The following is a 57,671-nucleotide window of genomic DNA, read 5'->3' as shown; positions in this document are numbered from 1 at the left end:
TGCTGGACGGCCTCCTTGCGGGCCTCCGCGCGGATCTTCTCGCCCTCGGCGACCGCGTCGGCGCGCAGCTGCTCGGCCTCGCCGCGCAGCCGGCGGGCCTCCTCCTGCAGCTCGACCGTCTTGGCGCGGTACTCCTTGGTGTCGTCCTTCGCCGCGCCCTTGAGCTGCTCGGCGATGTCGTGCGCCTCGGCCCGCAGCCGGTCCGCCTCGGCCTCCGCCTCCCGGCGGATCCGCTCGGCCTCCTCGGCGGCGGCCTTGGTGGTGTCACGGGCTTCCGCCTGCGCCTTGTTGAGGACGTCCTCGGCGGTCTTGGCGGCCTTGGACAGCGCGGTCGCGCTCTCCTCGGCGGTGATCGTCCGGGCCTTCTCGGCGGCCTCGGCGAGGAGCTTCTCCGCCGCCGCGCGCGCGTCGGCGACGACCTGCTCGGCCTCCGCCCTGGTGGACTCGGCCTCCTTGGTGGCCTCCTGGACCAGCCGGGCGACCTGCTCCTTCGCGGTGCGGGTGCGGGTCTCGTTCGCCGCCTCGGCACTCGTCAGGGTCTTGGCGGCGGCCTCCTTCGCCTCGGCGACCGTCTTCTCGGCCTCGGCCTGCGCCTTGCGCAGCGCCTCCTCGGCCTGGCTCATGCGCTGCTCGGCGGCCCGGCTCAGCTCCTGGGCCTGGCGGCGGGCGGCGTCCGACTCCGAGACCGTGGAACTGCGCAGCTGCTCGGCGTGGTCGGTGGCCTCCTGGGCCTGGGCGGAGGCGGCGTTCAGCAGCCGCTCGGCGTCCGCGCGCGCCCGGCGCAGGATCTGCTCGGCCTCCGCGCGGGCCGCCTCGGCGTCGTTCTGCAGCCGCTGCCGGGCCTCGCTGGTCAGCCGCTCGGCCTCGGCGCGGGCAGCCGCCATGGCCTGCTCGGCCTCGGCACGCGACTCGTCCAGCAGGCGGCGCGCCTGCGACTCGGTGCGGGCGCGCAACTGCTCCGCCCACGCCACGTTCTCGTTGACGTGCGACTCGACGGTCTGCCGGCGCTCGGCCAGCTCCTGGTCGAGCTGCTGGCGCCGGGTGACGGCCTCCTGGTGCAGCTCCGCCTGCAGCCTGGCGGCCTGCTCGGCGTGCTCCTGCAGGATGCGCTGGGTCTGCGCCCGGGCCTGGCTCAGCTCGCGCTCGGCCTCCATGCGCAGCTGGTCCGCCTGCACCTGGGCGTTGCGCAGCAACTGCTCCGCCTGATACCCGAGGTCGCCGCCGTCGAAGGCGGGCCGGGACATGATGGTGCGCCGCGCCTCGTGCAGCTTGGCGCGCAGCACCTCGACCTGGTAGCCGAGGTCCTCGGCGTGCTGGATCGCCTTTTCCCGCTCGGTCTTCAGCCGTTTCATCTCGGCTTCGAACCGAGTGAGGTGGTCGACGTCAGCCGCCGGCTCTCGCTCCTGGCTCTCGTAGCCCCGCACTGCGCGGTCCCATCCGTCCCCTGGTCGCAGGTTTTTCCAAACGAGCTCCGTCCATCCGCCGGACGGGGCCCCCGGGGAATGGTGTCAGATCGACGGCGGAGCAGGGGCTGTTGCCCCGACGCTCGCCCCCCGAAACCCGGACCCCGGCATGCGGCCGCCCTCACGGAGCGGCGGCCGCCCCCAACCCTACCGGCCCATATGTACGAGGGTCAGTGCTCAGGTGACTCAACAGGCGCCGAAGTGACCAGTTCTGTGAGTACGCCGTGGCAATCCTTGGGGTGCAGGAAGGTGATCCGTGACCCCATGGAGCCGCGCCGGGGCTCTTCGTACAGGACGCGCACGCCCTTGTCCTTGATGTCGGCGGCGTCCGCGTCGACGTCCGCGGTGCCGAAGGCGATGTGGTGCACCCCCTCGCCGTTCTTGGCGAGCCACTTCGCGACGGTGGAGTCCTCCCTGGTCGGTTCCAGCAGCTGGAGGTAGGAGGCTCCGCCGTCGGAGGTGTCGTTGATCTTGAGCATGGCCTCGCGGACGCCCTGCTCCTCGTTGACCTCGGAGTGGAAGACCTCGAAGCCGTACGTGGCCCGGTAGAACTCGACGGTGGCGTCGAGGTCGTGGCAGGCGATCCCGATGTGGTCGATTCGCGTCAGCATGTTTTCAGTGCAGCGCGACTGGGATGGTTACGCAACGTGCGCGCGATCACACCGACGGCCCGATGACGTGACGGACCGCACCTCAGTACATTCGAAGTAAACCCTCGTTCACTCCTCGGCAGTGCAGCCGGTAAGGGGAATCACAGCTCATGTCTTCTGGAACGAACACCTCAGTGATCGTCGCGGGCGCCCGGACGCCCATGGGCCGGTTGCTGGGCTCGCTGAAGTCCTTCTCCGGAGCCGGCCTCGGCGGCTTCGCGATCAAGGCCGCCCTCGACCGTGCGGGGATCGGTGGCGACCAGGTGCAGTACGTGATCATGGGTCAGGTGCTGCAGGCCGGCGCGGGGCAGATCCCGGCGCGTCAGGCCGCGGTCAAGGCCGGCATCCCGATGAGCGTCCCGGCGCTCACCGTCAACAAGGTGTGCCTGTCCGGTCTGGACGCCATCGCGCTGGCCGACCAGCTGATCCGCGCGGGTGAGTTCGACATCGTGGTCGCGGGCGGCCAGGAGTCTATGACCAACGCCCCGCACCTGCTCCCGAAGTCCCGCGAGGGCTACAAGTACGGCGCCGTCCAGGTGCTGGACGCCATGGCCCACGACGGTCTGACCGACTCCTTCGAGGGCATCGCCATGGGCGAGTCCACGGAGAAGCACAACACGCGCCTCGGCATCAAGCGTCCCGAGCAGGACGAGATCGCCGCCCTGTCCCACCAGCGCGCCGCCGCCGCCCAGAAGAACGGCGTCTTCGAGGCCGAGATCACCCCGGTCGAGATCCCGCAGCGCAAGGGCGAGCCGGTCGTCTTCAGCCAGGACGAGGGCATCCGCGGCGACACCACGGTGGAGTCGCTGGGCAAGCTGCGCCCGGCGTTCACCAAGGACGGCACCATCACGGCCGGCACCTCCTCGCAGATCTCGGACGGCGCGGCGGCCGTGGTCGTGATGAGCAAGGCCAAGGCCCAGGAGCTCGGCCTGGAGTGGCTCGCGGAGATCGGCGCCCACGGCAACGTGGCGGGCCCGGACAACTCTTTGCAGTCGCAGCCGTCCAACGCCATCCTGCACGCCCTGAAGAAGGAGGGCCTGGGCGTCGAGGACCTCGACCTGATCGAGATCAACGAGGCCTTCGCGGCGGTCGCGGTCCAGTCAATGAAGGACCTCGGCGTGTCCACGGAAAAGGTGAACGTCAACGGCGGCGCCATCGCCCTCGGTCACCCGATCGGCATGTCCGGCGCCCGGCTCGTGCTGCACCTGGCCCTGGAGCTCAAGCGCCGGGGCGGCGGCGTCGGCGCGGCCGCGCTGTGCGGCGGCGGCGGTCAGGGCGACGCCCTGATCGTCCGGGTGCCCAAGGCCTGACCCTGTCCCAGTACGACGGTACGACTCTGAAGTGAACGGAGCTGTGATGCAGGACGTCTCCTCGCTGGTCGCCCAGGCCAGGGAAGGCCGGCCCCGGGCCGTGGCCCGGCTGATCTCCCTGGTGGAGGGGGCGTCCCCGCAGCTCAGGGAGGTCATGGCGGCCCTGGCCCCGCTGACCGGCAACGCCTACGTGGTCGGTCTCACCGGCTCGCCCGGTGTCGGCAAGTCGACCTCCACCTCCGCGCTGGTGACGGCGTACCGCAAGCAGGGCAAGCGGGTCGGCGTCCTGGCCGTCGACCCGTCCTCGCCGTTCTCCGGCGGCGCGCTGCTCGGCGACCGGGTGCGCATGTCGGAGCACGCCTCGGACCCCGGCGTCTACATCCGCTCGATGGCCACCCGCGGCCACCTGGGCGGCCTCGCCTGGGCCGCGCCGCAGGCGATCCGCGTGCTGGACGCGGCGGGCTGCGACGTGGTCCTGGTGGAGACGGTCGGCGTCGGCCAGTCGGAGGTCGAGATCGCCTCCCAGGCCGACACCTCCGTCGTCCTGCTGGCCCCCGGCATGGGCGACGGCATCCAGGCGGCGAAGGCGGGCATCCTCGAGATCGGCGACGTCTACGTCGTCAACAAGGCCGACCGGGACGGCGCGGACGCCACCGCCCGCGAGCTGAACCACATGCTGGGCCTCGGCGAGTCCCGCGGCCCCGGCGACTGGCGTCCGCCCATCGTCAAGACGGTCGCCGCCCGCGCCGAGGGCGTCGACGAGGTCGTCGAGGCCCTGGAGAAGCACCGGGCGTGGATGGAGGAGCGGGGCGTGCTGGCCGAGCGTCGGCGCGCCCGCGCCGCCCACGAGGTGGAGACGATCGCGGTGACGGCTTTGCGAGAGCGTATCGGCGATCTGCACGGCGACCGCCGGCTGAGCGCGCTCGCGGAGCGGATCACGGCGGGCGACCTCGACCCCTACCGGGCGGCCGACGAACTGGTGGCGGGCCTGACCCAGGCGTGACCGCGCCCGCCCGCCGGGGCACCGGCTTCCCCGCCGGTGCGCCGGCGGGCGCGTTCCGCCGCCCGGCGTAGCCCGCGCCCGGCCGCCGGGTCGGCGCGGCGCGTCGGTGCCCGTGCGGGCCCCGGCCGATGTCGGCGCGTGCCCGCGCCCCCTCGCCTCGCGCGGCCGTGCGGCCGGGTGTGTCGGGTGTGGGGGCGATGGGAGCTGGGGGCCGTCACCTTCCGGTCGTGCTCCGCCGGGTCGGCGCGGCGCGCTGGTGTCCTGTGCGGGTCCCCGGCCCGAGGGGGTCGGCGCGTGCCCGAGCCCGCCTCGCCTTGTGCGGCCGTGCGGCCGGGTGTGTCGTGGCGTGGGGGTGGTGGGAGCCGGGGACCGGTCAGGTTCCGGCCGTGCTCGCGGCGGGCTCCCGGAGTGCTGCTTTCAGCGGCACGTCCGGGTCCGCGACCAGCCGTGGTTCGACCGCCGTCCCGGCGGTGATCAGGCGGCGGCCCTGCGCCAGGTCACGGGGCCGGTCCACGGCGAGTACGGCCGTCAGGCGCTCCCCGCGCATCCAGCACACGCTCCAGCCGTCCCCGCTCCCCGCCCCGCCGGTTCCGGCGCCCCGCCCGAGCCCGTCGCCCGCCGCCCCGCGCCACACCACCGTGTCCCCGGGGGCGGCGTGCCCCGCGTACTGCACGACCCGGCCGAACTGCTCCGACCAGAAGTACGGCACCGGGTCGTACGCCGGCGCCCCGGCCCCCTGCGTGAGATGTGCCGCGACCGTCCTGGCCCCCTGCAGGGCGTTGTCCCAGTGGTGCACCAGCAGCCGCTGCCCGTAACGCGCCGACGGGAAGGACGCGCAGTCCCCGACCGCGTACACGTCCGGCACGGAGGCCCGCAGATACGCGTCGGCCGCCACCTCGCCGCGGGCGCCGAGGGCGATTCCCGAACCGGCGAGCCAGTCCGTCGCGGGCCGCGCGCCGACCCCGACCACGACCGCGTCCGCCCGCAGCCGGTCGCCGTCCGCCAGGCGCACCCCGCCCGGCTCCACCTCGGCGACGCGGGTGCCGGTGCGCAGTTCGGCGCCCGCCTCCGCGTACCAGGCCGCCATCGGCGCGGCCACCTCGGCGGGCAGAGCTCCGCCGAGCGGTGCTCCGGCCGCCTCGACCACCGTGACCCGGCATCCCGCCTCCCGGGCGGCCGTGGTGAGTTCGGCGCCGATCCAGCCGGCCCCGATGATCACCAGCTCGCCCCGCGCGTCCAGCACGGCGCGCAGCCGCTCGGCGTCGTCGAGGGTGCGCAGGACGTGCGCCGGCGCGCCCGGCAGCCGTACCGGGTCGGCGCCGGTCGCGATCACGAGCGTCTCGTACCCCAGGTCGCCCCGGGAGGTGATCAGGCGCCGTTCGCCCGGCACCACGGCCGTTGCCGTGCGCCCCGGATCGAGGCCGATGCCGAGGTCCTCGAAGTCGATGTCGAAGACCACGTCGCCGGGCCGGCCCTGGCCGCGCAGCACCGCCTTGGACAGCGGCGGCCTGTCGTACGGGCGGTGCGGCTCGCCCCCGACCAGGGTCACCGAACCGGTGTAGCCGCGTTCCCGCAGCGCGACCGCGGTGTGCACACCGGCCGCTCCCGCGCCCACGATGACGACTCCCACTGACATCGACCTCCCTGTATCCGCGGTGCCTGGGCCCCCATCGTGGGGGACCGGCGGCGGGCCGGTCGCGGTCGCGAGCCGTAGTCAAGGGGGCGATAGGGGATGGTCCGGCGTCCGGCTCTCCCTAGCATCCGAAGCGTCCGGCAGCAGTGGCGAACCCGCGCGACGGGCGTGGACACCGACACAGAAGGGCGGAAAGAACCCATGGCACGTGATTCCGAGTCCGGGTTGCCCATCGAACCGGTCTACGGGCCCGACGCGTTGCGGGGCTGGGATCCCGCGGCGCAGCTCGGGGAGCCGGGGGCCTACCCCTTCACCCGCGGTGTCTATCCGACGATGTACACGGGCCGTCCGTGGACGATGCGCCAGTACGCGGGTTTCGGCACGGCGGTGGAGTCCAACGCCCGCTACCGGCAGCTGATCGCCAACGGGACGACCGGGCTGTCGGTCGCGTTCGACCTGCCCACCCAGATGGGCCACGACTCGGACGCGCCGATCGCGTCCGGCGAGGTCGGCAAGGTCGGCGTGGCCATCGACTCGATCGACGACATGCGGGTGCTGTTCGGCGGGATTCCGCTGGACAAGGTCTCGACGTCGATGACGATCAACGCGCCGGCGGCGGTGCTGCTGCTCCTGTACCAGCTGGTGGCGGAGGAGCAGGGGGTGAGCGCCGACCAGCTCACCGGCACGATCCAGAACGACGTGCTGAAGGAGTACATCGCGCGCGGCACGTACATCTTCCCGCCGAAGCCCTCCCTGCGGTTGATGGCGGACATCTTCAAGTACTGCACGGCCGAGATCCCGAAGTGGAACACGATCTCGATCTCCGGCTACCACATGGCGGAGGCGGGCGCCTCGCCCGTCCAGGAGATCGCGTTCACCCTCGCCGACGGCATCGAGTACGTCCGCACGGCGGTCGCCGCGGGCATGGACGTCGACGACTTCGCGCCCCGCCTGTCGTTCTTCTTCGTGGCCCGCACGACGATCCTGGAGGAGGTCGCGAAGTTCCGTGCCGCGCGCCGGATCTGGGCGCGGGTGATGCGGGACGAGTTCGGTGCGAAGAACCCCAAGTCGCTGATGCTGCGCTTCCACACGCAGACCGCGGGGGTGCAGCTCACCGCCCAGCAGCCGGAGGTGAACCTGGTCCGCGTCGCGGTGCAGGGTCTGGCGGCGGTGCTGGGCGGCACGCAGTCGCTGCACACCAACTCCTTCGACGAGGCGATCGCGCTGCCGACGGACAAGTCCGCGCGCCTGGCGCTGCGCACGCAGCAGGTCCTCGCCTACGAGACGGACGTGACGGCGACCGTCGACCCCTTCGCCGGGTCGTACGTCATCGAGAAGATGACCGACGACGTCGAGGCGGCGGCGCTGGAGCTGATGAAGAAGGTCGAGGACCTCGGCGGCGCGGTGACGGCCATCGAGCACGGCTTCCAGAAGAACGAGATCGAGCGCAGCGCCTACCGCATCGCCCAGGAGACGGACAGCGGCGAGCGGGTGGTCGTCGGGGTCAACCGGTTCCAGCTGGACGAGGAGGAGCCGTACGAGCCGCTGCGCGTCGACCCCGCCATCGAACGTCAACAGGCGGAACGCCTCTGCAAGTTGCGTGCCTGGCGTGAGCAGTCCCAGGTCGACGCCGCGCTGGCGCAGCTCAAGAAGGCCGCCGCGGGTGACGACAACGTGCTGTACCCGATGAAGGAGGCGCTGTGCGCCCGCGCCACCGTCGGCGAGGTGTGCAACGCCCTGCGCGAGGTGTGGGGCGTGTACGTGCCGGTCGACGCCCTGTGAGGAGGGGAAGAACGTGAGCCGTATCCGTCTCGTCGTGGCCAAGCCCGGTCTCGACGGCCATGACCGGGGTGCCAAAGTCGTCGCCCGGGCGCTGCGTGACACCGGAGTCGAAGTCGTCTACACCGGACTGCACCAGACGCCCCGTCAGATCGTGGACACCGCCCTCCAGGAGGACGCCGACGGCATCGGGCTGTCCGTGCTGTCGGGGGCGCATATGACGCTCTTCGCCGAGGTCATGCGCCTGCTGCGGGAGGAGGGCGCGGCGGACATCACGGTGTTCGGCGGCGGGATCATCCCCGAGGCGGACATCCCCGAACTGCTCGGCCTGGGTGTCGCGGCCGTCTTCACGCCGGGCACCCCGACCCGGGAGATCACCGACTGGGTCCACGAACGTCTGAGCGCGGCCTGACCGGACAGCCCCGAGCATGAAAAAAGCCGGGCGACCGGATAACAAATACCAATCGCCCGGTTTTACAATGCTCGCGGGGAGGACCAGCAGGCAGGCACAGGCAATGGAGTGACTTGGGATGGCCAAACAGGAGCGCGCCCGGCGCACCCTTCAGCGCATCGTCTCGGCGGCGGCGGACCGGTTCGAGAAAAACGGCTACAACGGCACCACCCTCGACGACATCAGCCGGGAGGCGGGGGTGTCGAAGGGGGCGCTCTACTTCCACTTCGGGTCGAAGCAGGAGGTCGCCGACGCCGTCACCGAGCACTCGTACGGCCTGCTGGAGGATCTGCTCGACATCGATCCGGACCCGGGCGGCTCCGCCCTGCAGCAGCTCATCGATCTCACGCACGGGCTCAGCCGGCTGCTCCACGGCGAGCCCACGCTGCGCGCCGCCCTGCGCTTCCACCGCGAACGCACACAGCTGGGAGAGGAGTTCGACCACTACGCGCTGTGGCTGGCGGGCGTCGAGCGGCAGCTCGCGCGCGCGGCCGAACGACGGGAACTGCGCGGCGACCTGCCCGGCCAGGCGGGCCGGGTGCTCGCCATGGTCACGCTGTTCTCGGTCGAGTCGCTCGCCGCGCGCCGCGTGCCGGACAGGGACGCGGCGCAGCAGATCACGGATCTGTGGAACGTCCTGCTCGGGGCGTTCGTCCCCTTCCCGGCGGCCGGCGGCTTCCGCACCGGGGTGCCGGAGCCCTGCCCGGCGCGTTGACGGGGGCTCCGGGGCCAGGCTCTACCCCGCGGCGCCCAAGAGCTGTTCGGCGACCTGGGCGCTGCCTTCCGGGTGGAAGCGGGCCAGCCTGCGCGGCGGCACGATGCCGGGCAGCAGCACCTCCCACATCAGGGTCGTCCGCTCGGACAAGTCCTTGCGCCCGCACAGCACTTGGGAGCTGAGCTGGATCCCGGTCCAGGAGCCGACGATCATCGCGGCCACCCGCTCGCAGTCGACGTCGGCCTTGACGTCCCCGCGCTGCTGAGCCTCGGCCAGACACTTGCGGAAGATCTCTATCCACTTCGTGTACGGCTCGCTGACGATGCTGGTCTTGGAGCTCTGGTCGGTCACGAGCCGGATCCCGGCCCGCACCCGGACGTTCTCCACCAGCACGCGCGCCATGTGGTGGAGGATGTCGATGGCCGACTGCAGACCGGGGTTGTCGAGGTTCTCCATGGGGGCCAGTGCGGAGAACTGCTCGTCGATCAGGTGCTGTGCCAGCTCCTCCTTCGAGGAGAAGTGGAAGTAGAGGGCGCCCTTCGTCACCCCGGACTCCTTGACGATGTCGCCGAGAGTGGTGCCGTGGAACCCCTCAGCGTCGAAGACGCGTGCCGCGCCCTCCAGGATGGCGGCCCGGGTGACCTCCGCGCGTTCCTGCCTGGCCATGCGTCCAACCCCTTCGCTCAGTGACCGGAGCTGTCGTCGCGGCGTCCTCCTTCTGGCAGGTCGCGACCCGCTCTCGCCATCAGTTTGCCCGTCCCCCTCACAAAAAACCAACTAACTGGTACTGTTTCTCGCGACGCTTCACCCGCCCCCAGTACGTCTTTCTTGGCGTTTGTCCTGCTCAGACATCCCTCAGGAGGCACTGATGAGCGTTCCCTCTTTTCTCGAACAGCGCGAAACCTCGTCGTTAGACGACTCCGAGCTCTTCCTCCAGTCCGTCCCCCGCGCCGTCGTGCACCGCGCCGCGGTCTCCGAGGTTCTGGTGACCGGGATTCGCCAGGCGAGCGACGATCACTTCCGGGTGGGGGTGCAGTGGCCCCGCAGCCACTCCTACTACGGCCGGGTCGCCGGCCGCTGGCACGACCCGATGCTGCTGGGCGAATCGATTCGCCAGGCCCTGCTCGCCATATCCCACCTCGCCTACGAGGTGCCCTTCGGGCACCGGTTCCTCTCCAGCAGCCTCTCCTACAGCATGGAGTCGGACGGCGCCCTCATCGCCGAACGCCCCGCTGACATCCTGCTGGACGTCCGCTGCCGCAACGTCAGACGCCGTGGGCGCAACATCGCCGCGATGGACCTCGACGTGGACTGCCTCCGCGACGGGACAGGCGTCGGTTCCGGCACGATAGCCGCGCAGTGCGTCGCCGAGACCGCCTACCGGCGGCTGCGCGGGGAGCGGGCGCAGAACGTGCCCGGACTGCCCACGTCGGAGCCCGTCGCCCCGGAACACGTCGGCCGGACCTCGGCGTTCGACGTGGTCCTCGGCGTCACCAACATGGAGCGCGTGTGGACCCTGCGCTACGACCGCGACCACCCGGTGCTCTTCGACCACCCGGTCGACCACGTGCCCGGCATGGTCATCATGGAGGCGGCCCGGCAGGCCGCGCTCGCGGTGCTCGGGCGGCCCGACGGCCTCATCGTCGCCTGCGACTCCACCTACCGGAAGTACGTGGAGTTCGACAGCACGTGCCTGGTGACGGCGACACCGCAGCCGGCCCGCGAGGAGGGCGTCCGCACCGTCTCGGTCAGCTTCAACCAGGGCGGCGCCACGGTCGCCGGCTGCGAGGTGCGGATCCTTGCCGGCTGAATCTGCGAACGGGCGAGCGGTCCTGGTCGTGGGCGGCACCGGGTTCATCGGCAGCGCCGTGGTCCGGGGACTGCTGCGGCCCTCGGTCTCCGGACCACCGGTGGCGGACCTGCGCGTGCTGTCGCGCCGGCCACTGCCGGAATGGATGACGTCGGCGGGTGCGCGGAGGATTCCCGGCGACCTCATGGTTCCGGAGAGCCTGCGCGGCTGCGGCGAGGGGGTGGGCACGGTGCTCCACCTGGCCAGCTACGTCGGCCGGGACAAGGCCCTCGCCGAAGCGGTCAACGTGGAGGGGACCCGCGCCCTGGTGAAGTCGGCCCGGGTGGCCCGCGTGCTGTACGTCTCGACCGCCGCGGTGTACGGCCACGGACCGCACCGGGGGGTGCGCGAGGGCAGGCTGACGCCGGCCCCGGTGTCCCCCGCGAGTGCCTCGCGCCTGCTCGCCGAGGAGGCGGTGCGGGCGCACGGAGGGGTCGTGCTGCGGCCCAACCTGGTCTACGGGCCCGGCGACCGGTGGTACGTCCCCCTGTTCCTGCGGCTGCTGCGCAAGGTACCGGTGTGGTCCGAGGGCGGCAGGGCCCGCAGCTCCCTCATCGGCGTGCACGAACTGGCCGGGGTGGTCGGGGCGTTCGCGAGAAGCGGGTGGACCGACGCCGACCGCGGCGCCGCCTACCACGTCAACCATCCGCGTCCCGTCACGGTGCGCAGCGCGGCGACCCGGCTGTGCCGCGGGCTCGGTGTGCCGCTGCCCAGCACCGACCTGCCGCGCTCGGCGCACCGGGAGCTGTCGTCGCGCCTGCTGCCGGAGCTGACGCCGCATCAGTACGAGCTGCTGACCGACGACTACTACTACGACAGCGCACGGGTGTGGGAACGCACCGGCCTGACGCCCGGACCGGGCTTCGGGGCCGGTCTGGCGGCGAGCCTGGCCTGGTACCGGGAACACCTGGCACGGCTGCGCCTCGCCTGACGACCTGAGCCCGAGCCCGAGCCCGAGGGCGGGGCGGACCGATCCGGTCCGCCCCGCCCTCTCACGCTTCCTGCCCGGCGAACGCCTCCGTGACGCTGGTGGCCAGCTCGACCGGCAGGTCCTTGCGGCAGCGCACGCCCAGCTTCCGGTAGACCCGGGTGAGGTGCTGCTCCACCGTGCTGGCGGTGATGAACAGCTTGGCCGCGATCTCCCGATTGGTGTAGCCGCCGACGGCCAGCGCGGCGACCCGCCGCTCGGAGCCGGTGAGCAGCGCCCCGTCACCGGAGCCGGCGCCGGCCGGGGAGGTCTGCTCCTCGCCGTCGTCGGGGAAGGACAGCAGTGCCTCGGAGAGCGAGGCGGCGTCGCACAGCCCGACCAGGTGACGGGCGCGCCGCACATGCGTACGCGCGCGGCGGTTGTCGCCGAGTTCGTGATAGGCGGTGGCGAGATCGCCGAGGACCCGGATCTGCTCGTAGCGGTCGCCGCACCGCTCGTAGAGGTCCAGCGCCTCCGACAGCATCTGCGGCCGACGCGCCACCGGGCCGCCGACCGCCAGCGCCCGCAGGGCCGCCGCCCGGGGGCGGGCGCCGTTGGTGCCGGGCCGGCCGAGCTGGTCGTAGGCCAGGCGCGCGGCCTGCTCCCGGTTGCCGAGGTCGAGCCAGGCCTCGGCCGCGCTGGTGCGCCACGGCACGATGCCGGGAACGTCGATGCCCCAGGCGCGCATCCGGTCCCCGCAGGCCAGGAAGTCGGCGAGCGCCGCGTGCGGATGGCCGGTGAGCAGGTGGTACTGGCCGCGTGCGTGCAGGTAGTGCAGACCGTAGCGGGTGTCGAAGAGGTGCTTGGGGACGGAATGGGTCAGATAGGCGCCCGCCTCGTCGTAGTGGCCCATACGGGTCGTGGCGAGCACCAGGCTGCCCAGGGGTGCGCCCACGGCGACGCCCCAGGCGCCCGGATGGATGTGGTTGAGGGCCTGCTGGGCGTGGTCCACGGCGCCGGTGAGATCGCCCAGCCGCAGCGCGGCCTCGGCGCGCATGGACGACAGCATGGCCATCCAGGTCGGCGAGTACGGCGTGTGGCCCTCGCGCAGCAGCCGGTCGCACCAGGCGGCGGCGTCCGGGGAGTCGGTGCACAGCAGCACGCCGAGCGCGAGCAGCGCGGGCTCCTCCGGCCAGCTCAGGTCGTAGGTGGGGCCGCGGTCCTTGAGCACCTGGTGGGCCTGGCCGACGACCTCGTGGGCGCGTCCGTTGACCAGGGCGTCGGCGAGCAGCGCGGCGGGGCGGCCCCGGCCGGCCGGGCGGTGGGTGCGGCGGGCCACCGTGGGATGCGTCCAGGCCAGCCACTTCTCGGTGTCGTCCAGCAGGGCGGCGGCCTCGCTGTGCGCCTCCGGGCGGGCGGTGCGCAGCCGGTCCAGCAGCTCTCCCGCCTCGGCGGCGCGGCCCTGCCACAGCAGTTGACGTACCAGGTCGAGGGTGCGGGCCGGGGTCAGCTCGTCGGCGCGGGCGGCGGCGGTCAGGGCCGTCAGATGGCGTTCGGCGGTCGCCGGGTCGAACAGCCGGCGCACCTGGACCAGGCGCGACTCGATCGAGGCGCGTTCGGCGTTGGAGCCGACGGGGGCGCGCAGCGCGGCCTCCAGGGCGGCGGCGGCGTGCTGCGACCGGCCGGCCAGCAGTTCCTGCTCGGCCGCCGCCAGCAGGACGTGCACGCTCCAGGCGCCGCTCGGCCGGTCCGCCTCGATGAGCAGCGGGGCGATGTCCCGCGGCGGGCAGCCCTGCTCGTGCAGCAGCGCGGCGGCCGCGAGCCGGAGGGCGGTGCGCTCCTCGGGCGGAAGGTCGTCGAGGACGGCCTCCCGGGCGATGTCGTGGCTCAGTTTGGCGCCGGCGACCAGGCCGACGGAGGCGAGGGTCTGCAGCGCGGCGACGGCCGTGCCGTCGTCGACCCCGGCGAGCCGGGCGAGCCGGTCGGGCGCCTCGGCGCTGCCCAGCACCGCGAGCGCGCGGGCGACGGCCGTCACGGGTTCCTCCAGGCGGCCGAGCTGGCGCAGGACCGCGCTGCCGTAGCCGTCCTTGCGGACGCCGCCGCAGGCCAGGTGGTCGTCGAGCAGCGCGCGCAGCAGCCGCAGGTTGCCTCCGCTGACGGTGTGGAACTCGCCGGCGAGCCGTTCGGCCTCGGCCTGCTCCAGGCGCCCGGCGAGCAGCGCGGCGACCTGGCCCTCGGTCAGCGGCTCCAGCGCGAGGCGGTGGGTGTGCGGCTGGTCGAGCAGCTCGGTGCGGAAGAGGCCGCGGTGGGCGGTGGTGTCGTCGGTGAGGACGGCCATCACGCGAGCGGAGGCGGTCCGGCGCACCAGGTAGAGCAGGCACGCCAGCGACTGCGGGTCGGCGTGCCGGATGGTGTCGATGCCGATGAACACCGGTGCAGTCTTGGCGAGTTCGAGCAGAGTCGCGGTCACCTCGTCGAGCAGCCGGGCCAGTCCGGGGCCGATTGCGGCGGTGTCGTGGGCGGGATCGTCGGCGGTGGCCTCGGCGTTCAGACGCCGGTGCAGGGCCCGCAGCCGGGCGACCGGGCCGTCCGCCGTCGGCATGGAGGAGAAGAGCTGTCCCAGGACTCCGAACGGCAGCGCGCTCTCGGCCCTGGAACAGCCGGCGTGCAGCACCAGGCTCCCGCCCTGGCGGGCCTGGCCGGCGATGGTGTGCAGAAGTTCGGTCTTTCCGCTGCCGCCGGGGCCTTCGAGCAGTACCACGGCGCCCTTTCCGGCGCTGAATTCGCTGAGTATTCGGGTGAGTTCTGCTTCCTTCTCGACGCGTTCGACCAGGTCCACTGGTTCCCTCCGTACGAACGTGGTTTCGAGTTTCCGACGCGCCGAAGCTAGCAACCCCTCAGGGGGCCCCGGTTTCTCCGCGCACACCGGACGGCAACTGTCCGCCCACCGTCCCGGAGGGGGCCCGTGGGGGAGCGGAACGAACGTTCCGCGTGCCGGAGCGAGTGGGTCGCATGGATCACCCGACTGTCAAAGATCGTGCAAAATGGCCCTTGAGCTGCTGTTTCTCGCGGATCCGGGCATCGTCACAGGATGTACACCGGCCTTGACAAACAGGTCGGATGGTTTTTTACTGTAGAGGTACTTCTGGACGCAGCTCCGGCTGCCGCGCCGACCGGGGGGTGGCTCTTCCATGCGATTCAACTTGCTCGGCCCTTTAGAAGCGGTAGCCGACGGAAGCTTCGTGGAACTCGGTGGATTCAACCAGCGGGCCATCACCGGATTCCTTCTCCTGCACGCCAACGAGGTCGTGCCGACGAGCAAACTGATTCACGCGCTGTGGGGGTACGACAATCCCGCGACGTCCCGGAAGATGGTGCAGAACGCCGTGTCCGGGCTGCGCAGGATCATCGAGCGGCACGCGCGGCCCGACGGGGCCGTACGGCTCACGACCGTCGCACCCGGCTACCGCCTCAGCGTCGCCGACGGCCACCTGGACCTGTGGCACTTCCGCCGTCAGGTGGACCTCGGGCGCGCCGAACTCGCGGAGGGCCACCGGGAGTCGGGAACCGACATGCTGCGCTCTGCGCTCTCGCTGTGGCGCGGGCCGGCCCTGGCCGACCTCGTCGAGTCCGGCATCGACTGGCCGGAGCTGAAAGCGGTCACCGGACTGCGGATGAGCGTCTTCGAGGACTACACGCAGGAACTGCTCAGGCGCGGGCAGCACCACGAGATCCTCGGCACGCTGGAGGAGATGGCCGCCGCGGAGCCCACCGGCGAGCGGCTGTGCGGGCTGCTGATGGTGGCCCTCTACCGGGCCGGCCGGCAGCACGACGCGCTCGCCGCCTACCAGCGCACCCGGACCGCGCTGCTGGACAACTTCGGGCTGGACCCGGGGCAGGAGCTGCGGTCCCTGGAACTGGCCATCCTCAACCAGGACCCGGCGCTGACCCCCGAGTCCAGGCCGTACTGGCAGCACACGGCCCGGCGCCCGGCAGGCGTGGGCCGCTGCGAGCACCGGGTCGGCTACGCCCGCCGCACCCGCACGGTGCAGCACAGCCGAAGGCGGCCGTAGCGCCGTCGGGCGGCCGGGGTGCGCGCCCGTCGCGGGGGCGTGGGCTTCAGGCGGCTCCGGGCGTCACGGCGCCGGTGCCCGTTCCGCGGGCGAGGAGGACCGCGCCGTCCAGGGAGGAGAGCGCGCCCAGGGCGGCCGCGCGGACTTCGGGGGACGGGCCGGCGGGGCGTCGCAGGGCGGTGACCTGGTCCGTCACCAGCGCGACGTAGCCGGGCAGGCCGGCCGCGAAGCCGCCGCCGATGGTGATGACCTCGGGGTGCGCCAGTTCGGCCAGCGACACCGCGGCCGCGGCGAGCGCGGCCGCGCCCGCCGTCACCGTCTCCACCGCCCACTCCTCGTGATCGGTCCAGGCCTGCCGCAGTTCGGCGAAGTCGACCGGCCGTCCGAGCGCCCGCGCGGCCCGCCGCAACGTCGCCCGCCCCGAGGCCAGCGCCTGTACGCAGCCGTGCCGGCCGCAGTCGCACCGGGCGCCCCCGCTCAGGTCGACGACGACATGACCCACCTCGCACGAGCCGCGCGCGGTTCCCGGCCGCATCACCCCGTCCAGCACCATGCCACCGCCGATCCCCGTGCCCACGCCGAAGTGCACCAGGTCGCGGCAGCCCGCCGCCCGCGCCTCGGCGAGCGCGGCGAGGTCGCCGTCGTCGGCGATCCGCACCTGCGCGCCGGGCAGCAGGGCCGACAGCCGGCGTCGTACGTCCAGCCCCTGCCAGGCCGGCCGGTTGGGCCAGCCGCGTACCCTTCCCTCGGCGTCCACGGCCGCGGGCAGCGCCACGCCCACCGCGGTCACCGGATCGCCGGGCGGACGGCGCAGCGCGGCCAGGGCGGACGCCAGCGCCTCCAGGTCGGCCGCCGCACCCCCCTCGTGCGGCCAGGTGAACCGGGTCTCCTGCGGGCGCGCGCCCACGGCGGCGCCGTTGCGTTCCAGCCGCAGCGCCACTTTCGTACCGCCTATGTCGATTCCCAGATGGCTCACGGTTATTCTCCCCGGCCTCTCGTGCCCTTCGGCAAGGAATTGCGGTCTGCCGTTCAATTCCCTTGCAACATATGCGGTCGAAGTGTCGAGCGCAGCAGTCCGGTGACCGCGTCGGAGTGCTCGGCGAGATAGAAATGGCCGCCGTCGAAAACGTGCAGGGAAAATCCGGTGCTGGTGTGGCGCCGCCATTCCTCGACTTCCCGGACGGTGACCCGGGGGTCGGCCGATCCGACCAGCGCCGTGATGGGGGCCGTCAGCGGTTCGGCGTGCGCGCAGCGGTACGTGGCGACCGCCCGGAAGTCGTTGCGCAGCACCGGCATGGTGAGCCGCAGCAGTTCCTCGTCGAGGGCGAGCGCGGCATCGCTGCCGCCCAGCAGCATGACTTCCTTCAGCAGGGTCTCGTCGTCGAGTTCGTGGAAGCCGTCGGCGCGGACGACCGACGGGGCGCGGCGCGCGGAGACGATCAGGGCCGCGGCGGGCGAACCGCCCTCCTCCAGGCGACGGGCGACTTCGTAGGCGACGGTGGCGCCCATGCTGTGCCCGAACAGCGCGATGGGCCCGGCCCACGGCATGAGGGCCAGGGCGACCTGGTCGGCCAGCTCGTGCACGGAGCCGACCAGGGCTTCGTGCCGCCGGTCCTGCCGGCCGGGATACTGCACGGCGAGGACCTCGACGTCGTAGCCGAGCGCCGCCGACAGCGGATGGAAGTAGCTGGCCGACCCGCCTGCGTGGGGCAGGGCGACCAGGGTCATACGACGCTCCGGCTTGGGGTGGTAGCGGCGTATCCACTGCTGGGAACACGTGACGCTGGTGCTCATGCGGGGCTCCTGTGGGCGGACGGTCGGACGGTCGGACGGGCAGAGGGCCGGACAGGCAGACGGTCGGGGCTGCGGCTGCGGCTGCGGGCGCGGGCTACGCGGTGGCGGCCAGCGACGGCGCGGCCGTCCGGGCCCCGCCCGCGATGGTGAGCAGGGCGCGGGCCCCGAGCCGGTAGCCGAGCGAGCCGAGGCCCACCACCACACCCGAGGCGAGCGGTGCGATGACCGATTCGTGGCGCCACTGCTCACGGGCCCAGACGTTCGACAGATGGACCTCCACCCAGGGGCGGGGGTAGTTCGCCAGGGCGTCGCGCAGGCTCCAGCCGGCGACCATCAGGGCGCCCGGGTTCACCAGGGCGCCGACCGTGCCGTAGTGGGCGTGCACGGCGCGCACCAGGTCGCCCTCGGAGTCGCTCTGGACGGAGATGACCTCCCAGCCCCTCCCGGCGACCTCCTCGCGCACGGCCCGCTCGATGTCGGCCAGGGTGTCGGTGCCGTACACCTCGGGCTCGCGCTGCCCGAGGATGCCGAGGTTGGGCCCGTTCAGCAGGAGTATCGCGCTCATGACTCACCTCACAACTGCGGTTGGAATACCGGCTCTTCGTGGTCTGTCCAGACGCACTCCATTCTTTATTGCGCACACCCGTTTGTAGCCGGTATCGGGGTGCCGGATTACGTGTCAGGGGGGTCGGCACGGCGATTTCAGGGGGGTTTTCGGGGACCCGGTAGGGGATGGGAGAGGCTGCCGTCCGCGCGGTAGCGTGATATCCCCGCACCGCCGATTCCCGGCTTTCCGGGGGCGGTTGGCCCTTCCGCGGAGATCTCCGCGTTCACCGGAACAGGAATGGACCGTCATGAATGATCAGGCGAAGCTTATCGCGGACCTCCCCGTGTGGCCGCAGTACGGCGACGAGGAGCGCACCGGTCTGCTCCGCGCACTGGAGCAGGGGCAGTGGTGGCGCATGGGAGGCAGCGAAGTCGACTCGTTCGAGCAGGAGTTCGCGGACCGCCACGGGGCGCCCTATGCGCTGGCGGTGACCAACGGCACCCACGCCCTGGAACTCGCCCTGCAGGTGCTCGGCGTACGCGAGGGCAGTGAAGTCATCGTCCCCGCCTTCACGTTCATCTCGTCCTCGCAGGCCGCGCAGCGCCTCGGCGCGGTCGCCGTACCGGTGGACGTCGACCCGGAGACGTACTGCCTCGACCCGCAGGCGGTGGCCGCCGCGGTGACATCGCGCACCAGCGCCATCATGCCGGTGCACATGGCCGGTCACTTCGCGGACATGGACGCCCTCGGGAAGCTGTCCGCCGACACCGGGGTGCCGCTGATCCAGGACGCCGCGCACGCCCACGGCGCCGAGTGGCTCGGCCGCAAGGCCGGCGAACTGGGATCGGTGGCCGCGTTCAGCTTCCAGAACGGCAAGCTGATGACGGCCGGCGAGGGCGGCCTGGTCACCTTCCCCGACGAGGCCTCCTACCAGGAGGGCTTCCTGCGGCACAGCTGCGGCCGGCCGCGCACCGACCGCAAGTACCACCACCAGACCTCGGGCTCCAACTTCCGGATGAACGAGTTCTCCGCGGCGGTGCTGCGGGCCCAGCTCGGCCGGCTCGACGAGCAGATCGCCACCCGCGAGCAGCGCTCCCCGCTGCTCGCCGGCCTCCTCGCGGGCATTCCGGGCGTGGTCCCGCAGGCCCGCGACGAGCGGGTCACGGCCCACCCGCACTACATGCAGATGTTCCGCATCCCCGGCATCGCCGAGGAGGACCGCAACGCACTGGTCGACCGGCTCGTCGAGCGGGGCGTCCCCGCGTTCGTCGCGTTCCGCGCCATCTACCGCTCGGAGGGCTTCTGGGAGTACGCGCCGCCCGCCGCGACCGTCGCGGAACTCGCCGAGCGCTGCCCGGTGACCGAGGCCATCAACGCCGACTGCATCTGGCTGCACCACCGGACCCTGCTGGGCACCGAGGAGCAGATGCACGCCGTGGCCCAGGTCGTGGCCGAAGAGGTCGCGCGCGCATGAGCACCCGGGGGAGCGCACGAGGACCGGGCGACGCCACGGTCCGTACGAGCGTGGTGGGTCTGGGGTGGGCGGCGAAGTCCATCTGGCTTCCGCGACTGCGCCAGCACCCCTCCTTCGGTGTGTCGTTCCTGGTGGAACCCAACCAGGCGGCGCGTGCCGACTTCCCGCACGACCGCGCCGGGACCCGGCTGCTGTCCGACGTGTCGGAACTGCGCCCCGACGAGGTCGACCTGGCGATCGTGGCCGTGCCGAACCATCTGCACTCGGCCGTGGCCTGCCGCGTCCTGCGCATGGGCATCCCGGTGTTCCTGGAGAAGCCCGTCTGCCTCAACTCGGCGGAGGCGGACCAGCTCGCCGCCGCCGAACGCGAGGGCGGCGCGTTGCTGCTCGCGGGCAGCGCGGCCCGCTACCGGGCCGACGTGCTGGCGCTGCGCGAGGTCATCCAGCGGGACCTGGGCGAACTGCGGCACATCGAACTGTCCTGGGTGCGCGCGCGGGGGGTGCCCAGCGCGGGCGGCTGGTTCACCCAGCGGCAGTTCGCCGGCGGCGGGGCCCTGGTGGACCTCGGCTGGCATCTGCTCGACACCGTCGGGCCGATCCTCGGTCCGGTCGGTTTCGACCAGGCGGTCGGCACGGTGTCCGACGACTTCGTCAACGACCAGTCCTCGGAGGCCGCCTGGCGCGAGGACGCGCCGCGGGAACCGGACGCCGAGGGCGACGTGGAGGACACCGCGCGCGGCTTCCTGGTGACCGAGACCGGGGTGTCGGTGGCGATCCGGGCGAGCTGGGCCTCGCACGAGCCGTACGACACCACCCGGATCCGGGTCGACGGCAGCGCCGGCAGCGCGACGCTGGACTGCACGTTCGGATTCAGCCCGAACCGCCGCAAGGGATCGCGGCTGGTCCGGGTCCGGGACGGGGAACGCACCGAGATCCCGCTCCCGGAGGAGGAGATCGGCGCCGAGTACCTGCGGCAGCTCGACGAACTGCCGCAACTGCTCGCCGACCCGGCGTCCCGTGGGCGGACGGTGGAAGAGGTCCGCCGCACCATCGCGGTGATCGAGCGCATCTACCGCTCGGCCCGCCGGGCACGCATCGGGGCGCGCTCCACAAGAGCCGCCCGGGTGGTGCCCCGATCGACGCTACTGAATCGCTACTGAACTCGGAAAGGCTGCGGCATGCTTGACAGGCAAGGCAGTTACGGGGGACAGGCGGAGCGCGGGGCCCACGAGGCCGTTCCCGCTCCCGGTCCCGAGGGAGGCCTGCGGGCCGTCGTGTTCGACCTCGACGGGGTGCTCGTCGACAGCTTCGAGGTGATGCGGGAGGCCTTCAGCATCGCCTACGCCGAGGTCGTGGGCGGCGGCGAGGCGCCGTTCGACGAGTACAACCGCCATCTGGGCCGGTACTTCCCGGACATCATGCGGATCATGGGGCTGCCGCTGCGGATGGAGGAGCCCTTCGTCCGGGAGAGCCGCCGGCTCGCCTCCCGGGTGCAGGTGTTCGAGGGGATTCCGGAACTGCTGGAGTCGCTGCACCGGCGCGGCGTGCCGATGGCCGTGGCCACGGGCAAGACGGGGGAGCGGGCCCGCGAACTGCTCGCCCGGCTGGGGCTGCTGGGCCTGTTCGAGGTGGTGATCGGGTCGGACGAGGTGGTGCGGCCCAAGCCGGCCCCGGACATGGTCCGCCTCGCGGTCTCGGTGCTCGGGGCGCCCGCCGGGCGCACGGTGATGGTGGGAGACGCCGTCACCGACCTGGACAGCGCCCACGGGGCGGGGGTGTACGCCGCGGCCGCGCTGTGGGCCGGCGTCGATCCGGAACCGTTGCTGCGCGCGAGGCCGGACGCGGTGCTGCGGTCGCCGGCGGAGCTGCTGGACCTCGTCGCCACCCCGGCCCCGGCCACCTAGACGCACGAGCCCGAGGGGTCCCCGGCCGGTGCGGTGAGGCCGCCGGCCGGGGTGCGGCGAGCGGATCCGGGCACGACCTGCTCGCCGTGCGGCGCCGCGCTGCCCGGCGCCGCACCGGCCCGTGAGGGCTTCGGGCTCTGCCCCGGTCCGTTGGCGGGCCTGGCCTCGGTCCGTTGGCGGGCCTGGCCCCGGTCTGCCGGCGGGCCCGGCCTCGGTCCGTCGAGGGGCCCGGCCCCGGTCAGCCGACCGACCCGGGCCGGGCGCTGCACGGCGTGACGCCTCGGGCTCCCGCCCGGCGGACCCCCGGTCCGCGACCACCACCTGACCGCCAGGGTCAGGTGGTGGTCGCGTTTCGGCGGCGCGGTCACCACCTCCCGCTCGCCGGGTTCCGGGGGAGACCGGCCGGCCGGTGGGGAACGGGGACGGGAGACAGGGAGCGGCGCACGCCGCGAGGCCCGGACGGCAGCAGCGCGTCCGGGCCTCGCGGCGTGCGGTGTATCAGTGCGCCGGGGCCGGCTCCGGCGCCGTGCGGGACGCGGCGGGCGCGCCGGCCACGGTGGGCGCGCCCGCCACGGCGGGTGCGGTGGAGCGGGGCATCGCGGCGAGCTCCGCCCGCACCAGCGCCTCGGGGACGCCGGTGACGAGTTCCGGGCCGTCGGGACCGTCCAGGACGAAGGTCAGGTCGTGCCCCTCGGCCTTCTTGTCCCGGCGCATGTACGCGATCAGGGCGTCGTCGTCCACGCCGGCGGGCAGCCGGGTCGGAAGGCCGTACGACGACACCACGTCGAGGTGTTCGTCGACCCGGGCCGCCGGGATGCGGCCCAGGGCGCCGGCCAGCCGGCCGGCGAAGACGGTGCCGACGGCGACCGCCTCGCCGTGCCGCAGCGCGTAGTCCGTCGCCCGTTCCAGCGCGTGGCCCAGCGTGTGGCCGTAGTTGAGGATGTGGCGCAGCCCCTGGTCGCGTTCGTCGCGGGCGACCACGGACGCCTTCAGGGCGACGCTCCGCGCGATCTGCTGCTCCAGCGGCAGGGCGGCCAGGCCCGGGGCGCCGATGAAGTGACAGCGGGCCAGTTCGCCGTAGCCGTTGACGCGTTCGCGCGCCGGCAGGGTGGCGAGGAAGTCCGTGTCGCACAGCACCGCGCGCGGTTGCCAGTAGGCGCCCACGAGGTTCTTCCCCTCGGGGAGGTTCACCCCCGTCTTGCCGCCGATGCTCGCGTCGACCTGGGCGAGCAGCGAGGTCGGCAGGTGGATGACGGGGGTGCCGCGGTGGTAGAGGGCGGCGGCGAGACCCACGGTGTCGGTCGTGGTGCCGCCGCCGCAGGAGACCACCACGTCGGAGCGGGTGAGGCCGAACCGGGCGAAGCGCTCGCACAGTCCGGCCACCGCCGCGAGGTGCTTGTTCTCCTCCCCGTCCTGGGCGGCGAGCCACAGCGTCTCGACGCCGAGCGGCGGCAGCGCCCCCTCCGGACGCGCCGAGACGACGACGGCACGCACGGCTCCGGTCGCCGCGACCAGCCGCGGGAGCAGGGCGCGCACGCCGGGGCCGATGTGTACCGGGTAGGCGCGGTCGCCCAGCGCCACGTCCACCCGGTGATGGGCGGGTTCACTCATTTCTTCTCCTCGTCCTCTCCTCGTTCTCTCCTCGTCCGCTGCCTGTCGTGTCCCGCTACGCCGTCTGCAGCACGGCCCTGGGCACCGCGAGCGGCATCCGGTCGGCGCCGGACGGCGTGAGGGCCGCGCGCAGGGTGCGGGCCGCCAGCGCCTCCACGGTGGGCGGCACCCGCAGCCGGCGCAGCGTCAGGTGCGAGTGCTCGAAGAGCAGGTAGTTGACCGGGGCGTCACCGGCCTGCCAGGACTGGGCGTTCCGGCGCAGGGTGCGCAGATAGCCGTCCCAGCCGCGCCGGGTCTCCGGGCCCATGGCCGGCAGCCCCTCCGCGAGCACCCCCGCGGCCTCCGCACCGCGGGCGCACAGCTCGGTGCGCTGCGCCGGGGTCAGCGTGGCAGTGCGGTGCTGCCAGATCCGGAACAGGAAACCGCGGCGGGCCGGTTCCGCCAGCAGCGCGATGACGTGCCGCAGCTGCCAGACGGCGACGGCGAGCTGGGTGCGGTGGTCGGCGGCCGGTTCCCGGACGACGGCCAGGGCGAGTTCGCTCGACGCCATCGCGACCTCGTCCGAGAATTCGATGTCGAGAGCCCTCGGAGTGTTTACCGGAAGGGCAAAGAATTCGCCGCGGGCAGGGGGGTTCTCGGGGGGTGCCCCTGGCGTTGCGCCGATCTCCAGGAACCGATTGGTGAATTCCTCGGAGACCTCGGTCGAGACACCCGCCCACAGGTCGATGCCGACCGGGACGGAATCGCCCGACCAATGGAAGAACCAGCGGGCGGCCGGGTCCGCGGCCCGCAGGTCGCGCGCCAGTTCATGGAGCGCCTCGGGCGGCTCCGGACGGGAGATTCCTCTCGCCCCGACGCGGTCGGGAGCGGATATGCGCACATGCTTCCAGTGCAGGGTCATGGGGATTGCCTCAGTTCTCTCGGGTACGCCGGAAATGGTTCGTACGGAACGGGCTGTGCTCCATGCTAAAGGCATCGGGTCGTCGCCCCCATGGGTCGCGGACGTGATATCCGAAGGACCCGGAAATAGGGCGGTGTTAGGGGTGGGGGTGGGGTTACCGCAACGCCGTCGGACAGCAGAATCGACGGTACCGCGCATTTCGTTGTCGCCGTGTTTTTCCGAGAGGTGTAGGGACATGCTGCGAACCGAGCTGATCCAACCGCTGCCCAGGCTGCTCGCGGCGCACGCGAACCGCTTCGGGGACAAGGTCGCCTACCGCGACGCGCGTCGGGCGGTCAGCCACGCCGAACTCGACCGGCGGACCGGCCGGATAGCCGGCCACCTCGCGGCGCTGCGCCTGCAACCGGGCGACCGGGCGGCGATCCTGCTCGGCAACTGCGTCGAGACCGTGGAGAGTTACCTGGCGATCGTGCGGGCCGCCGCCATCGGCGTACCGCTCAACCCGCGGTCCACCGACGCCGAACTGGCCCATCTGCTCGGCCACAGCGGCGCCCGCGTCGTCATCACCGACCGCGCCCACCTGGACCAGGTGCGGCGCGTGCTGGGCACCCTGCCGGTGGCCGGCGACCCGGTGCGGATCGTGCTGACCGGAGCCGAACACCCCGTCGGCACCGTGTCCTTCGAGAAGCTCGCCACCACCGAGCCGCCGCTGCCCGCCCGGGACGACCTGGACCTGGACGAGGTGGCGTGGATCCTCTACACCTCCGGCACCACGGGCCGCCCCAAGGGCGTCCGGTCGACCCAGCGCAACGCGCTGTGGTCGGTCGCCGCCAGCTATGTGCCGATCCCCGGCCTCAGCCCGGACGACCGCATGGTGTGGCCGCTGCCGCTGTTCCACAGCCTGTCCCACATCGTGTGCGTGGTCGCCGCCACCGCCGTGGGCGCGTCGGTACGCCTCGTCGACGGCTTCGACGCCGACGACGTGCTGGCCGCGGTGCGCGAGGACGAGGCGACGTTCCTGGCCGGTGTGCCGACGATGTACCACCACCTGGTGCGCGCCGCCGCCCGGGAGGACTTCACCGCGCCCCGCCTGCGGGTGTGCCTGGTCGGCGGCTCGGTGACCACGGCCTCCCTGCACACCGCCTTCGAACAGATCTACGGCGCCCCGCTGCTGGACGCCTACGGCTCCACCGAGACCTGCGGCTCGATCACCATGAGCTGGCCCTCGGGCGCCCGGGTGGACGGCTCGTGCGGTCTGCCGGTGCCCGGCGTCAACGTCCGGCTGGTGGACCCGCCCACCGGCTCGGACGTGCCGCCCGGCGAGGAGGGCGAGGTGTGGGTCAGCGGCCCGAACGTGATGGCCGGCTACCACAACGACCCCGAGGCCACCGAGGAGGCGCTGCGGGACGGCTGGTACCGCACCGGCGACCTGGCGGTCCGCGACGAGGCGGGCTACTTCACGATCACCGGCCGGCTCAAGGAACTCATCATCCGCGGCGGCGAGAACATCCACCCCGGCGAGATCGAGGACGTGCTGCGGGACGTGCCCGGTGTCGCCGACGCGGCCGTGGTCGCCAAGCCGCACGAGGTGCTGGGCGAGGTGCCGGTGGCGTTCCTGGTGCCGGAGCCCGAAGGGCTGGACCCGGAGGCGCTGTACGCGGCCTGCCGGGAGCGGCTGGCCTACTACAAGGTGCCCGAGGAGCTGTACGAGACCGGGAGCATCCCGCGCACCCAGTCCGGGAAGATCATCCGCCATCAGCTGCTGCACCGCCCGATGCGGCTGCGCGCCGCCAACAGCACCCACTTCGAGTCGCTGCTGCGGCTGGACTGGGTGCCGGCGGCGCTTCCGGAGGGCCCCGCCGCCGAGCCGTGGACCCTGCACGGCACGGACGCCCGGTCCGCCGCCGCGCAGCTCGACGCCCGGCTGGCCCGTTCCGCCGCCGACGGCACGGACGTGCCCCCGGCGGTGGTGCTCGCGCTGGACGTGCCGAAGGCGGCCGCCGCCGCGGACTTCGCCGCCCGGGTCCGGCGCACGGTCCGCGAACTCGCCGAGCACCTGGCGGGCCTGCTCGCCGACCCGCGCCTGGACGGCACCCGCATCGCCGTGGCCACCCGGGGCGCGGTCACCGCGGGCCCGCACGAGAGCCTCCACAACATCGCGCACGCACCCGTCTGGGGCCTGCTGCGCGCCCTGCAGACCCGCCACCCCGGGCGCCTGGTGCTGGCCGACCTGGACGAGGCGCCCGCGTCCCTCGCGGCGCTGCCGGCCGCGCTCGCCGCCGGTGAACCGCAGTTCGCGCTGCGCACCGGCGTCCTGCTGCTCCCGCGGCTCGCCCGGGTCTCCGCCACCACCGACGGCCCCGCCCACCGCCCGCTCGACCCGGACGGCACCGTCGTCGTCACCGGCGCCGACGGCGCCGAGGGCGCGGCGCTGGCCCGCCACCTGGTCGCCGGCCACCGGGCCCGGCACCTGCTGCTGATCGGTTCCTACGACGCCGAGGACGAGGCCCTGGTCGCGCTGCGCGGAGAACTCACCGCGCTCGGCGCGACGGTGACCGCGGCCGCCTGCGACCCGGCCGACCGGCAGGCCCTGGCCGCCGTACTGGACCGGGCGGAGCGGCCGCTGACCGCGATCGTGCACACCGGCGGCTGGCAGACGGCGCTCGCCCACCGCCCGGACCACGCCCTGGAGTCCGCCGTCGGCGCCCTGCTGAACCTGCACGAACTCTCCCGCGAGCACGAGGAACTGGCGGCCTTCGTGGTGTGCTCGTCCGCCGACGCCCTGCTCGGCGTGTCCCCCGAGGGCGACCGCGCGGCCTACGACGCGCTCCTGGACGCCCTCGCCCGGCACCGCGCCGACCGCGGGTTGCCGGCCCTGTCCCTGAGCTGGGGCCCGTGGGAGCCGGCCGTCGAGGCGGGCCGGAGTGGCGAACCGGTCGCCGGGGTGCGCGAGCTGACCCGCGCCGAGGGCCTGGCCATGTTCGACGCCGCCCAGATGGCCGGGCCCGTGCACTGCCTGCCGCTGGCCCTGGACACCTCGGCGCTCACCGCGAGCGCGAGCCGTCTCCCGGGCTCCTCCCGGCCGTCGGCGCTGCCGCCGCTGCTCAGCGGCCTCATCGACGTCTCCGCGGCTCCGGCGCCCGCCGACGGGGCGGTCGCCGAGGCACTGCGGGAGCGGGTCGGGCAGCTCACCGGGCCGGAGCGGGTGCGGATCCTGCTGGACCTCGTACGCACCGAGACGGCCCGGGTGCGGGACGTCGGCGGCCTGTCCAAGGTCGGTCCCGGACGGCCGTTCAAGGATCTCGGGTTCACCTCGCTGGAGGCCGTCACCCTGCGCAACCGCCTCACCGAGTCCACCGGCCTGCCGCTGCCCGCCACCCTCGCCTTCGACCACCCCACCCCGCAGGCCGTGGCCGAACTGCTGGACTCCCTGATCACCGGCGTCGAGGCGCCCGTCGAGGAGGTCCGCCCGGAGAGCGCGGACTCCGGCGAGCCGATCGCGATCGTCGGCATGGCGTGCCGGCTGCCGGGCGGGGTGAACAGCCCGGACGAGCTGTGGCGGCTGGTCGCCGAGGGCCGCGACGCGGTCTCCGGCTTCCCCGAGGACCGCGGCTGGAACCTGGACGACCTGTACGACCCGAACGGCTCCCGCCCCGGCACCTCCTACGTCCGTGAGGGCGGCTTCCTCTACGACCTCGCCGACTTCGACGCCGAGTTCTTCGGCATCTCGCCGCGCGAGGCGACCGCCATGGACCCGCAGCAGCGGCTGCTGCTGGAGACCTCCTGGGAGGCCCTGGAGCGGTCCGGCATCGACCCGGCGAAGCTGCGCGGCGCGCCGGTCGGCGTGTTCTCCGGCGTCATGTACCACGACTACGGCTCCCAAGTGGCGCGTATCCCGGACGAGTTGGAGGGCTACCACGGCATCGGCACGGCCAGCAGCGTGGCCTCGGGCCGGGTGTCGTACACCCTCGGTCTCGAAGGGCCGGCGCTCACCGTCGACACGGCCTGCTCGTCCTCGCTGGTCGCGCTGCACCTGGCGGCACAGTCGCTGCGCAACGGCGAGTGCACGCTGGCCCTCGCGGGCGGCGTGGCCCTGATGTCGCAGCCGACGTCGTTCGTCGAGTTCTCCCGGCAGCGGGCGCTGGCCGCGGACGGCCGCTGCAAGGCCTACGCCGAAGCCGCCGACGGCACCGGCTGGGCCGAGGGCGTGGGCATCCTGGTCCTGGAGCGGCTGTCGGACGCCCGGCGGCTGGGGCATCCGGTGCTGGCGGTGGTGCGTGGTTCGGCGATCAATCAGGACGGTGCGTCGAACGGTCTGACGGCGCCGAGTGGTCCGGCTCAGCAGCGGGTGATCCGTCAGGCGCTGGCGAACGCGGGTCTCGCGCCGGACGGGGTGGACGTGGTCGAGGGCCACGGTACGGGGACCACGCTGGGTGACCCGATCGAGGCGCAGGCGCTGCTGGCGACCTATGGCAGGGACCGTGAGGTGCCGTTGTGGCTGGGGTCGTTGAAGTCGAACATCGGGCATGCGCAGTCGGCTGCGGGGGTGGCCGGGATCATCAAGATGGTGCAGGCGATGCGGCACGGGGTGCTGCCGAAGACGCTGCACGTCGATCAGCCGTCCACGAAGGTGGACTGGGGTTCGGGTGCGGTGGAGTTGCTGACGGAGGCGCGGCCGTGGCCGGCGCTGGAGCGGCCGCGCCGGGCGGCGGTGTCCTCGTTCGGTGTCAGCGGCACCAACGCCCACGTCATCATCGAACAAGCCCCGCAGCACGCGGAGCCGACCCCTCCCGCCGACGGCAACGGCACCCGCCGCACGGTGCCCTGGCTGCTGTCCGCCAGGTCCGAGGCCGCCCTGCGCGCCCAGGCCGAGCGTTTCCTCGCCCAGGTCATGGGCCTGGACCCGGTCGCCGTGGCCCACTCCCTCCTGCACAGCCGTGCGGTGTTCGGTGAGCGTGCGGTGGTGATCGGCGCCGATGGTGAGGAACTGGCGCTGGGGCTGCGGGCGCTGGCGGACGGTACGCCGTCTCCGCATCTGGTGACCGGCACCGCGGACGTGGAGGGACGGACGGTGTTCGTCTTCCCCGGGCAGGGGCATCAGTGGGCGGGCATGGGCGCCCGGCTGATGGAGAGCGAGCCGGTGTTCGCCGCGGCTGTCGCGGACTGCGCGCGGGCGCTGTCGGCGTACGTGGACTGGGATCTGCTGGAGGTGCTGCGGCAGGCGGACGGCGCGCCCGGTTTCGACCGGGTCGATGTCGTCCAGCCGGCTTCGTTCGCGGTGATGGTAGCTCTGGCGCGGTTGTGGGAGCACTACGGGGTGCGGCCGGATGCGGTGGTGGGCCACTCGCAGGGCGAGATCGCGGCCGCGCATGTCGCGGGCGCGCTGAGTCTGGACGACGCCGCCCGGGTGGTGGCGTTGCGCAGCCGGGCGATCGGTGCGCGGCTGGCGGGGCTGGGCGGGATGATGTCGCTGCCGGTGCCGCAGGCCGAGGCGGAGGAGCGGATCGCCTGCTACGGGGGGCGGATCGAGATCGCCGCGGTCAACGGTCCCGCTTCGACTGTGGTGGCCGGTGACGCGGAAGCCCTCCAGGACCTCTTCGCCAAGGCGGGCGGGGAGGGGGTCCGGGCGCGGATGGTCCCGGTGGACTACGCCTCGCACACCGCCCATGTCGAGGCGATCGAGGGGGAGCTGGCAGAGCTGCTGGCGGGGCTGGCGCCGCAGGCGCCGGGCATCCCGATGTACTCGACGTGCGAGGCGGCGTGGCTGGACGGCAGTGTGCCGTTGGACGGGGCGTACTGGTACCGCAATCTGCGCCATCAGGTCCGTTTCGCGGAGGCGGTCACCGCTCTGGTCGGGGAGGGGTTCCGGGCGTTCGTGGAGGTGAGCGCGCATCCGGTGCTGGCCACGGCGGTGCAGGACCTGGTCGAGGCGCATGCCGACACTCCGGCGGTCGTCACGGGGACACTGCGCCGGGACGACGACACCCCCGCCCGTGTCCACACCTCCCTGGCCGTCCTGCACACCCGCGGCGTGGCCACCGACCCGCTCCCCGACTCCACCGGCCATCCCCACGTCGACCTGCCCACCTACCCCTTCCAACGCCGGCGCTACTGGCTGGAGGGGCCGAGCGGCGCCACCGACGCGGCGGCGCTGGGACTCGCGGCGGACGAACACCCGCTGCTCGGGGCCGTCGCCGAACTGCCCGGCACCGGAGGGGTGCTGGCCACCGGCCGGCTGTCCCGGTCGGCGCACGGCTGGCTGCTCGCCGACGCGGAGAGCGGCCCGGCCGCCGTACCGGCTTCCGCGCTGGTCGAGATGGCCGTGCACGCCGGGGACCAGGTGGGCGCGGGCGTCCTGGACGAGTTCGTCGTCGAGGCACCGCTCGTGCTGCCCGCGTCCGGGGCCGTTTCCGTCCGGGTGCAGGTGACCTCCGGCGCGATCGACTCGGGTTCCGCCGCTCCCGGCGGGCGCCAGGTCAGCATCCACGCGTGCGCCGACGGCTCCGAGCAGTGGACCCGGCACGCGGTGGGCCGGTTCTCCGCTCAGCCTCCGGCGTTCGTAGGCGACTTCACGGTGCGGCGGCCGCACGGAGCCGACGCCGTGGCCCCGGAACTGCTCCCCGAGGGCCTGTCGGAGGCATGGCGGCACGGCGAGGAGGTGTACGCGCAGGCGGTGCTGCCGGAGACGGGCCCCGACGCGGCGGACTTCGCCCTGCACCCGCTGCTGCTCGACCTGGTGCTGCGGGCGGCCGAGCTGAGCCCGGCGGGCGCGCCCCGGCAGGACGGCAAGGTGCTGGTGCCGCACACCTGGCGCCGCTTCTCCCTGTACACATCGGGCGCGCGCCGGCTCAAGGTGCGCGTCACGCCGCACGGTGATGGCACGGTCTCCATCGCCGCGGCCGACCCCTCGGGAGCACCCGTACTGTGCGTGCGCGAGCTGACGTTCCGCGCCGTGGCCGCCTCCGACCTCACCACGCAGGCCGACGAGGTGCGCAACGCGTTGTTCCGGGTGGAGTGGCGGGAGGTCCGTACGCCGGAGGAGACGGCGGGGGCGGACTGGCCGGTGCTGGACCTGACCGGCCGTACCGGCGAGGACGTACGCCTGCTGGCCGGGGAAGCCCTGACCGCGGTGCAGGCGCACCTGGCCGCGGAGGACGAGGACGCTCGTCTGGTCGTCCTGACCCGTGGCGCCGTCGACGATCCGGCTCAGGCGGCCGTGTGGGGCCTGGTGCGGACCGCGCAGAACGAGCACCCCGACCGCCTGGTCCTGGTCGACGCGGCCGAGGGGGACGAGGGTCTGCTGCCCGCCGCACTGGCCACGGGTGAGCCGCAGCTCGCGCTCGCCGACGGCCGGATCCGCATCCCGCGGCTGGCCCGGGCGGAGGTCGCGGAGGGGCCGGGCCGGCTGGATGTGAACGGTACGGCGCTGATCACGGGCGGTACCGGCACCCTCGGCGCGCTGGCCGCACGGCATCTGGTGACCGAGCACGGGATACGGCACCTGCTGCTGCTCAGCCGCCGCGGACCGGACGCCCCCGGCGCGGACGCTCTCACGCGCGACCTGGCCGGGCTCGGGGCACGGGTGACCGTCGTCGCCGCGGACGCGGCCGACCGGGACCAGCTGACCGCCGCGCTCGCGGCCGTCGACCCGGAGCATCCCCTCACCGCCGTCATCCACACCGCCGGCGTGCTCGACGACGGTGTCTTCGCCGCCCAGACGGCCGAGCGGCTGGACACCACCTTCCGGGCGAAGACGGACGCGGCCCGCAATCTGCACGAGCTGACCAGGGATCAGGATCTGGCCGCGTTCGTGCTGTACTCCTCCGCGGCCGGCACCCTCGGCAACCCCGGACAGGCCAACTACGCCGCCGCCAACGCCGCGCTCGACGCCTACGCCCGCCGACTGCGCGCCGACGGCGTCCCCGCCGTGTCCCTCGCCTGGGGCTACTGGGCCGACGTCAGCGGCATGACCGCGCACCTGGACGAGACGGCGCTGCGCCGCCACCGCCGTGACGGCATGCTGGGCCTGTCGGCCGAGACCGGGACGGCCCTGCTGGACGCCGCTCTCCGGGCCGACGACGCGGCGTTCGTCGCGGCGCGCCTGGACCTGGCCGGGCTGCGGGCCCGGTCGGCGACGGAGCCGGTGCCGTGGCTGCTGCGCTCCCTGGTCCGCCCGCTGCGGCGCGCCGCGGCGCAGGACGGCGCGGAGCAGGCTGCCACGGGGACGCTCGGGCAGCGGCTCGCGAGCCTCCCGGCGGCCGAGCGGGAGCGCACCCTCATGGATCTCGTCCGAGGGGAGGCGGCGGCCGTCCTCGGCCACGGCTCACCCGACGCCATCGGCGAGACCCGCGCCTTCAAGGACGCCGGGTTCGACTCGCTCACCGCGGTCGAGCTGCGCAACCGGATCGGCAAGCGCACCGGGCTCACCCTGCCGACCACGCTGGTCTTCGACTACCCGACCCCCGCCGACCTGACCCGCAAGCTGCTCGGGGACCTGGTCGGCGAGGTCACCGGGCCGGCCGAGGGCGGCGCCGGGGAGCGCCGGCGGGCGGCGGAGGACGACGACCCCGTCGTGATCGTCGCCATGGGCTGCCGGTTCCCCGGCGGCGCCGACGGCCCCGACGAGCTGTGGCGGATCGTCGCCGACGGCATCGACGTGATCGGCGGCTTCCCCGAGGACCGGGGCTGGGACCTGGACGGCATCTACCACCCGGATCCCGAGCACCTGGGCACCTCGTACGCGAAGAGCGGCGCGTTCCTGGACACGGCGACCCGGTTCGACGCGGGCTTCTTCGGCATCTCGCCGCGCGAGGCCGTCGCCATGGACCCGCAGCAGCGGCTGCTGCTGGAGACCGCCTGGGAGACGCTCGAGCGCGCCGGGATCGACCCGACCGCGCTGCGCGGCGAGCACGTGGGCGTGTTCGTCGGCGTCAACGACCGCGACTACACGCTCCGGTTGCAGCACGCGGCGGGGGAGCTGGAGGGCTACCGGCTGACCGGCACGTCCGGCAGCGTCGCCTCCGGCCGCATCTCCTACACCTTCGGTCTGGAGGGCCCCGCGCTGACCGTGGACACGGCCTGCTCCTCCTCACTGGTGGCACTGCACCTCGCCGCGCAGTCCGTACGCAGCGGCGAGTCCACGATGGCCCTGGCCGGCGGCGTGGCGGTGATGACGACACCGGACGCGTTCGTGGAGTTCTCCCGCCAGCGCGGGCTGTCCGGCGACGGCCGCTGCAAGGCCTTCGCGGATGCCGCGGACGGCACCGGCTGGGCGGAGGGCGCGGCACTGCTGCTGGTCGAGCGGCTGTCGGACGCACGGCGGCAGGGCCACCCGGTGCTGGCCGTGGTGCGCGGCTCCGCCGTCAACCAGGACGGCGCCTCCAACGGCCTGACCGCACCCAACGGCCCCTCCCAGCAGCGCGTCATCCGCGCCGCGCTCGCCGACGCCGGCCTGACCGCGTCCGAGGTGGACCTGGTGGAGGCGCACGGCACCGGCACCACGCTCGGCGACCCGATCGAGGCCCAGGCGCTGCTCGCCACCTACGGCCAGGACCGCGCGGAACCCCTGTGGCTCGGCTCGCTGAAGTCCAACATCGGGCACACCCAGGGCGCGGCGGGCGCCGCCAGCGTGATCAAGGTGGTGCAGGCGATGCGGCACGGGGTGCTGCCGAAGACGCTGCACGTCGACCAGCCGTCCACGAAGGTGGACTGGGGCTCGGGTGCGGTGGAGCTGCTGACGGAGGCGCGGCCGTGGCCGGCGCTGGAGCGGCCCCGCCGGGCGGCGGTGTCCTCGTTCGGCGTCAGCGGCACCAACGCCCACATCATCCTCGAACAGCCCCCGCAGCCCGCGGAACCGGAAACGGAGCGGACGGCCGCCGACGTGACACCCGGCGTGCTGCCGTACGCCCTGTCGGCGAAGACCCCCGAGGCGCTGCCGGGCCAGGCGGCGCGGCTGGCCACCCGGCTCAGGGACGGCGACGACCGGCTCACCGACGTCGCGTACTCCCTGCTGACGACGCGCGCCGCGCTCGACCACCGGGCCGTCGTCCTGGCCGGCGACCGCGCCGAACTGCTCGCCGGCCTCGACGCGCTGACCGCCGGCACCCCGGCCGGGCCCGTGGTGACCGGCTCCCCGGCCCCGGGCAGGACGGCGTTCCTGTTCACCGGGCAGGGCAGCCAGCGCGCCGGCATGGGCCGCGAGCTGTACGCGGCGTACCCCGCGTACGCCGAGGCCTTCGACGCCGCGTGCGCGGAACTGGACCGGGAGCTCGCCGGGCACGTTCCGCTGCCGCTGCGCGAGGTGATCTTCGCCGAGGACGGCACCGAGGCGGCCGCCCTGCTGCACCGCACCGTGTACACGCAGTCCGCGCTGTTCGCGCTCCAGGTGGCGCTGTTCCGCCTGGTGGAGACATGGGGCGTACGGCCGGACTTCGTGGCCGGGCACTCCATCGGCGAGCTGGCCGCCGCCCATGTGGCGGGCGTCTACTCGCTCGCCGACGGCGCCCGGCTGGTCGCCGCGCGGGGCCGGCTGATGCAGGCGCTGCCCGAGGGCGGCGCGATGGCCGCCGTCCAGGCGTCCGAGGACGAGGTGCGCCCGCTGCTGCCGGCCGACGGCCGGGCCGGGATCGCCGCCGTGAACGGGCCCGAGGCCGTGGTGGTGTCCGGTGACGAGGACGCGGTCCTCACGGTCGCCGCCGCGCTCGCGGACCGGGGCCGGAAGACGAAACGGCTGCGGGTCAGCCACGCGTTCCACTCGGTGCGCATGGAGCCGATGCTGGCGGAGTTCCGGGCCGTCGCCGCCACGATCACCTGCGCCGAGCCCGGCATCCCCGTCGTGTCGACCCTGACCGGCGCCCGCGTGGGGCTCGACGACCTCGGTACCCCCGACTACTGGGTACGGCACGTGCGCGAGGCGGTCCGCTTCGCCGACGCGGTCCGCTGGGTACGGGAGCGGGGCGCCGCTCACTTCCTGGAGATCGGGCCGGACGCGGTGCTCACCGCGATGGCCCGGGAGACCGTGGACGCGCTCGGCGAGCCGGCCGGCGCCGCGTTCCTGCCGGGGCTGCGCCGCGAGCGGCCCGAGCCGGCCACGCTCCTGGCCGGGGTCGCCGGACTGTGGGTGCGGGGCGTGCCCGCGACACCGGCCGCCCTCCTCGACGACACCGGGGCCCGCCGGGTGGACCTGCCCACCTACGCCTTCCAGCGGGAACGCTACTGGGCCGAGACCGGCCCCGGCGCCGCCGACGTGACGTCTCTCGGACTGGCCGATGCCGCGCACCCGCTGCTGGGCGCGGTGGCCGAACTCCCCGACGGAGCCGGGGTGCTGGCGACCGGGCGGCTCTCGGTGAGCGGGCAGAGCGGGCAGGGCGGGCAGAGCTGGCTCGCCGACCACGCCAAGTCCGGCGTCGTCCTCGTACCCGGCACCGGACTGGTGGAACTCGCGCTCCAGGCGGGCGACCGGGTCGGCGCCGGGACCCTCGACGAACTGGTGCTGCAGGAGCCGATGGTGCTGCCGGAGCGCGGCAGCGTCGAGGTGCGGGTCCAGGTCGGCGCGGCCGAGGGCGAGAGCGGACGGCGCCCGGTGAGCATCCACTCCCGCACCGCCGAGGACGCCGACTGGGTGCGGCACGCCACCGGGTACGTCAGCCCCGCGCCCGTGTCCGGCGGTGCGCCGCTGACCGCCTGGCCGCCGCAGGGCGCGCAGCCGGTCGACATCGACGGCTTCTACGACCGCCAGGCCGCCGCGGGCCACGATTTCGGGCCCGCGTTCCAGGGGCTGCGCAAGGTGTGGCGGCACGGCGCGGAGACGTACGCCGAGGTCGCCCTGCCCGATGAGGCCGCCGCCGGCGCGGACGCCTACGGGCTGCATCCGGCGCTGCTCGACGCGGCCCTGCACGCCACGAGTTTCGGCGCCGTCGCCGAGACCGGCCCCGGGCAGGTGCTGCTGCCGTTCGCGTGGAACGGGGTCACCCTGCACGCGACGGGCGCCACCGCCCTGCGGATACGGATCACCGGCCTCGGCAACGACACGGTGTCCGTGCAGGCCGCCGACACCGCCGGCGAACCGGTCGCGTCGGTCGGCTCGCTGGCCTTCCGCGCGGTGGACCCGCGTCAGCTCGGCTCCGGGGACGACGGTCTGCGGGACGCGTTGTTCCGGGTGGAGTGGCGGGAGGTCCGTACGCCGGAGGAGACGGCGGGGGCGGGGTGGCCGGTGCTGGACCTGACCGGCCGCAGCGGCGAGGACGTACGCCTGCTGGCGGGGGAGGTCCTGGCCGCGGTGCAGGCGCACCTGGCCGGGGAGGACGAGGACGCTCGTCTGGTCGTCCTGACCCGTGGGGCTCTCGATGATCCGGCTCAGGCGGCTGTGTGGGGCCTGGTGCGGACCGCGCAGAACGAGCATCCCGACCGTCTGGTCCTGGTCGACGTGGCCGAGGGGGAGGAGGGTCTGCTGCCGGCGGCGCTGGCTACGGGTGAGCCGCAGCTGGCGCTCGCCGACGGCCGGATCCGCATCCCGCGGCTGGCCCGGGCGGAGGCGGCACAGGGTCCGAGTCCGCTGGACCCGGACGGCACCGCGCTGATCACCGGCGGTACCGGCACCCTGGGTGCCCTGGCCGCACGGCACCTGGTGACCGAGCACGGGATACGGCACCTGCTGCTGCTCAGCCGCCGCGGACCGGACGCCCCCGGCGCCGACGCCCTGACCCGCGACCTGACGAACCTTGGCGCGCGCGTCACCGTCGTCGCCGCCGACGCGGCCGACCGGGACCAGCTCACCGCCGCGCTCGCGGCCGTCGACCCGGATCACCCCCTCACCGCCGTCATCCACACCGCCGGCGTGCTGCGGGACGGGGTGATCACCGCCCAGAGCCCCGAGCACCTGGACGCGGTGTTCGCGCCGAAGACGGACGCGGCCCGCAACCTGCACGAGCTGACCAGGGATCAGGATCTGGCCGCGTTCGTGCTGTACTCCTCCGCGGCCGGCACCCTCGGCAACCCCGGACAGGCCAACTACGCGGCGGCGAACACCGCGTTGGAGGCGCTGGCGCGGGGCTTCCGGGCCGCGGGCACCCCGGCGGTGTCGCTGGCCTGGGGCCTGTGGGCGGAGGCGAGCGGCATGACCGGCGACCTCGGCACCGCCGACCTCGAACGCGGCCGGCGGACCGGCATCGCCGCGATGCCCACCGAGCAGGCCCTCGGTCTGCTCGACGCCGGCCTCAGGTCCACCGAGGCGACGCTGGTGACAGCACGCCTGGACCTGGCCGGGGTGCGCAGGAGGATCGCCACGGCCGACGACGTGCCGGTACTGCTCCGCGGGCTGGTACGGGCGCCCCGCAAGGCCGCCCGAGCCACCGGAGCGGCCGAGGAGTCGCTCGCCGACCGGATGGCCGCCCTGTCGCCCGCCGAACGCCTGGACGCGGTGGTGGAGTTGGTGCGCACCCAGGCAGCGGCCGTGCTGGGGCACGCCACCGCCCGCGCGATCGGCACCGACGCCGCGTTCAAGGACGCCGGGTTCGACTCGCTCGCCGCGGTCGAGCTGCGCAACCGGCTGGCCACCGCGACCGGCGTACGGCTGCCCGCCACGCTGATCTTCGACCACCCGACCCCGGCGGAGCTGGCGGGCCGCCTCCTCGAGGACATGGGCCTCACCGTCGACCCGGCGGACGACACCGCCCTGACGGCCGGGCTCGACTCCCTGGAGCAGGCCCTCGACGCACTGCCCGAACTGGACGAGACCGTCCGGGGCCGGCTCGGGGCACGGCTGCTCGACCTCGCGGCACGGCTCGGCGCGACCCCGCTCACCACGGCGTCCTTCGGCACGGGGATCGGCGAGTCCATCGACCTCGACACGGCCACCGACGAAGAGATCTTCCAGCTCATGGACGGCGAACTGGGCCGGTCCTGACGACGTCGCCGCAGCCAGCCCCAGTCCATCCACCGAACGAGCCCTGAAGGGACAGACCGGGCCATGCCCAACGAACCCACGGCCACTGCCGGTTCCCCGCAACAGTCAGCCACACCCAGTTCCCCCAGTTCCCCCAGTTCCCCCAGTTCATCCGGTTCCCCCGGCACCTCCGGCGCTTCCGGCGAGCAGAAGCTGCGGGGATACCTCAAGCGAGCCCTGGTCGACCTCCAGCAGGCCAACCAGCGCCTGCACGACATCGAGGCCGCCCGCTCCGAGCCGATCGCGATCGTCGGCATGGCGTGCCGGCTGCCGGGCGGGGTGAGCAGCCCGGACGAGCTGTGGCGGCTGGTCGCCGAGGGCCGGGACGCGGTCTCCGGCTTCCCCGAGAACCGCGGCTGGGACCTGGAGCGGCTCTTCGACCCCGACCCCGAACGCCCCGGCACCTCGTACGTGAACCAGGGCGGGTTCCTGCACGACGCCGACCGGTTCGACGCCGCGTTCTTCGGCATCAACCAGCGCGAGGCACTGTCCATGAACCCGCAGCAGCGGCTGCTGCTGGAGACCTCCTGGGAGACCTTCGAGCGCGCCGGCATCGACCCGACGAAGCTGCGCGGCCGACGCGTCGGTGTCTACACGGGCGTGATGTACCACGACTACGGCCCCGACATGGAGAACGCGCCGCCGGAGGTGGAGGGTTACCTCAGCACCGGCACCGCGGCCGCCGTCGCCTCGGGGCGCATCGCCTACACGCTGGGACTCGAAGGGCCCGCCGTCACCCTCGACACGGCCTGCTCGTCCTCGCTGGTCGCCCTGCACCTGGCGATCCAGGCGCTGCGGAGCGGCGAGATCGACATGGCGCTGACGGGCGGCGCCGCGGTGATGTCCGGCCCGGGCGTGTTCGTGGAGTTCTCCCGGCAGCGCGGACTGTCCCCCGACGGCCGCTGCAAGGCCTACGCCGATGCCGCCGACGGCACCGGCTGGGCCGAGGGCGTCGCCACCATCCTTGTCGAGCGGCTGTCGGACGCGCGGCGGTCGGGGCATCCGGTGCTGGCGGTGGTGCGTGGTTCGGCGATCAATCAGGACGGTGCGTCGAACGGTCTGACGGCGCCGAGTGGTCCGGCTCAGCAGCGGGTGATCCGTCAGGCGCTGGCGAACGCGGGTCTCGCGCCGGACGGGGTGGATGTCGTCGAGGGCCACGGTACGGGGACGACTCTCGGGGATCCGATCGAGGCGCAGGCGTTGCTGGCGACCTACGGCAGGGACCGTGAAGTGCCTTTGTGGCTGGGGTCGTTGAAGTCGAACATCGGGCATGCGCAGTCGGCTGCGGGGGTGGCCGGGATCATCAAGATGGTGCAGGCGATGCGGCACGGGGTGCTGCCGAAGACGCTGCACGTCGATCAGCCGTCCACGAAGGTGGACTGGGGTTCGGGTGCGGTGGAGTTGCTGACGGAGGCGCGGCCGTGGCCGGCGCTGGAGCGGCCGCGCCGGGCGGCGGTGTCCTCGTTCGGTGTCAGCGGCACCAACGCCCACGTCATCCTCGAACAAGCCCCCGACCAGCCCGAAACGCCCGTTGGGCCCCGGCCACCCGCGATTCCCTGGCGCATCTCCGCCAAGACCGAGGCCGCCCTGCGTAGCCAGGCCCGACGGCTGCTCACGGCCACGGAAGACCTCGACCCCGTGGCCGTGGCGCAGACCCTGTCCCGCAGCCGTGCGGTGTTCGGTGAGCGTGCGGTGGTGATCGGCGCCGATGGTGAGGAACTGGCGCTGGGGCTGCGGGCGCTGGCGGACGGTGTGCCGTCTCCGCATCTGGTGACGGGCACCGCGGATGTGGAGGGACGGACGGTGTTCGTCTTTCCCGGGCAGGGGCATCAGTGGGCGGGCATGGGCGCCCGGCTGATGGAGAGCGAGCCGGTGTTCGCCGCGGCTGTCGCGGACTGCGCGCGGGCGCTGTCGGCGTACGTGGACTGGGATCTGCTGGAGGTGCTGCGGCAGGCGGACGGCGCGCCCGGTTTCGACCGGGTGGATGTGGTGCAGCCGGCTTCCTTCGCGGTGATGGTGGCTCTGGCGCGGTTGTGGGAGCACCACGGGGTGCGGCCGGATGCGGTGGTGGGCCACTCGCAGGGCGAGATCGCGGCCGCGCATGTCGCGGGCGCGCTGAGTCTGGACGACGCCGCCCGGGTGGTGGCGTTGCGCAGCCGGGCGATCGGTGCGCGGCTGGCGGGGCTGGGCGGGATGATGTCGCTGCCGGTGCCGCAGGCCGAGGCGGAGGAGCGGATCGCCTCCTACGGGGGGCGGATCGAGATCGCCGCGGTCAACGGTCCGACGTCGACCGTGGTGGCCGGTGACGCGGAAGCCCTCCAGGACCTCTTCGCCAAGGCTGGCGGGGAGGGGGTCCGGGCGCGGATGGTCCCGGTGGACTACGCCTCGCACACCGCCCATGTCGAGGCCATCGAGGGGGAGCTGGCAGAGCTGCTGGCGGGGCTGGTGCCGCAGGCGCCGGGCATCCCGATGTACTCGACCTGTGAGGGCGGGTGGCTGGACGGCAGTGTGCCGTTGGACGGGGCGTACTGGTACCGCAATCTGCGGCAGCGGGTCCGTTTCGCGGAGGCGGTCACCGCTCTGGTCGGGGACGGGTTCCGGGCGTTCGTGGAGGTGAGCGCGCATCCGGTGCTGGCCACGGCGGTGCAGGACCTGGTCGAGGCGCATGCCGACACTCCGGCGGTCGTCACGGGCACACTGCGCCGGGACGACGACACCCCCGCCCGTGTCCACACCTCCCTCGCCGTCCTGCACACCCGCGGCGTGACCACCGACCCGCTCCCCGACTCCACCGGACACTCCCACGTCGACCTGCCCACCTACCCCTTCCAGCACCAGAGCTACTGGCTTCGGGCTCCCGAGTCCGCGGGCAACCTCGGCACCGCCGGCCTGGACGACGCCGAGCACCCGCTGCTGGGTGCGGTCGTGGAACTCCCCGAGGACGGCGGGGTGCTGCTGACCGGTCGGCTGTCGCTCGCCTCGCATCCGTGGCTCGCCGACCACGCGGTGTCCGGCACCGTCCTCGTGCCGGGGACCGCACTCGTCGAGATGGCCGTGCACGCCGGGGACCAGGTGGGCGCGGGCGCCCTGGACGAACTGGTCGTCGAGGCACCGCTGGTGCTGCCAGCCTCCGGCGAGGTGCGGGTGCAGGTGACCGCCGGTGCGCTGGACGAACTGGGCCGCCGCAGCGTCACGGTGCACTCGCGCGGCGCCGACGGCGAGGCGTGGACGCGGCACGCCTCCGGGTTCCTCACCGCCCCGGCCGACGAACCGGCGGCGCAGAGCTTCGACTTCGGAGTCTGGCCGCCCGAGGGCAGCGAGGCCCTGTCCGTCGCCGACTTCTACGACCTGCGGTACGTCGCCGGGTACGAGTACGGCCCGGTGTTCCAGGGCCTGCGACGGGTGTGGCGGCGCGGCGAGGAACTGTTCGCCGAGGTGGCGCTCGGCGAGGAGGCGGCCGGGGACGCCAAGGCGTTCGGCCTGCACCCGGCGCTCCTCGACGCGGCCCTGCACACGGCCGCGTTCGCGGACCGGCCGAAGGACGAGCGCACACTGCTGCCCTTCGCGTGGAACGGGGTCACCCTGCACGCCACCGGTGCCACGGCCCTGCGGGTACGGCTCGCGCCCCGGGGTGCGGACGCGGTGTCCGTGCAGGCCGCCGACGAGACGGGGAACCCCGTGGCGTCGGTCGGTTCGCTGGCCTTCCGGGCGGTGGACCCGCGTCAGCTCGGCTCCGGGGACGACGGTCTGCGGGACGCGTTGTTCCGGGTGGAGTGGCGGGAGGTCCGTACGCCGGAGGAGACGGCGGGGGCGGACTGGCCGGTGCTGGATCTGACCGGCCGTACCGGCGAGGACGTGCGTGTGCTGGCGGGGGAGGTCCTGGCCGCGGTGCAGGCGCACCTGGCCGGGGAGGACGAGGACGCTCGTCTGGTCGTCCTGACCCGTGGGGCTCTCGATGATCCGGCTCAGGCGGCGGTGTGGGGCCTGGTGCGGACCGCGCAGAACGAGCACCCCGACCGCCTGGTCCTGGTCGACGCGGCCGAAGGGGACGAAGGCATGCTCCCCGCCGCACTGGCTACCGGTGAGCCGCAGCTGGCGCTCGCCGACGGCCGGATCCGCATCCCGCGGCTGGCCCGGGCGGAGGCGGCACAGGGCCCGAGCCCGCTGGACCCGGACGGCACCGCGCTGATCACCGGCGGTACCGGCACCCTGGGTGCCCTCGCCGCACGGCATCTGGTGACCGAGCACGGCATACGGCACCTGCTGCTGCTCAGCCGCCGCGGACCGGACGCCCCCGGCGCCGACGCCCTCACCCACGACCTGGCCGCCCTCGGCGCGCGCGTCACCGTCGTCGCCGCCGACGCGGCCGACCGGGACCAGCTCACCGCCGCGCTCGCGGCCGTCGACCCGGATCACCCCCTCACCGCCGTCATCCACACCGCCGGCGTGCTGAGCGACGCCACGTTCGGCGCGCAGACACCGCGGCACCTCGACGCGGTGTTCGCGCCGAAGACGGACTCGGCCCGCAACCTGCACGAGCTGACCAGGGATCAGGATCTGGCCGCGTTCGTGCTGTACTCCTCCGCGGCCGGCACCCTCGGCAACCCCGGACAGGCCAACTACGCCGCCGCCAACGCCGCGCTCGACGCCTACGCCCGCCGGCTGCGCGCCGACGGCGTCCCCGCCGTGTCCCTCGCCTGGGGCCTGTGGGCGGACGCGAGCGGCATGACCGGGCATCTCGACGGGGGCGACCAGGACCGGATGAGCCGACAGGGCGCCCTGGCCCTGACCGCCGAGGAGGGCATGGCCCTGTTCGACGAGGGCCTGCGGTCGCCGGAAGCGGTGCTGGTGGCGAGCAGGATGAACGTCCCCGCGCTGCGCGCCGCGGCGGCCGAGGGAACCCTGCCGGCCGTCTTCCGCTCGCTGGTGAGCCCGCCGCGCAGGGCGGCACACGGTGCCCGGCCCGACGGGGAGTCCCTCGCCGGGCAACTCGCCGCACTGCCCGAGGCGGACCGGCCGCGCCGGCTGCTGGAGCTGGTGCGCGGCCACGCTTCGACGGTGCTGGGCGGCCAGTCGGTACAGCCCGCGCAGGCCTTCAAGGACGTCGGCTTCGACTCGCTCACCGCGGTGGAGCTGCGCAACCGGCTCTCCGCCGCGACCGGCGTACGGCTGCCCGCCACGCTGATCTTCGACCACCCGTCCCCGGCCGCGCTGGCCCGCCACCTGCTGGCCGAACTGCTGCCCGAGACCGCGCCGGAGCAGAAGGAGACGGCCGCGGCCCCGGTCGCCGCCGTGGCGGTGGAGGAGGAACTGCACCGGATCGCCGCCATGGACGCCGACGACCTGGTGGCCCGCGCGCTGGGCGCCCTCGGCAACTGACCAGCCAACCACCGGACAGGGAGAGAGTGATGGGTACCACGCCCAGCGACAAGATCGTCGAGGCGCTGCGCGCCTCGCTGATGGAGAACGAGCGCCTCAAGCAGGAGAACCAGCGGATCACCGCGGCGGCCCGCGAACCGATCGCGATCGTCGGCATGGCGTGCCGGCTGCCGGGCGGCGTGAGCAGCCCGGACGAGCTGTGGCGGCTGGTCGCGGAGGGCCGTGACGCGGTCTCCGGCTTCCCCGAGGACCGCGGCTGGGACCTGGAGCGGCTCTTCGACCCCGACCCCGAACGCCCCGGCACCTCGTACGTGAACCAGGGCGGATTCCTGCACGACGCCGGCGAGTTCGACGCGGGCTTCTTCGGGATCTCGCCGCGCGAGGCGCTCGCCATGGACCCGCAGCAGCGGCTGCTGCTGGAGACCTCCTGGGAGGCACTGGAGCGGGCGGGCGTCGACCCGACCGCGCTGGCCGGCGGCCGGGTCGGGGTCTATTCGGGGGTGATGTACCACGACTACGCGCCCGGTCTGGAGTTCTCCCCGAAGGGCCTGGAAGGGTTCCTCGGTACTGGCAACTCCGGCAGCGTGGCCTCCGGCCGGGTCTCGTACACGCTCGGCCTGGAGGGCCCGGCGATCACCGTCGACACGGCCTGCTCGTCCTCGCTGGTGGCCGTGCACCTCGCCGCGCAGGCGCTGCGCAGCGGCGAGATCGACATGGCGCTGGCGGGCGGCGCCGCGGTCATGGGCACGCCGGGTGTGTTCGTGGAGTTCTCCACCCAGCGGGGGCTCGCGGCCGACGGCCGCTGCAAGGCGTTCGCGGAGGCGGCCGACGGCACCGGCTGGGCCGAGGGCGTCGGTGTCCTCGCCCTGGAACGGCTGTCGGACGCGCAGCGGCTGGGCCACCCGGTGCTGGCGGTGGTGCGCGGCTCCGCCGTCAACCAGGACGGCGCCTCCAACGGCCTGACCGCGCCCAACGGCCCCTCCCAGCAACGCGTCATCCGCCAGGCCCTGGCCAACGCCGGCCTCACCCCGGACGGGGTGGACGCGGTCGAGGGCCACGGCACCGGCACCACGCTCGGCGACCCGATCGAGGCGCAGGCCCTCCTCGCCACGTACGGCAGGAACCGCGGATACCCGCTGTTCCTGGGATCCCTGAAATCGAACATCGGGCACGCCCAGTCGGCGGCCGGGGTGGCCGGCATCATCAAGATGGTCCAGGCGATGCGGCACGGGGTGCTGCCGAAGACGCTGCACGTCGACCAGCCGTCCACCAAGGTCGACTGGAGCGCCGGAGCGGTCGAACTGCTCACCGAGCGGCGGGAGTGGCCGAGGACCGGCCGGCCGCGCCGGGCCGCGGTGTCCTCGTTCGGCGTCAGCGGCACCAACGCCCACGTCATCCTCGAACAGGCCCCCGACCGGCCCGAAGCGCCGGCCGCGCCCCGGCCCGCCGTCGTCCCCTGGCTGCTCTCCGCCAAGACCGAGGCCGCCCTGTCCGCGCAGGCCGGCCGGCTGCTGGAGACCTCGGGGCAGCTCGACCCGGCGGCCGTCGCACACGGGCTGGCGTTCCACCGCGCCCGCATGGACCGGCGCGCGGTCGTGCTGGGGACCACGTCCGAGGAGCTGTCGGGCGGGCTGAAATCCCTGCAAGCGGGGGAGCAGTCGGCGCACGTGGTGACCGGTACCGCGGACCTGGACGGCAAGACGGTGTTCGTCTTCCCCGGCCAGGGACACCAGTGGGCGGGCATGGGCGCCCGGCTCCTGGACACCGAGTGGGTGTTCGCCCAGACCATCACGGACTGCGCCCGAGCGCTGTCGGCGTACGTCGACTGGGACCTGCTCGACGTGCTGCGGCAGGCGGACGGCGCACCCGACTTCGACCGGGTCGACGTCGTCCAGCCGGCCTCCTTCGCCGTCATGGTCGCCCTGGCACGGCTGTGGCAGCACCACGGCGTGCGGCCGGACGCGGTGGTCGGCCACTCCCAGGGCGAGATCGCCGCCGCGCACATCGCCGGCGCGCTCAGCCTGGACGACGCCGCCCGGGTGGTCGCCCTGCGCAGCCAGGCCATCGCCGGCCGCCTCGCCGGACGCGGCGGCATGATGTTCCTGCCGGTGCCGCGGGCCGCCGCGGAGGACCGGATCGCGGAGTACGCGGGACGGATCGAGATCGCCGCTGTCAACGGGCCGGCCTCCACCATCGTCGCCGGTGACGCGGACGCGCTGCGGGACTGCCACGAGGCGGCGACGGAAGCCGGGATCCGCGCCCGCATGATCCCCGTCGACTACGCCTCCCACACCAGCCACGTCGAGGCCATCGAAGACGAACTCGCCCAAAAGCTGGCCGAGTTGACGCCGCGGAAGCCGGACATCCCGATGTACTCCACGTACCGCGGGGCCTGGCTCGACGCCACCACCCCGCTGGACGCCGCCTACTGGTACGGCAACCTTCGCCACGAGGTCCGCTTCGGCGCCTCCGTCGAGGCCCTCTTCGACAGCGGCCACCGCGCCTTCGTCGAGGTCAGCGCCCACCCGGTGCTGAACATGGCCGTACGCGAGACCGTCGAGGGCCGGCCCGGCGCCGCCACCGTCGTCGTGGGGACGCTGCGGCGCGGCGAGGGCGGCCCCGAGCGGTTCGCCGCATCGCTCGCCGAGCTGTACGTGCGCGGCGCCGACGTCGACTGGAGCGGCCTGCTCGGCCCCGACGCCGGGCTCCCCGCCGAGGCGGCCGCGGCCCTGCCCACGTACGCCTTCCAGCACCGCCCCTACTGGCTCAAGCAGTTCCAGCCCACGGGCCCGACGCCCGACGTCCCGACCATCCCGCACCCGGAGAGCGACATGACCACCGACGCGCACGACCAGGAGTCCTTCCTCGACCGCTTCGCCGCCCTGCCCGCCGAGGAGCGCCCCGCGGCCCTGCTCGACCTGGTGCGCGCCGAGACGGCCGCCGTGCTCGGCCACTCCGACGCCGACGCGGTCGACGCCGACGAGGGCTTCTTCGACATCGGCTTCAACTCGCTGACGGCCGTCGAACTGCGCAACCGCCTCGCCGCCGAGATCGGCGCCGAACTGCCCGTGATGCTCCTGTTCGACCAGCCCACGCCGAGCCTGCTCACCGAGTACCTGCTCGGCCAGGTGGCCGCGCCGGCCGCCGAGTACGCCTGAGCCGCGACGACCACCACCACCGCCACGCCCCGAAGGGAACGGACCACACGATGTTCGACCTCGACCACTACCTGGCCAGGCTGGGCCACACCGGGCCCGCGCCGGCGCCCACGCTCGAGACGCTGCGACTGCTGCACAAACGCCACCTGATGACCGTCCCGTTCGACAACTTCCTCAACGAGGCCCGCGGCACGGCCATCTGGGACGGCGTGGACATCGACGTCGACGCCGTCTACCAGGAGGTGATCGTCGGCGGCCGCGGCGGAGTCTGCTACGAACTCAACGGCCTCTTCCGCGCCCTCCTCACCCGCCTCGGCTTCGAGGTCGTGGTGCTGTCGGCCGGGGTGCGCGGCCCGGACGGCTCCTACGGACCGGACATGGAGCACCTGTTCAACGGCGTGCGCATCGACGGCGAGTGGTACCTGGCGGACGTCGGCTACTCCGGCCCGTCGCTGATCGAGCCGGTGCGCGTGTCCGCCGAACCGCAGGAGCAGTACGGGACCGGCTTCCGCGTCCGGCAGGAGGACGACGGCTTCCACTACCTGGAGCGCCGGCCGCGGGACGGCGAGTGGGGCGTCATCCACCGGTTCCGGCTGCGGCCGCGCGCGTTCTCCGAGTGGCTCGACGCGGACAATCCGGAACTCGACGCGTACGCCCGGATGCTCGCCGCCCATGTGACGTACATCCGCGGACGGGCCCTGGAGAACGGGCAGATGACGCTGACCGGCCGCCGCCTGCTGATCGTCGAGGACGGCCGGGAGCGGGTGCGGGTCCTGGTGAAGCCGGCCGACTACGAGGCCGTGCTCGACGACATCCTGCTGCGGACCCGGTCCGCGGCGGCCTGAAGGGGGGAGACGCGTATGACCGCAACGGCTGCCGACCCCCGCTGGTGGCCCGACGAGGTGGCGGACCTGCTCGTCGTCGGGTACGGGCCGGTGGGCCAGGTGCTGGCCAACCTGATGGCGCGGCGCGGACGGCGGGTGATCGTCGTCGAACGGCACCCGCGCCCGTACCCGATGCCGCGCGCGGTCGCCTTCGACGGCGAGGCCGCCCGGATCCTGGCCGCGGCCGGGGTCGCGGACCACCTCACGGCGGTCGGCGAACCCTCCGGCGACTACCTGTGGCGCAACGGCGAGGGCCGCGACCTGCTCTACATCGACGCGGCCGAGGTCAAGGGGCGCAACGGCTGGCCCGAGTCGACCTCCATGTACCAGCCCGGCCTGGAGGACGCGCTGATCGCGTACGGCAAGCGGCTGCCCAACCTGACCGTGCTGCGCGGCTACGAGGCCGTGGAACTCTCGCAGCACGAGGACGGCGCCACACTGCGGGTCGTCGACGGCGACGGCGTACGGCGGCTGCTGCGCGGCCGCTGGGTGGTCGGCTGCGACGGCGCGAACAGCTTCGTCCGCCGCACCATCGGCACGGACTTCGAGGACCTCGGATTCCACCACGAGTGGCTGATCTGCGACCTGGCGCTGCACGACGACCGCACGTTCGTGCCCAACAACCTGCAGATCTGCGATCCGGCCCGGCCGCGTACCCAGGTCTCGGCGGGCCCCGGGCACCGGCGCTGGGAGTTCATGCTGCTGCCCGGCGAGCGGAAGGAGGACATGGACGATCCGCGGGTCGCCTGGCGGCTGCTCGCCCAGTGCGGCATCACCCCGGACGACGGGGTCATGGAGCGGCACGCGGTCTACACCTTCCAGGCCGCGACCGCCCGCCGGTGGCGCCTCGGACGGCTGCTGATCGCCGGTGACGCGGCCCACCTGATGCCGCCGTTCGCCGGCCAGGGCATGAGCTCGGGCTTCCGCGACGTCACCAACCTCGCCTGGAAGCTGGACCTGGTGCTGGACGGGCGGGCCGGCGAGGCACTCCTTGACACCTACGCCGAGGAGCGGCGGGCCCACGTGCAGCACGCCATCGGGATGTCGGTGAACCTCGGCAAGGTCATCTGCCAGACCGACCCCAAGGCCGCCGCCGACCGGGACGCGGTGATGATCGCGGCACGCGAGCGGCGCATGGCGCGTCCGCAGCAGTCCCCGTTCCAGCCGCTGACCCGGGGGCTGGTGTGGCGGGACGGCGCGGGCCGCAGGCGGCGCGGCGCGGGCGACCAGGTGCCCCAGCCGCGCGTCGCCGCCGGGACGGCGCACGGGCTGTTCGACGAGGTGGCGGGCCGGGGCTTCGTCTTCGCCTCCCTCGACGACCCGCGCGAGCTGCTCGGCGCCGAGCGGACCGCGTTCCTGGAGTCGCTCGGCGCCTACCTGGTGCGGCTGCTGCCCGCCGGCACCGATCCGGCCGGGGTGCCGGCGGGCAGCGTGGTGGACGTCGAGGGCGGCTTCGGTGCGTACCTCACCGGCACCGGGGCCCGCTGTGTGCTCGTACGACCCGACACCTACGCCTTCGGGACGGCCGACGGAGCCGAGGCGGCCGGTGCCCTCGTCGACGCTCTGCGGGATGCCCTGCACCTCGTGCCGGCGCCCGTATGAGGCACCCGCACACCCACTGTGACCTGCGCGATTACCGCACGGTTGCCGGAAGGTGGCCGTGCGCGTGGCGTACTTGATCCACGCGCGGGCGCGAGCGAACGCGTCGGCGGTGAGCCCTGGACTCCGAGCCACGACCACGATGTGACGACGAAAGAAGTGAGTGATGACCCCCCCGACAGCAGCGGGCCGCTCGCGCGGCCTCGCGCTCAGCATCCTCTGCGCGATGCAACTCATGATCATCCTTGACGGGACGATCGTCACGGTCGCCCTTCCGACCATCCAGAGCGGGCTCGGCTTCTCCCAGAGCGGCCTGTCCTGGGTGGTGAACTCCTACCTCATCGCCTTCGCCGGACTGCTGTTGCTGTCCGGCCGGCTCGGCGACTTGATCGGCCCGAAGAAGGTCTTCCTCAGCGGCCTGACGACGTTCACCGTCGCCTCCCTCCTGTGCGGCATCGCCAACACCTCCGAGCTGCTCATCGCGGGCCGCTTCCTGCAGGGCGTGGGCGCCGCGCTGGCCTCCGCGGTGGTGCTCGGCATGATCGTCGGCCTGTACCCGGAGCCGGGCGAGCAGGCCAAGGCCATGGGCATCTACAGCTTCGTCTCGGCGGGCGGCGCCTCGGTCGGGCTGATCGCGGGCGGCGTCATCACCGACGCCCTCGGCTGGCACTGGGTGTTCCTGATCAACCTGCCCATCGGTGTGGTCGCCCTGGTCCTCGGCCTGCGCCAGCTGGCCGCCCAGCCGGGGATCGGCCTGAGCGCGGGCGCCGACGCGATCGGCGCGGTCCTGGTCACCGTCGGCCTGTCGCTGGGCGTCTTCACCATCTCGCAGATCTCCGAGAACCGCTTCAGCACCGGTGAGCTGGCGCTCTACGGCGCGGTCGCGGTCCTGCTCCTCGGCGGCTTCGTGTGGCGGCAGGCCACGGCCCGGCGGCCGCTGCTGGCGCTGCGCATCTTCCGCAGCCGGGAGATCGTGGGCGCCAACCTCGCCGTGGTCCTGGTGTTCGCGGCCGGTTTCGGCTTCCAGTTCCTCAACGCGCTCTACCTGCAGCGGGTGCTGGGCTTCGACTCGATGCAGACCGGTCTGGCGTTCCTGCCGGCGCCGCTGGTGATCGGCACCATGTCGCTGTTCTTCACGGCGAAGCTCACCGGGCGCTTCGGCACCCGGCGGGTGCTGCTGACCGGTCTGCTGTTCCTCGGCGGCGGGCTGCTGCTGCTCAGCCGGGCGCCCGTCGACGGCGACTACTGGGTGGACGTGGCCCCCACCCTCGTCATCCAGGGCTTCGGCATGGGCCTGGCCGTGCCGTCGGTCATCATGCGGGCCATGTCGGGCGCGGCCCCCGAGGACGCGGGCCTGGCCTCCGGGCTGAACAACACGGCGCAGCAGGCGGGCGCGGCGGTGGGTCTGGCGGTCCTGGCGACGCTCGCCACCTCGCACAGCAACACCCTGCTCGACCAGGGCCGGCCGCAGCTGCAGGCGCTGCGCGACGGCTACAGCCTGGCCTTCGTGTTCGCCGCCGGCTTCGTGTTCCTGGCCTGGTGCGTGACCTTCCTGGTGCTCAAGGACAGCAAGGAGGCGGCCTCCGCGGAGGCGCAGCCCACGGCCGACGCCCCGGCCGTGAACGCCCACATCTGACTCGACCCCGACCAGTCGGAGCGTGGCCGGTGGACCCGGTCACGCTCCGACGCGTGTTCCCCGCGGCCACGCCGGCTGCGACGATCACGCACTCCGTAACCCGTAACCCGTAACCCGCAACCCGCAACTCCAACGCAAGCGAAAGAGGTTTCACCGTGGCGGACAGGATCCGAGTGGGAGTCGTCGGCGCACACGCCGAACGGGGGTGGGGCCGTGGCATCCACCTGCCGGCGCTGTCCGCGCTGGACGACTTCGAGATCGTCGCCGTCGCCGGCACGAGCCCCGAGTCGGCGCGCGCGGCGGCCGCGGTGTGGGGCGCAGACCGGGCGTACGACGACGCCCGCGCCCTCATGGCCGACCCGGACGTCGACCTGGTCACCATCGCCGTACAACTGCCGCAGCGCGACGGCCTGGTGGAGGCGGCCATCGACGCGGGCCGGCACGTCTACAGCGAATGGCCGCTGGCCCTGGACGCGGAGACCGCCGAGCACTTCGAGCGGAAGGCGCGGGCCGCCGGGGTGCGGCACGCGGTGGGGCTGCAGAGCAGGCACCACCCGGCGGTGCGCCTGCTGCGGGACCTGCTGCGGCAGGGCCTGATCGGCGAGGTGCTGTCGGCGTCGCTGCTGTACTCGCTGAGCACGCCGGAGGTGTGGTCCACGCGGTACGCGGCCCTGTTCGACCGGACCAAGGGCGTCAACCACGTGGCGGTGGTCGGCGGGCACTCGCTGGACATGTTCCAGTACGCCGTCGGGGAGTTCGCCGAGCTGTCCGCGACGCTCACCACCCGGATCGACCGGGTGACGATGGAGGAGACGGGGGAGCGGATCGAGGTCACGTCCCCGGACCAGATCGTGGTCGGCGGCCTGCTCCGCTCGGGGGCGGCCGCGTCGGCGCACTTCATGACCGGCGGCCCGCGCGGTGACGGCTTCCGCATCGAGGTGCACGGCCGCGGCGGGCGCCTGGTGCTGGTCTCCTCGGACGACTCCCTGGTCGGCCCGCAGTTCACCCTCACCCACGCCACGGCGAACGGCTCACCCGCGGTGGAGGTCCCGGTGCCGGACGCCTACCGGCCGCTGCTGCCGGGGCCGCCGTCGCCGGTGAGCAATGTCGCCCAGGTGTACACGGACCTGGCGCGGGCCATCCGCACCGGCGCCGAGTTCGGGCCCGACTTCACCACCGCGGTGCGCACCCACCGGCTGCTCGACGCCATCAAGTCGGCGGCCCTCCACGGCACCCGCGAGACCCTCGCCCCCTGACCCCACCCCCCCCGCACACACCACCAGGGGCCGCCTCCCCACAGGAGACGACCCCTGGCGACACCCGACGCGACCCGGGGCTGCGGCCCGGCGCGGGCCCGGGCCAAGGCCCGGCTTGGGCCGGGGTGTCGGATCTTCGCGGGTTTCAGGGACGCGGTGCTGTCGCCGCCGCCGCTGCCTGCCGGGCCGCCGCCTTGCGGCGGGCCTGGCGGGCGCGGTGGCGGGCTCCGGCGCCGCGCTCGATCAGCCACCACTCCGCGAACAGCAGCGGCAGGATCCAGCCGGGCCAGGACGCCAGACCGGCCCGCTGCTGACCCCAGGCGATCAGTTCCGCCACGTTGGTGGTGACGGGCGGCGGCAGGATGGTGTGGTCGTAGACCACCCCGAGGACGCGGCTCAGCACGATCGACATGGTGAGCGCGAAACTGCGCACCATCCACCGCCGGTGCTCGTCGACCCGGCCCTGCCGGGCCATGCGCACGCCCGCCGCGGCCGTGCCCATCCACAGCACCGACGTCATCATCGTGCTGAGCTGCATCGACAGCCCCGAAGGGCTCGCATAGGCCACCGCCAGCCCCGCCAGGCCGCCCGGCAGGACGGCCGCCACGTACAGCCGGCCGCTGAAGCGGTGCACCTGGGGCCAACGCTGCCGCAGGGCCGGCCACACCTGGAGGCAGCAGGTCACGATGGCGACCGTGCCGGTCAGGACGTGCACCACCAGCACCGGGTAGTGCCAGGGGTACTGCGGGTTCGGCGGGATCTTGGACTCCGCCGGGTCGAAGGTGAGATAGCGGGGGATGCCCATGACCAGGAACACCGCCACCACCAGGGCGAGCGGGCCCACCCAGGGCCGCCGCCACCAGCGCGGCGGCGCCCCGGGACCGTCGTCGGCTCCACGGCGCGCTTCCGCCGCGCCGCCCGGGGACCGCCCCGGCTCCGTCGTCGTGATCGTCACGCCGTTCTCCTGTCCGCACCGGGTCCCCAGCGGACCCGGGTCAGTCCACGGCAACCAGGGCTTCGCCGGTTGCCTGGTCGGTGATGTGGATGGCCCGGTACGGGCAGTAGTCCGCGGCGTCGAGCACGTCCTCGTCGGGCTCGATGCGGACCTCGACGGGCTGCGCCTTGCCGTCGACGAGCCGGAAGCGGTGCGGGAGCGTGCCGTTGCACAGCCCGGCGCCCATGCAGCTGCGGCGGTCGACCTCGATCTGCCAGGTCACGGCCGTCACCACCGGACGGGCAGCGCGGCGACACCGCGCACCACGTGGTCGCGCTTCCACGGCACCTCGGCGGCGGGCACGGCCAGTTCCAGGGAGGGCAGCCGGCGCAGCAGCGTGCCGAGGGCGACCTGGAGCTCCAGCCGGGCCAGCGGGGCGCCCAGGCAGTGGTGAATGCCGTGACCGAAGGCGATGTGCGGGTTGTGCTCGCGGGTCAGGTCCAGCTCCTCGGGACGCTCGAAGACCCGCGGGTCGCGGTTGGCGACCCCAGGGAACACCATGACGGCCTCGCCGGCCCTGACCGTCTGCCCGCCGAGCTCGATGTCCTCCACGGCGATGCGGGTGTTCTCCGAGTAGGGGCTGAGCGGGGTCACCCGCAGCAGCTCCTCGATAGCCGTCGGCAGCAACTCCGGCCGCGCGACCAGCCGTTCCCACTCCTCGCGCCGGCTGAGCAGGATGTACAGGTGGTTGGCGAGCTGGTTGGCGGTGGTGTGGTGGCCGGTGGCGAGGAGCGCGATCGACATGGTGATCAGCTCCTCCTCGCTGAGCCGGTCCTCCTCGTCGCGGGCGGCGACGAGAGCGGACAGCAGGTCGTCGCCGGGCTTGGCGCGCCGCTCGGCGATCAGCGAGGACATGTACTCCGGCAGCTTCTCGAAGCGTGCCTCGTTCATCTCCTCCAGCGTGTGCTCGTTGCCGATGGTCAGCCAGGTGTCGATCCAGCCGCGGAACTTGTAGTGGTCCTCCAGCGGCACGGCGAGCATCTCGCAGATCACGGTGATCGGCAGCATCCACGCGTACTGCGCGGCCAGGTCACCGGTGTTGTCCTCGGAGGCGAGCATGCGGTCGAGGAGTTCGTCGGCGATCTCCTGGGCGCGCGGGCGGATCTGCTCCACCCGGCGCACGGTGAACGCCTTGGCGACCAGCTTGCGCAGCCGCCCGTGCTCCGGGTCGTCCATGGAGACGATGTTCAGTTCCTCGTACGCCTTGCGGACGCGCGGCACGTCCTTGCCGACCGTGGCGGCCCGGCTGAAGCGCGGGTCGGCCAGGACCGTCTTGATGTCGGCGTGCCGGGTGGCGAGCCAGGCCTCGCCGCCGTACTGCATGTTGACCCGGGTGAGCGCCTGCTCCTCGCGCACCTGCGCGTACATCGGGTGCAGATCGGTGGCCACGGGCTCGGCGAACGGGTAGTCGAGCACCTTGTGCATGGGGCAGCCGGGCGGCGGCACGGCGGCGTCGCCGGGCTGGAGGCTGGCGTGGTCGGTGACCGTCATCGGAAGGTCGCCCTCTCTCTGGCGCGGTGGGTGGTGGTCGTCAGTTGCCGATGGCGCGGGGGAAGTCGAACAGGCGGTTGGGGTCGTAGACCTTCTTCAGTGCCCGCAGACGCGCGTAGTTGGAGCCGTAGTAGGCGTCCTGCCAGCCGCTGAGGTACAGGTCGGGGAAGTTGATGTAGGACTGTCCGTCGGACAGCGGGTCGATCACGCCGAAGCCCTTGGTGGCCCAGGCCACGGCGGCGCCGGCCTCCTCCGCGCTCGGGGCCGGGGTGGCCAGGGCCACGCCGTAGCCGACGTGGAACAGCGCGTTGCGGTGGACGAACGCGGTGGCGTCCGGCGCCTGGTCGGCGACGGCTCCGCCGAGGCCCATGAAGCTCAGGTACCGGGTCTGCCCGGAGCGCGGGTCGGCCTCGAACGCGGCCAGCGCCGCCGCGGTGCCGGCCGCCCCGAGCGGCTTGTCGAGCAGGCGGGCGCGCATGCGCTGCCACTCGGTGCGCGGGTGGGTGCCGCCGTCGGCGAGCCCGTACACGTACTGCATGCCCTCGTCGAACGGCAGGTCGAGCACCCGGCTGGTGGCGGGCTGCGACCCGACCAGCGAGGAGAGCTCGGCGAGACCCGCGGCCGCGTCCTCCGGGGTGGTGTAGTAAGCGCCCTGCTGGAGGATGACCGGCGGGTTCCCGGAACCGGCGTCCGGCTGGATGACGATGACCTGCCCGGTGGACCGGCGGGGTGTGCCGGCGTACCACTCCTGCCAGGCGGTGAGGAACCGTTCGGCGTCCGCCCAGTCCCAGGTCTGCTCGTAGAACACCATGCGCGGCGCGGAGATCGGCCGCAGCTCGAAGTCGACGACGACGCCGAAGTTGCCGCCGCCGCTGCCGCGCAGCGCCCAGAACAGGTCGGGGTTGGAGATCTCGCTCGCGCACACCAGGCGGCCGTCGGCCAGCACCACCTTGGCGGACACCAGCCGGTCGGAGCCGACGCCGAACCCGCGGCTCTGGTAGCCGATGCCGCCGCCGGAGACGTAGCCGCCGACGGCGACGTCGTGGCAGGTGCCCGTGACCATCTGCTGGTTGTACGGCTTCAGCGCCTTCAGCGCCTCGATGCTGATGGTGCCGGGGCCGACGTGCACGGTCGGGGAGCCGCCGCCGCTGACATGGTTGATGCGGCGTACGTCGAGGATCATGCCCTCGCCGGAGGACCAGCCGAGGAAGTTGTGACCGCCGCTGCGCACCCGCGGTCGGATGCCGTTGGCCGCCGCGAAACGGACCGCGGCCTGCACGTCCTGGGCGCTCTCGGCGTACACGACGGCCTGCGGGGTGAGGCTGTCGAACTCGCCGATGGCAAGCTGCTTGGCGGTGTCGTAGGCGGAGTCGCCGGGCAGCACGACGTCGCCGCCGACGGCTGCGCGCAGGCCCTCCCAGTCGGGCGAGCCGGCCGCGCGGATGGCGGCGGACGCCGACGTGGTGGCCGCGGCCCCGGCCGCCGCCGAAAGAGCGAGGGCGCCTCCGGCGCGGAGCAGGTTCCTTCGGTCCATCGTGATTCCTCCGTATGGCGTGAATACGCGAGAACGCTAGGGCGCGGACGTCCGTCCTGAATTCCCCTAACACCCCCCTGAATGCGGCCGCTCAATTCGTCCGGGGAATATACGGGTGCCGCTGTGCCGCGCTGTTCTTCTAGGCTCCCGGTATTCCCGGACATCAAACGGTTCATCGCTGAGGGAGAAACAGGAGAGCAACGTGACCGCAACCATTCCTGAGGTGGATTCCGACGCACCCGGACCACGGCGGAAAGCCCTGCCGTCCCTGACGGGCATGCGGTTCTTCGCCGCGCTCCTGGTGTTCTTCATCCACTCGCTGCAGCCGATCGGGCCGGTCGACCCCACGGGTCCCGTCAACCCGTTCGCGGACAAGTCCGTCGCGCAGGGCCTGCTGAAGTTCTTCGGGCCCGCCGGCTACCTCGGCGTCTCCTTCTTCTTCCTGCTGAGCGGGTTCGTCATCACGTGGTCGGTGCGGCCCGGGGAGCCGGTCACCGCGTACTGGCGGCGCCGGATCGTCAAGATCTTCCCCAACCACCTGGTGATGTGGACGGCGGCCATGCTGCTCTTCGCGTCCGCTTACACGCCGGTGAGCACCTGGCTGCCGAATCTGTTCCTGGTGAACTCATGGATCAACGAATTCACCGTGCAGATGAGCGTGAACGCGCCGTCCTGGTCGCTGTGCTCGGAATTGCTGTTCTATCTGTCGTTCCCCCTCCTGCTCCTCGCGGTGCGGCGCATAAAGACGGAAAACCTCTGGTGGTGGGCGGCCGGCACGGCGGCGGCCACGGTCGGGGTCGGTCTGGTGACGGTGTTTCTCCTGCCCGACACCCCGCGACTGCCGGTGATCCCGCTCTCTCCCACTCAGAACTGGTTCAACTACACGTTCCCGCCCATGCGGATGTTCGAGTTCGTGCTCGGCATGCTGCTGGCCCGGCTGGTGATGGCCGGCCGCTGGCCGCGCATCCCGGCCGGCTGGGTGGTGGCCCTGCTGGTGGCCGGCTACGCCGCCGCGATGTACGTCCCGGCGCCGTTCAACTTCGTCTCGGTGACTGTCGTGCCCTTCGGTGTCGCCATCGCCTCGGTGGCCCGCGCCGACGTGCACGGGGTGCCGACCCACCTCGACGGCCGGGTCCTGGTGTGGCTCGGCAACGTGTCCTTCGGCTTCTACCTGTGCCAGGGTGTGGTCCTCTTCTGGGGCCGTCAGGCGCTGCTCGGCAACGGCCAGTTCGGCACCCCCGTCGCGATCCTCGTGATGATCGGCATGTTCGCGGCCACCCTGCTCGCCGGCTGGCTGCTGTACGCCTGCGTGGAGACCCCGGCGATGCGGTACCTGAGCAGGTCCCGCGCCGACCGGGCCCGCGCCGGCCGGGTCGCCGAGGCCCGGGCCGCCGAGGCCCGCAGCGCCGCGGTCCGGACCGCGTCCGAGGTTCAGGCAGCACTCGACGTCCAGGCCGCGTCCGAGGTCCGGACCGCGCCCGGGGCGGCGGCGCAGCGCACCGCGCCGGTCCCCGCCCGGGGTACCGTCCGCCCGTCCTGAACCCCCTCGCTCCCTCCGTACCCGTCCCATCCCCCGTCCGGGTACGGAGGGTTCGCCCCGTGGGGGGGGGGGGGGGGGGGGGGGGCGCGAGGGGGGGGGGCGCGGGGGGGGGGGGGGGGGGGGGGGGGCCCGCCCGGGGTTCCGCCCCACGGTTGTTTGGGGGGGGGGGAAGGGGGAGGGGGGGAGGGTCAGCG

The 57,671-nt window shown here is 73.4% G+C and carries 31 protein-coding genes and 2 pseudogenes (1 of these 33 running past the window's edge); 19 read left to right on the top strand and 14 right to left on the bottom strand.

The window, feature by feature from the left end:
• Together scy and mce are read right to left on the bottom strand one after the other, a co-directional pair.
• On the bottom strand, window positions 1-1,424 hold the 5' portion of the coding sequence (scy, locus tag ACZ5GT_RS23915; protein WP_469029376.1) for a polarized growth protein Scy. It extends 2,458 nt beyond the left edge of the window; 1,424 of the gene's 3,882 nt are visible here — the first part of the coding sequence; the start codon lies at window positions 1,422-1,424; its stop codon lies off the left edge, out of view.
• A gap of 209 nt (window positions 1,425-1,633) precedes the next feature.
• Complete coding sequence (gene mce / locus ACZ5GT_RS23910; RefSeq protein ID WP_360753545.1) at window positions 1,634-2,074, bottom strand: methylmalonyl-CoA epimerase; 441 nt, start codon at window positions 2,072-2,074, stop codon at window positions 1,634-1,636.
• 149 nt (window positions 2,075-2,223) lie between these two features.
• Between mce and ACZ5GT_RS23905 the strand changes: the two genes are divergently transcribed.
• Window positions 2,224-3,423 (top strand): acetyl-CoA C-acetyltransferase, encoded by a 1,200-nt coding sequence (locus ACZ5GT_RS23905; protein WP_469029373.1) that lies wholly within the window; start codon window positions 2,224-2,226, stop codon window positions 3,421-3,423.
• A 46-nt stretch (window positions 3,424-3,469) separates the two neighbouring features.
• Window positions 3,470-4,426 carry a methylmalonyl Co-A mutase-associated GTPase MeaB gene (gene meaB / locus ACZ5GT_RS23900; RefSeq protein WP_469029499.1) on the top strand — a complete coding sequence of 319 codons (957 nt, stop codon included), beginning with the start codon at window positions 3,470-3,472 and terminating at the stop codon, window positions 4,424-4,426.
• Between the two features lie 373 nt (window positions 4,427-4,799).
• On the opposite strand, the gene ACZ5GT_RS23895 is transcribed toward meaB, so the two are convergent.
• Window positions 4,800-6,062: an NAD(P)/FAD-dependent oxidoreductase gene (locus ACZ5GT_RS23895; RefSeq protein WP_469029369.1), complete on the bottom strand. Its 1,263-nt coding sequence runs from the start codon at window positions 6,060-6,062 to the stop codon at window positions 4,800-4,802.
• Window positions 6,063-6,260: 198 nt separating this feature from the next.
• Here ACZ5GT_RS23895 and ACZ5GT_RS23890 point away from each other — a divergent pair, with 198 nt between their 5' ends.
• The 3 genes from ACZ5GT_RS23890 (at window position 6,261) to ACZ5GT_RS23880 (ending at window position 9,004) form a co-directional block, all read left to right on the top strand.
• Entirely contained in the window at window positions 6,261-7,841 is a 1,581-nt protein-coding gene (locus ACZ5GT_RS23890) for an acyl-CoA mutase large subunit family protein (RefSeq protein ID WP_469029365.1), read from the top strand.
• A gap of 13 nt (window positions 7,842-7,854) precedes the next feature.
• Entirely contained in the window at window positions 7,855-8,250 is a 396-nt protein-coding gene (locus ACZ5GT_RS23885) for a cobalamin B12-binding domain-containing protein (protein ID WP_469029361.1), read from the top strand.
• A 118-nt stretch (window positions 8,251-8,368) separates the two neighbouring features.
• The gene (locus ACZ5GT_RS23880) at window positions 8,369-9,004 is read left to right on the top strand and encodes a ScbR family autoregulator-binding transcription factor (protein WP_469029355.1); all 636 of its coding nucleotides are present in this window, start codon (window positions 8,369-8,371) and stop codon (window positions 9,002-9,004) included.
• A gap of 21 nt (window positions 9,005-9,025) precedes the next feature.
• On the opposite strand, the gene ACZ5GT_RS23875 is transcribed toward ACZ5GT_RS23880, so the two are convergent.
• The gene (locus ACZ5GT_RS23875; protein ID WP_469029351.1) at window positions 9,026-9,670 is read right to left on the bottom strand and encodes a ScbR family autoregulator-binding transcription factor; all 645 of its coding nucleotides are present in this window, start codon (window positions 9,668-9,670) and stop codon (window positions 9,026-9,028) included.
• A gap of 202 nt (window positions 9,671-9,872) precedes the next feature.
• Between ACZ5GT_RS23875 and ACZ5GT_RS23870 the strand changes: the two genes are divergently transcribed.
• Window positions 9,873-10,814, top strand: a complete 942-nt coding sequence (locus ACZ5GT_RS23870) for a ScbA/BarX family gamma-butyrolactone biosynthesis protein (RefSeq protein WP_469029348.1) — start codon at window positions 9,873-9,875, stop codon at window positions 10,812-10,814.
• On the top strand, window positions 10,804-11,784 hold the full coding sequence (locus ACZ5GT_RS23865) for an NAD-dependent epimerase/dehydratase family protein (RefSeq protein WP_469029346.1): 981 nt from the start codon (window positions 10,804-10,806) through the stop codon (window positions 11,782-11,784). The genes ACZ5GT_RS23870 and ACZ5GT_RS23865 overlap by 11 nt, the downstream gene beginning before the upstream one ends.
• 61 nt (window positions 11,785-11,845) lie before the next feature.
• On the opposite strand, the gene ACZ5GT_RS23860 is transcribed toward ACZ5GT_RS23865, so the two are convergent.
• The gene (locus tag ACZ5GT_RS23860) at window positions 11,846-14,599 is read right to left on the bottom strand and encodes a helix-turn-helix transcriptional regulator (RefSeq protein WP_469029343.1); all 2,754 of its coding nucleotides are present in this window, start codon (window positions 14,597-14,599) and stop codon (window positions 11,846-11,848) included.
• A gap of 352 nt (window positions 14,600-14,951) precedes the next feature.
• Between ACZ5GT_RS23860 and ACZ5GT_RS23855 the strand changes: the two genes are divergently transcribed.
• Window positions 14,952-15,833: an AfsR/SARP family transcriptional regulator gene (locus ACZ5GT_RS23855; RefSeq protein WP_469029340.1), complete on the top strand. Its 882-nt coding sequence runs from the start codon at window positions 14,952-14,954 to the stop codon at window positions 15,831-15,833.
• Window positions 15,834-15,879: 46 nt separating this feature from the next.
• On the opposite strand, the gene ACZ5GT_RS23850 is transcribed toward ACZ5GT_RS23855, so the two are convergent.
• The 3 genes from ACZ5GT_RS23850 to ACZ5GT_RS23840 all read right to left on the bottom strand — a co-directional run bounded on the left by ACZ5GT_RS23850 (window position 15,880) and on the right by ACZ5GT_RS23840 (window position 18,192).
• Window positions 15,880-16,809 carry an ROK family protein gene (locus ACZ5GT_RS23850; RefSeq protein WP_469029337.1) on the bottom strand — a complete coding sequence of 310 codons (930 nt, stop codon included), beginning with the start codon at window positions 16,807-16,809 and terminating at the stop codon, window positions 15,880-15,882.
• Between the two features lie 53 nt (window positions 16,810-16,862).
• The gene (locus ACZ5GT_RS23845) at window positions 16,863-17,627 is read right to left on the bottom strand and encodes a thioesterase II family protein (protein WP_469029332.1); all 765 of its coding nucleotides are present in this window, start codon (window positions 17,625-17,627) and stop codon (window positions 16,863-16,865) included.
• Between the two features lie 94 nt (window positions 17,628-17,721).
• Entirely contained in the window at window positions 17,722-18,192 is a 471-nt protein-coding gene (locus ACZ5GT_RS23840) for a type II 3-dehydroquinate dehydratase (protein ID WP_469029328.1), read from the bottom strand.
• A gap of 289 nt (window positions 18,193-18,481) precedes the next feature.
• Between ACZ5GT_RS23840 and ACZ5GT_RS23835 the strand changes: the two genes are divergently transcribed.
• From ACZ5GT_RS23835 to ACZ5GT_RS23825, 3 genes are read left to right on the top strand one after another with little or no spacing between them, the layout of a single operon-like run.
• Complete coding sequence (locus ACZ5GT_RS23835; RefSeq protein WP_469029325.1) at window positions 18,482-19,648, top strand: DegT/DnrJ/EryC1/StrS family aminotransferase; 1,167 nt, start codon at window positions 18,482-18,484, stop codon at window positions 19,646-19,648.
• Complete coding sequence (locus tag ACZ5GT_RS23830) at window positions 19,645-20,808, top strand: Gfo/Idh/MocA family protein (RefSeq protein WP_469029322.1); 1,164 nt, start codon at window positions 19,645-19,647, stop codon at window positions 20,806-20,808. Before ACZ5GT_RS23835 ends, ACZ5GT_RS23830 begins: the two co-directional genes overlap by 4 nt.
• A gap of 18 nt (window positions 20,809-20,826) precedes the next feature.
• A complete protein-coding gene (locus ACZ5GT_RS23825; protein ID WP_469029319.1) occupies window positions 20,827-21,552 on the top strand; it encodes an HAD-IA family hydrolase in 726 nt (241 codons plus the stop codon).
• A gap of 498 nt (window positions 21,553-22,050) precedes the next feature.
• Here ACZ5GT_RS23825 and ACZ5GT_RS23820 read toward each other — a convergent pair whose 3' ends face one another.
• Both ACZ5GT_RS23820 and ACZ5GT_RS23815 read right to left on the bottom strand, forming a co-directional pair.
• Entirely contained in the window at window positions 22,051-23,163 is a 1,113-nt protein-coding gene (locus ACZ5GT_RS23820) for a 3-dehydroquinate synthase family protein (protein ID WP_469029315.1), read from the bottom strand.
• A 55-nt stretch (window positions 23,164-23,218) separates the two neighbouring features.
• Window positions 23,219-24,064, bottom strand: coding sequence for a hypothetical protein (locus tag ACZ5GT_RS23815; RefSeq protein ID WP_469029310.1), 846 nt, complete (start codon window positions 24,062-24,064; stop codon window positions 23,219-23,221).
• A gap of 235 nt (window positions 24,065-24,299) precedes the next feature.
• Here ACZ5GT_RS23815 and ACZ5GT_RS23810 point away from each other — a divergent pair, with 235 nt between their 5' ends.
• The 7 genes and pseudogenes from ACZ5GT_RS23810 to ACZ5GT_RS23780 all read left to right on the top strand — a co-directional run bounded on the left by ACZ5GT_RS23810 (window position 24,300) and on the right by ACZ5GT_RS23780 (window position 51,918).
• Window positions 24,300-37,967, top strand: a complete 13,668-nt coding sequence (locus tag ACZ5GT_RS23810) for an SDR family NAD(P)-dependent oxidoreductase (protein WP_469029308.1) — start codon at window positions 24,300-24,302, stop codon at window positions 37,965-37,967.
• 204 nt (window positions 37,968-38,171) lie between these two features.
• Window positions 38,172-43,385 (top strand): annotated as a pseudogene (locus ACZ5GT_RS23805) (type I polyketide synthase); the annotation flags it as partial.
• 65 nt (window positions 43,386-43,450) lie between these two features.
• Window positions 43,451-46,543 (top strand): annotated as a pseudogene (locus ACZ5GT_RS23800) (type I polyketide synthase); the annotation flags it as partial.
• 50 nt (window positions 46,544-46,593) lie between these two features.
• Entirely contained in the window at window positions 46,594-47,388 is a 795-nt protein-coding gene (locus tag ACZ5GT_RS23795) for an arylamine N-acetyltransferase family protein (RefSeq protein ID WP_469029303.1), read from the top strand.
• A gap of 15 nt (window positions 47,389-47,403) precedes the next feature.
• Window positions 47,404-49,029, top strand: a complete 1,626-nt coding sequence (mhpA, locus tag ACZ5GT_RS23790) for a bifunctional 3-(3-hydroxy-phenyl)propionate/3-hydroxycinnamic acid hydroxylase MhpA (protein ID WP_469029298.1) — start codon at window positions 47,404-47,406, stop codon at window positions 49,027-49,029.
• 223 nt (window positions 49,030-49,252) lie between these two features.
• Complete coding sequence (locus tag ACZ5GT_RS23785) at window positions 49,253-50,662, top strand: MFS transporter (protein WP_469029293.1); 1,410 nt, start codon at window positions 49,253-49,255, stop codon at window positions 50,660-50,662.
• A gap of 155 nt (window positions 50,663-50,817) precedes the next feature.
• Window positions 50,818-51,918, top strand: a complete 1,101-nt coding sequence (locus ACZ5GT_RS23780; RefSeq protein WP_469029291.1) for a Gfo/Idh/MocA family protein — start codon at window positions 50,818-50,820, stop codon at window positions 51,916-51,918.
• 145 nt (window positions 51,919-52,063) lie between these two features.
• On the opposite strand, the gene ACZ5GT_RS23775 is transcribed toward ACZ5GT_RS23780, so the two are convergent.
• From ACZ5GT_RS23775 to ACZ5GT_RS23760, 4 genes are read right to left on the bottom strand one after another with little or no spacing between them, the layout of a single operon-like run.
• Window positions 52,064-52,873 carry a DUF2306 domain-containing protein gene (locus tag ACZ5GT_RS23775; RefSeq protein WP_469029286.1) on the bottom strand — a complete coding sequence of 270 codons (810 nt, stop codon included), beginning with the start codon at window positions 52,871-52,873 and terminating at the stop codon, window positions 52,064-52,066.
• 40 nt (window positions 52,874-52,913) lie between these two features.
• Complete coding sequence (locus ACZ5GT_RS23770; RefSeq protein ID WP_469029280.1) at window positions 52,914-53,135, bottom strand: ferredoxin; 222 nt, start codon at window positions 53,133-53,135, stop codon at window positions 52,914-52,916.
• 5 nt (window positions 53,136-53,140) lie between these two features.
• Complete coding sequence (locus ACZ5GT_RS23765; RefSeq protein WP_469029277.1) at window positions 53,141-54,403, bottom strand: cytochrome P450; 1,263 nt, start codon at window positions 54,401-54,403, stop codon at window positions 53,141-53,143.
• A gap of 40 nt (window positions 54,404-54,443) precedes the next feature.
• Window positions 54,444-55,937 carry an FAD-binding oxidoreductase gene (locus ACZ5GT_RS23760; protein ID WP_469029274.1) on the bottom strand — a complete coding sequence of 498 codons (1,494 nt, stop codon included), beginning with the start codon at window positions 55,935-55,937 and terminating at the stop codon, window positions 54,444-54,446.
• A 202-nt stretch (window positions 55,938-56,139) separates the two neighbouring features.
• Here ACZ5GT_RS23760 and ACZ5GT_RS23755 point away from each other — a divergent pair, with 202 nt between their 5' ends.
• Window positions 56,140-57,477: an acyltransferase family protein gene (locus tag ACZ5GT_RS23755; protein ID WP_469029271.1), complete on the top strand. Its 1,338-nt coding sequence runs from the start codon at window positions 56,140-56,142 to the stop codon at window positions 57,475-57,477.
• Window positions 57,478-57,671: the final 194 nt, after the last annotated feature.

This window comes from Streptomyces sp. NPDC031340, from assembly GCF_055569945.1.
Note: the sequence above shows the minus strand (reverse complement) of the source record. Positions and strands in the feature narration are given on the sequence as shown.

Coding starts and splice junctions, on each gene's coding strand:
- ACZ5GT_RS23845 (WP_469029332.1), bottom strand. CDS start 17,627: ATGAGCACCAGCGTCACGTGTTCCCAGCAGTGGATACGCCGCTACCAC.
- ACZ5GT_RS23795 (WP_469029303.1), top strand. CDS start 46,594: ATGTTCGACCTCGACCACTACCTGGCCAGGCTGGGCCACACCGGGCCC.
- ACZ5GT_RS23905 (WP_469029373.1), top strand. CDS start 2,224: ATGTCTTCTGGAACGAACACCTCAGTGATCGTCGCGGGCGCCCGGACG.
- ACZ5GT_RS23810 (WP_469029308.1), top strand. CDS start 24,300: ATGCTGCGAACCGAGCTGATCCAACCGCTGCCCAGGCTGCTCGCGGCG.
- ACZ5GT_RS23835 (WP_469029325.1), top strand. CDS start 18,482: ATGAATGATCAGGCGAAGCTTATCGCGGACCTCCCCGTGTGGCCGCAG.
- ACZ5GT_RS23840 (WP_469029328.1), bottom strand. CDS start 18,192: ATGAGCGCGATACTCCTGCTGAACGGGCCCAACCTCGGCATCCTCGGG.
- ACZ5GT_RS23760 (WP_469029274.1), bottom strand. CDS start 55,937: ATGGACCGAAGGAACCTGCTCCGCGCCGGAGGCGCCCTCGCTCTTTCG.
- ACZ5GT_RS23765 (WP_469029277.1), bottom strand. CDS start 54,403: ATGACGGTCACCGACCACGCCAGCCTCCAGCCCGGCGACGCCGCCGTG.
- ACZ5GT_RS23890 (WP_469029365.1), top strand. CDS start 6,261: ATGGCACGTGATTCCGAGTCCGGGTTGCCCATCGAACCGGTCTACGGG.
- ACZ5GT_RS23820 (WP_469029315.1), bottom strand. CDS start 23,163: ATGAGTGAACCCGCCCATCACCGGGTGGACGTGGCGCTGGGCGACCGC.
- ACZ5GT_RS23825 (WP_469029319.1), top strand. CDS start 20,827: ATGCTTGACAGGCAAGGCAGTTACGGGGGACAGGCGGAGCGCGGGGCC.
- ACZ5GT_RS23870 (WP_469029348.1), top strand. CDS start 9,873: ATGAGCGTTCCCTCTTTTCTCGAACAGCGCGAAACCTCGTCGTTAGAC.
- ACZ5GT_RS23895 (WP_469029369.1), bottom strand. CDS start 6,062: ATGTCAGTGGGAGTCGTCATCGTGGGCGCGGGAGCGGCCGGTGTGCAC.
- ACZ5GT_RS23880 (WP_469029355.1), top strand. CDS start 8,369: ATGGCCAAACAGGAGCGCGCCCGGCGCACCCTTCAGCGCATCGTCTCG.
- ACZ5GT_RS23875 (WP_469029351.1), bottom strand. CDS start 9,670: ATGGCCAGGCAGGAACGCGCGGAGGTCACCCGGGCCGCCATCCTGGAG.
- ACZ5GT_RS23830 (WP_469029322.1), top strand. CDS start 19,645: ATGAGCACCCGGGGGAGCGCACGAGGACCGGGCGACGCCACGGTCCGT.
- meaB (WP_469029499.1), top strand. CDS start 3,470: ATGCAGGACGTCTCCTCGCTGGTCGCCCAGGCCAGGGAAGGCCGGCCC.
- ACZ5GT_RS23855 (WP_469029340.1), top strand. CDS start 14,952: ATGCGATTCAACTTGCTCGGCCCTTTAGAAGCGGTAGCCGACGGAAGC.
- ACZ5GT_RS23815 (WP_469029310.1), bottom strand. CDS start 24,064: ATGACCCTGCACTGGAAGCATGTGCGCATATCCGCTCCCGACCGCGTC.
- mce (WP_360753545.1), bottom strand. CDS start 2,074: ATGCTGACGCGAATCGACCACATCGGGATCGCCTGCCACGACCTCGAC.
- mhpA (WP_469029298.1), top strand. CDS start 47,404: ATGACCGCAACGGCTGCCGACCCCCGCTGGTGGCCCGACGAGGTGGCG.
- ACZ5GT_RS23785 (WP_469029293.1), top strand. CDS start 49,253: ATGCAACTCATGATCATCCTTGACGGGACGATCGTCACGGTCGCCCTT.